Source organism: Mesorhizobium loti, assembly GCF_003148495.1.
In the GTDB taxonomy this organism is placed as follows: domain Bacteria; phylum Pseudomonadota; class Alphaproteobacteria; order Rhizobiales; family Rhizobiaceae; genus Mesorhizobium; species Mesorhizobium loti.
The window spans coordinates 279,217-333,528 of sequence record NZ_QGGH01000003.1 but is presented as its reverse complement, the minus strand read 5'-3'; the positions used below and the strand labels follow the sequence as shown (position 1 = coordinate 333,528).

The 54,312-nt window shown below is 63.9% G+C and carries 60 protein-coding genes and 1 tRNA gene (1 of these 61 only partly in view); 30 read left to right on the top strand and 31 right to left on the bottom strand.

The window, feature by feature from the left end; genetic code table 11:
- Positions 1-624: the 5' end (the start) of an MFS transporter gene (locus C8D77_RS15115; protein ID WP_109664290.1), read on the bottom strand. Its footprint begins 660 nt before the window's first position; the window shows 624 of its 1,284 coding nt (coding positions 1-624); it begins with the start codon at positions 622-624; its stop codon lies off the left edge, out of view.
- A 73-nt stretch (positions 625-697) separates the two neighbouring features.
- Between C8D77_RS15115 and C8D77_RS15110 the strand changes: the two genes are divergently transcribed.
- Both C8D77_RS15110 and C8D77_RS15105 read left to right on the top strand, forming a co-directional pair.
- Positions 698-1,315, top strand: a complete 618-nt coding sequence (locus C8D77_RS15110; protein ID WP_109664286.1) for a TetR/AcrR family transcriptional regulator — start codon at positions 698-700, stop codon at positions 1,313-1,315.
- A 44-nt stretch (positions 1,316-1,359) separates the two neighbouring features.
- Positions 1,360-1,953, top strand: coding sequence for a hypothetical protein (locus tag C8D77_RS15105; protein ID WP_109665390.1), 594 nt, complete (start codon positions 1,360-1,362; stop codon positions 1,951-1,953).
- 3 nt (positions 1,954-1,956) lie between these two features.
- On the opposite strand, the gene ppa is transcribed toward C8D77_RS15105, so the two are convergent.
- The 6 genes from ppa to C8D77_RS15075 all read right to left on the bottom strand — a co-directional run bounded on the left by ppa (position 1,957) and on the right by C8D77_RS15075 (position 6,237).
- Complete coding sequence (gene ppa, locus C8D77_RS15100; protein WP_109664283.1) at positions 1,957-2,490, bottom strand: inorganic diphosphatase; 534 nt, start codon at positions 2,488-2,490, stop codon at positions 1,957-1,959.
- 111 nt (positions 2,491-2,601) lie between these two features.
- Positions 2,602-3,108 carry a GNAT family N-acetyltransferase gene (locus C8D77_RS15095; protein ID WP_109664278.1) on the bottom strand — a complete coding sequence of 169 codons (507 nt, stop codon included), beginning with the start codon at positions 3,106-3,108 and terminating at the stop codon, positions 2,602-2,604.
- Between the two features lie 119 nt (positions 3,109-3,227).
- The gene (locus tag C8D77_RS15090; RefSeq protein ID WP_109664274.1) at positions 3,228-3,866 is read right to left on the bottom strand and encodes a TPM domain-containing protein; all 639 of its coding nucleotides are present in this window, start codon (positions 3,864-3,866) and stop codon (positions 3,228-3,230) included.
- A gap of 9 nt (positions 3,867-3,875) precedes the next feature.
- Positions 3,876-4,745 carry a TPM domain-containing protein gene (locus C8D77_RS15085; RefSeq protein WP_109665387.1) on the bottom strand — a complete coding sequence of 290 codons (870 nt, stop codon included), beginning with the start codon at positions 4,743-4,745 and terminating at the stop codon, positions 3,876-3,878.
- Between the two features lie 4 nt (positions 4,746-4,749).
- Complete coding sequence (locus C8D77_RS15080) at positions 4,750-5,547, bottom strand: TPM domain-containing protein (protein WP_425453735.1); 798 nt, start codon at positions 5,545-5,547, stop codon at positions 4,750-4,752.
- A gap of 51 nt (positions 5,548-5,598) precedes the next feature.
- Positions 5,599-6,237 carry a LemA family protein gene (locus C8D77_RS15075; RefSeq protein ID WP_109664265.1) on the bottom strand — a complete coding sequence of 213 codons (639 nt, stop codon included), beginning with the start codon at positions 6,235-6,237 and terminating at the stop codon, positions 5,599-5,601.
- A gap of 163 nt (positions 6,238-6,400) precedes the next feature.
- Between C8D77_RS15075 and C8D77_RS15070 the strand changes: the two genes are divergently transcribed.
- The 6 genes from C8D77_RS15070 to C8D77_RS15045 all read left to right on the top strand — a co-directional run bounded on the left by C8D77_RS15070 (position 6,401) and on the right by C8D77_RS15045 (position 11,689).
- Complete coding sequence (locus C8D77_RS15070; protein ID WP_109665384.1) at positions 6,401-6,652, top strand: hypothetical protein; 252 nt, start codon at positions 6,401-6,403, stop codon at positions 6,650-6,652.
- A 13-nt stretch (positions 6,653-6,665) separates the two neighbouring features.
- The gene (gene pdxY, locus C8D77_RS15065; RefSeq protein WP_109664262.1) at positions 6,666-7,550 is read left to right on the top strand and encodes a pyridoxal kinase PdxY; all 885 of its coding nucleotides are present in this window, start codon (positions 6,666-6,668) and stop codon (positions 7,548-7,550) included.
- Positions 7,547-8,317 (top strand): DUF429 domain-containing protein, encoded by a 771-nt coding sequence (locus C8D77_RS15060; RefSeq protein ID WP_109664259.1) that lies wholly within the window; start codon positions 7,547-7,549, stop codon positions 8,315-8,317. Before pdxY ends, C8D77_RS15060 begins: the two co-directional genes overlap by 4 nt.
- A 148-nt stretch (positions 8,318-8,465) precedes the next feature.
- Positions 8,466-9,110 carry a carbonic anhydrase gene (locus C8D77_RS15055; protein WP_109664254.1) on the top strand — a complete coding sequence of 215 codons (645 nt, stop codon included), beginning with the start codon at positions 8,466-8,468 and terminating at the stop codon, positions 9,108-9,110.
- On the top strand, positions 9,107-9,541 hold the full coding sequence (locus tag C8D77_RS15050) for a hypothetical protein (RefSeq protein WP_109664249.1): 435 nt from the start codon (positions 9,107-9,109) through the stop codon (positions 9,539-9,541). The genes C8D77_RS15055 and C8D77_RS15050 overlap by 4 nt, the downstream gene beginning before the upstream one ends.
- A 93-nt stretch (positions 9,542-9,634) precedes the next feature.
- The gene (locus C8D77_RS15045) at positions 9,635-11,689 is read left to right on the top strand and encodes a M3 family metallopeptidase (RefSeq protein WP_109664245.1); all 2,055 of its coding nucleotides are present in this window, start codon (positions 9,635-9,637) and stop codon (positions 11,687-11,689) included.
- 147 nt (positions 11,690-11,836) lie between these two features.
- Here C8D77_RS15045 and C8D77_RS15040 read toward each other — a convergent pair whose 3' ends face one another.
- The 4 genes from C8D77_RS15040 to C8D77_RS15025 all read right to left on the bottom strand — a co-directional run bounded on the left by C8D77_RS15040 (position 11,837) and on the right by C8D77_RS15025 (position 16,515).
- A complete protein-coding gene (locus tag C8D77_RS15040) occupies positions 11,837-13,333 on the bottom strand; it encodes a M81 family metallopeptidase (protein WP_109664240.1) in 1,497 nt (498 codons plus the stop codon).
- A gap of 23 nt (positions 13,334-13,356) precedes the next feature.
- Positions 13,357-14,181, bottom strand: coding sequence for a carbohydrate ABC transporter permease (locus C8D77_RS15035; RefSeq protein ID WP_109664236.1), 825 nt, complete (start codon positions 14,179-14,181; stop codon positions 13,357-13,359).
- Positions 14,178-15,047 carry a carbohydrate ABC transporter permease gene (locus tag C8D77_RS15030; RefSeq protein ID WP_109664231.1) on the bottom strand — a complete coding sequence of 290 codons (870 nt, stop codon included), beginning with the start codon at positions 15,045-15,047 and terminating at the stop codon, positions 14,178-14,180. Before C8D77_RS15030 ends, C8D77_RS15035 begins: the two co-directional genes overlap by 4 nt.
- Positions 15,048-15,282: 235 nt before the next feature.
- On the bottom strand, positions 15,283-16,515 hold the full coding sequence (locus C8D77_RS15025; protein ID WP_109664227.1) for an ABC transporter substrate-binding protein: 1,233 nt from the start codon (positions 16,513-16,515) through the stop codon (positions 15,283-15,285).
- A 182-nt stretch (positions 16,516-16,697) separates the two neighbouring features.
- Here C8D77_RS15025 and C8D77_RS15020 point away from each other — a divergent pair, with 182 nt between their 5' ends.
- Genes C8D77_RS15020 through C8D77_RS15010 form a run of 3 tightly spaced genes read left to right on the top strand, consistent with a single transcriptional unit; the run spans position 16,698 to position 19,466 of the window.
- Entirely contained in the window at positions 16,698-17,504 is an 807-nt protein-coding gene (locus tag C8D77_RS15020) for an SDR family oxidoreductase (protein WP_109664222.1), read from the top strand.
- Positions 17,505-17,506: 2 nt separating this feature from the next.
- Positions 17,507-18,574 (top strand): ABC transporter ATP-binding protein, encoded by a 1,068-nt coding sequence (locus C8D77_RS15015; RefSeq protein ID WP_109664217.1) that lies wholly within the window; start codon positions 17,507-17,509, stop codon positions 18,572-18,574.
- A 10-nt stretch (positions 18,575-18,584) separates the two neighbouring features.
- Positions 18,585-19,466, top strand: a complete 882-nt coding sequence (locus C8D77_RS15010; RefSeq protein ID WP_109664213.1) for a MurR/RpiR family transcriptional regulator — start codon at positions 18,585-18,587, stop codon at positions 19,464-19,466.
- 18 nt (positions 19,467-19,484) lie between these two features.
- On the opposite strand, the gene C8D77_RS15005 is transcribed toward C8D77_RS15010, so the two are convergent.
- Together C8D77_RS15005 and C8D77_RS15000 are read right to left on the bottom strand one after the other, a co-directional pair.
- Positions 19,485-19,796, bottom strand: coding sequence for a DUF167 family protein (locus tag C8D77_RS15005; RefSeq protein WP_109664210.1), 312 nt, complete (start codon positions 19,794-19,796; stop codon positions 19,485-19,487).
- Between the two features lie 13 nt (positions 19,797-19,809).
- Entirely contained in the window at positions 19,810-20,100 is a 291-nt protein-coding gene (locus tag C8D77_RS15000) for a YggT family protein (protein ID WP_109665382.1), read from the bottom strand.
- A 160-nt stretch (positions 20,101-20,260) separates the two neighbouring features.
- Between C8D77_RS15000 and C8D77_RS14995 the strand changes: the two genes are divergently transcribed.
- The 6 genes from C8D77_RS14995 to C8D77_RS14965 all read left to right on the top strand — a co-directional run bounded on the left by C8D77_RS14995 (position 20,261) and on the right by C8D77_RS14965 (position 23,821).
- Positions 20,261-20,336, top strand: a tRNA-Ala gene (locus C8D77_RS14995).
- Positions 20,337-20,667: 331 nt separating this feature from the next.
- Positions 20,668-21,417, top strand: a complete 750-nt coding sequence (locus tag C8D77_RS14990) for a helix-turn-helix domain-containing protein (RefSeq protein ID WP_109664206.1) — start codon at positions 20,668-20,670, stop codon at positions 21,415-21,417.
- 528 nt (positions 21,418-21,945) lie between these two features.
- A complete protein-coding gene (locus C8D77_RS14980) occupies positions 21,946-22,908 on the top strand; it encodes a SagB/ThcOx family dehydrogenase (RefSeq protein ID WP_245951790.1) in 963 nt (320 codons plus the stop codon).
- Positions 22,909-22,966: 58 nt separating this feature from the next.
- Positions 22,967-23,221 (top strand): hypothetical protein, encoded by a 255-nt coding sequence (locus C8D77_RS14975; RefSeq protein WP_109664195.1) that lies wholly within the window; start codon positions 22,967-22,969, stop codon positions 23,219-23,221.
- 88 nt (positions 23,222-23,309) lie between these two features.
- Positions 23,310-23,504: a hypothetical protein gene (locus C8D77_RS14970; protein ID WP_164757816.1), complete on the top strand. Its 195-nt coding sequence runs from the start codon at positions 23,310-23,312 to the stop codon at positions 23,502-23,504.
- Complete coding sequence (locus tag C8D77_RS14965; protein ID WP_109664185.1) at positions 23,501-23,821, top strand: hypothetical protein; 321 nt, start codon at positions 23,501-23,503, stop codon at positions 23,819-23,821. The genes C8D77_RS14970 and C8D77_RS14965 overlap by 4 nt, the downstream gene beginning before the upstream one ends.
- A 23-nt stretch (positions 23,822-23,844) precedes the next feature.
- Here C8D77_RS14965 and C8D77_RS14960 read toward each other — a convergent pair whose 3' ends face one another.
- The 4 genes from C8D77_RS14960 to C8D77_RS14945 form a co-directional block, all read right to left on the bottom strand.
- Entirely contained in the window at positions 23,845-24,789 is a 945-nt protein-coding gene (locus C8D77_RS14960; RefSeq protein ID WP_109664180.1) for an energy transducer TonB family protein, read from the bottom strand.
- On the bottom strand, positions 24,786-25,232 hold the full coding sequence (gene exbD, locus C8D77_RS14955; protein ID WP_109664176.1) for a TonB system transport protein ExbD: 447 nt from the start codon (positions 25,230-25,232) through the stop codon (positions 24,786-24,788). The genes C8D77_RS14960 and exbD overlap by 4 nt, the downstream gene beginning before the upstream one ends.
- Positions 25,233-25,236: 4 nt before the next feature.
- Positions 25,237-26,187: a tonB-system energizer ExbB gene (exbB, locus tag C8D77_RS14950; protein WP_109665377.1), complete on the bottom strand. Its 951-nt coding sequence runs from the start codon at positions 26,185-26,187 to the stop codon at positions 25,237-25,239.
- Between the two features lie 65 nt (positions 26,188-26,252).
- Positions 26,253-27,050: an ATP-binding cassette domain-containing protein gene (locus tag C8D77_RS14945; RefSeq protein WP_109664172.1), complete on the bottom strand. Its 798-nt coding sequence runs from the start codon at positions 27,048-27,050 to the stop codon at positions 26,253-26,255.
- 278 nt (positions 27,051-27,328) lie between these two features.
- Between C8D77_RS14945 and C8D77_RS14940 the strand changes: the two genes are divergently transcribed.
- Entirely contained in the window at positions 27,329-28,015 is a 687-nt protein-coding gene (locus tag C8D77_RS14940) for a cysteine hydrolase family protein (RefSeq protein ID WP_109664167.1), read from the top strand.
- Positions 28,016-28,021: 6 nt separating this feature from the next.
- On the opposite strand, the gene C8D77_RS14935 is transcribed toward C8D77_RS14940, so the two are convergent.
- Positions 28,022-28,963, bottom strand: coding sequence for an LLM class flavin-dependent oxidoreductase (locus C8D77_RS14935; RefSeq protein ID WP_109665374.1), 942 nt, complete (start codon positions 28,961-28,963; stop codon positions 28,022-28,024).
- Positions 28,964-29,076: 113 nt separating this feature from the next.
- Positions 29,077-29,232, bottom strand: coding sequence for a hypothetical protein (locus tag C8D77_RS14930; protein ID WP_109664162.1), 156 nt, complete (start codon positions 29,230-29,232; stop codon positions 29,077-29,079).
- Between the two features lie 289 nt (positions 29,233-29,521).
- Here C8D77_RS14930 and C8D77_RS14925 point away from each other — a divergent pair, with 289 nt between their 5' ends.
- Positions 29,522-30,289, top strand: a complete 768-nt coding sequence (locus C8D77_RS14925) for an SDR family NAD(P)-dependent oxidoreductase (RefSeq protein ID WP_109664148.1) — start codon at positions 29,522-29,524, stop codon at positions 30,287-30,289.
- 30 nt (positions 30,290-30,319) lie between these two features.
- Here C8D77_RS14925 and C8D77_RS14920 read toward each other — a convergent pair whose 3' ends face one another.
- The 7 genes from C8D77_RS14920 to C8D77_RS14890 form a co-directional block, all read right to left on the bottom strand.
- Positions 30,320-31,264: an ABC transporter permease gene (locus tag C8D77_RS14920; protein WP_109664143.1), complete on the bottom strand. Its 945-nt coding sequence runs from the start codon at positions 31,262-31,264 to the stop codon at positions 30,320-30,322.
- The gene (locus tag C8D77_RS14915) at positions 31,261-32,316 is read right to left on the bottom strand and encodes an ABC transporter permease (protein WP_109664140.1); all 1,056 of its coding nucleotides are present in this window, start codon (positions 32,314-32,316) and stop codon (positions 31,261-31,263) included. The genes C8D77_RS14920 and C8D77_RS14915 overlap by 4 nt, the downstream gene beginning before the upstream one ends.
- Complete coding sequence (locus C8D77_RS14910; protein ID WP_109664136.1) at positions 32,316-33,827, bottom strand: ABC transporter ATP-binding protein; 1,512 nt, start codon at positions 33,825-33,827, stop codon at positions 32,316-32,318. The genes C8D77_RS14915 and C8D77_RS14910 overlap by 1 nt, the downstream gene beginning before the upstream one ends.
- A gap of 178 nt (positions 33,828-34,005) precedes the next feature.
- Positions 34,006-35,037 carry a BMP family protein gene (locus tag C8D77_RS14905; RefSeq protein WP_109664132.1) on the bottom strand — a complete coding sequence of 344 codons (1,032 nt, stop codon included), beginning with the start codon at positions 35,035-35,037 and terminating at the stop codon, positions 34,006-34,008.
- Positions 35,038-35,190: 153 nt separating this feature from the next.
- A complete protein-coding gene (pcaF, locus tag C8D77_RS14900; RefSeq protein WP_109665371.1) occupies positions 35,191-36,396 on the bottom strand; it encodes a 3-oxoadipyl-CoA thiolase in 1,206 nt (401 codons plus the stop codon).
- Position 36,397: 1 nt separating this feature from the next.
- A complete protein-coding gene (locus tag C8D77_RS14895; protein ID WP_109664129.1) occupies positions 36,398-37,195 on the bottom strand; it encodes a CoA-transferase subunit beta in 798 nt (265 codons plus the stop codon).
- Complete coding sequence (locus C8D77_RS14890) at positions 37,192-38,049, bottom strand: CoA transferase subunit A (protein ID WP_109664125.1); 858 nt, start codon at positions 38,047-38,049, stop codon at positions 37,192-37,194. Before C8D77_RS14890 ends, C8D77_RS14895 begins: the two co-directional genes overlap by 4 nt.
- 120 nt (positions 38,050-38,169) lie before the next feature.
- On the opposite strand from C8D77_RS14890, the gene C8D77_RS14885 reads away from it, so the two are divergent.
- Positions 38,170-38,940, top strand: coding sequence for an IclR family transcriptional regulator domain-containing protein (locus C8D77_RS14885; protein WP_109665368.1), 771 nt, complete (start codon positions 38,170-38,172; stop codon positions 38,938-38,940).
- 203 nt (positions 38,941-39,143) lie between these two features.
- Here the strand turns inward: C8D77_RS14885 and C8D77_RS14880 are convergent, their stop codons facing one another.
- The 4 genes from C8D77_RS14880 to C8D77_RS14865 are packed head-to-tail and all read right to left on the bottom strand — an operon-like array spanning position 39,144 to position 44,272.
- Positions 39,144-40,433 carry an NAD(P)/FAD-dependent oxidoreductase gene (locus C8D77_RS14880; protein WP_109664122.1) on the bottom strand — a complete coding sequence of 430 codons (1,290 nt, stop codon included), beginning with the start codon at positions 40,431-40,433 and terminating at the stop codon, positions 39,144-39,146.
- The gene (locus tag C8D77_RS14875) at positions 40,433-41,812 is read right to left on the bottom strand and encodes a glutamine synthetase family protein (RefSeq protein WP_109665365.1); all 1,380 of its coding nucleotides are present in this window, start codon (positions 41,810-41,812) and stop codon (positions 40,433-40,435) included. Before C8D77_RS14875 ends, C8D77_RS14880 begins: the two co-directional genes overlap by 1 nt.
- A 5-nt stretch (positions 41,813-41,817) precedes the next feature.
- A complete protein-coding gene (locus C8D77_RS14870; protein WP_109664119.1) occupies positions 41,818-43,101 on the bottom strand; it encodes a nucleotide disphospho-sugar-binding domain-containing protein in 1,284 nt (427 codons plus the stop codon).
- 10 nt (positions 43,102-43,111) lie between these two features.
- Positions 43,112-44,272, bottom strand: coding sequence for a GntR family transcriptional regulator (locus C8D77_RS14865; RefSeq protein WP_245951788.1), 1,161 nt, complete (start codon positions 44,270-44,272; stop codon positions 43,112-43,114).
- Positions 44,273-44,290: 18 nt separating this feature from the next.
- Here C8D77_RS14865 and C8D77_RS14860 point away from each other — a divergent pair, with 18 nt between their 5' ends.
- The 9 genes from C8D77_RS14860 (at position 44,291) to C8D77_RS14820 (ending at position 52,307) form a co-directional block, all read left to right on the top strand.
- Positions 44,291-45,355, top strand: a complete 1,065-nt coding sequence (locus C8D77_RS14860; RefSeq protein WP_109665362.1) for a polyamine ABC transporter substrate-binding protein — start codon at positions 44,291-44,293, stop codon at positions 45,353-45,355.
- A 393-nt stretch (positions 45,356-45,748) separates the two neighbouring features.
- Entirely contained in the window at positions 45,749-46,558 is an 810-nt protein-coding gene (locus C8D77_RS14855; protein ID WP_109664111.1) for an ABC transporter permease, read from the top strand.
- Positions 46,551-47,345: an ABC transporter permease gene (locus C8D77_RS14850; RefSeq protein ID WP_109664106.1), complete on the top strand. Its 795-nt coding sequence runs from the start codon at positions 46,551-46,553 to the stop codon at positions 47,343-47,345. Before C8D77_RS14855 ends, C8D77_RS14850 begins: the two co-directional genes overlap by 8 nt.
- Positions 47,342-48,415, top strand: a complete 1,074-nt coding sequence (locus C8D77_RS14845) for an ABC transporter ATP-binding protein (RefSeq protein WP_109664103.1) — start codon at positions 47,342-47,344, stop codon at positions 48,413-48,415. Before C8D77_RS14850 ends, C8D77_RS14845 begins: the two co-directional genes overlap by 4 nt.
- Positions 48,416-48,428: 13 nt before the next feature.
- Entirely contained in the window at positions 48,429-49,703 is a 1,275-nt protein-coding gene (locus C8D77_RS14840) for a glycosyltransferase (protein ID WP_109664100.1), read from the top strand.
- A complete protein-coding gene (locus C8D77_RS14835) occupies positions 49,700-50,050 on the top strand; it encodes a cupin domain-containing protein (RefSeq protein WP_109664097.1) in 351 nt (116 codons plus the stop codon). Before C8D77_RS14840 ends, C8D77_RS14835 begins: the two co-directional genes overlap by 4 nt.
- Before the next feature lie 18 nt (positions 50,051-50,068).
- Positions 50,069-50,410 carry a cupin domain-containing protein gene (locus tag C8D77_RS14830; protein ID WP_109664093.1) on the top strand — a complete coding sequence of 114 codons (342 nt, stop codon included), beginning with the start codon at positions 50,069-50,071 and terminating at the stop codon, positions 50,408-50,410.
- 23 nt (positions 50,411-50,433) lie between these two features.
- Positions 50,434-50,778 carry a cupin domain-containing protein gene (locus C8D77_RS14825; protein ID WP_109664089.1) on the top strand — a complete coding sequence of 115 codons (345 nt, stop codon included), beginning with the start codon at positions 50,434-50,436 and terminating at the stop codon, positions 50,776-50,778.
- A gap of 20 nt (positions 50,779-50,798) precedes the next feature.
- Positions 50,799-52,307, top strand: a complete 1,509-nt coding sequence (locus C8D77_RS14820; RefSeq protein ID WP_109664086.1) for an aldehyde dehydrogenase family protein — start codon at positions 50,799-50,801, stop codon at positions 52,305-52,307.
- 38 nt (positions 52,308-52,345) lie between these two features.
- Here the strand turns inward: C8D77_RS14820 and bla are convergent, their stop codons facing one another.
- Positions 52,346-53,239, bottom strand: coding sequence for a class A beta-lactamase (gene bla / locus C8D77_RS14815; RefSeq protein WP_109664083.1), 894 nt, complete (start codon positions 53,237-53,239; stop codon positions 52,346-52,348).
- A gap of 104 nt (positions 53,240-53,343) precedes the next feature.
- Between bla and C8D77_RS14810 the strand changes: the two genes are divergently transcribed.
- The gene (locus C8D77_RS14810) at positions 53,344-54,240 is read left to right on the top strand and encodes a LysR family transcriptional regulator (RefSeq protein WP_109664079.1); all 897 of its coding nucleotides are present in this window, start codon (positions 53,344-53,346) and stop codon (positions 54,238-54,240) included.
- Positions 54,241-54,312 lie beyond the last annotated feature (72 nt).

Below are 54,312 nucleotides of genomic sequence, written 5' to 3'. Positions count from 1 at the left end.
GTCGGCCTCGGCGCCGTAGCGCACCATGCCGATCGAAGCCGGCCGCTCCGGCACCAGCAGCCAGACCAGCGGTATCAGGGCAGCGGTGGCGATTGCGACCGCAATGACGACCGGCTGCCAGCCGCCCGACTGCGCCAACGCGGCGATCAGCGGCAGGAACACCAGCATGCCGGAGGCGCTGGAGGCCGACATCAATCCCATGACGAGACCGCGATTGGTCTTGAACCAGCGATTGACGATGGTGGCGCCAAGCACGCTGGCGACAGCGCCGGAACCAATGCCCGAGAACACGCCCCAGGTGACGAACAGGTGCCAGGGCTTGGTCATCAGCAGGCTGAGCGCGGTAGAGCCCGACATTACCACCAACGAGGCCAGCAGCGTGCGGCGCAGTCCGATGCGCTCCATCAAGGCTGCGGCAAATGGCCCCGTCAGACCGTAGAGCAGGATGCCGACACCGGCGGCCAGCGAGATGACGTCGCGCCGCCAGCCGAAACTGTTCTCCAGCGGCAGCATCATGACGGCGGGCGCCGAGCGCAAGCCGGCCGCGACCAGCAGGCAGAGGAAGATCACGCCAACCACGACGAAGGCGTAGCGCTGGCCAAATGGGCGGGATTGAGCTATCATGTTACTGACCGGTACGTTGCAGGGTGGAGTATGTATACGTACCGATCGGTAACATTGTCAATCGAGTCACGCGATGCCAACGGACAAAAATATTGAACTGACCATCAGCGACGGTCATGAGTCGGCGCCGCCGAAAGCCGCCAAGAAGATCCTCGATGTGGCGTATGACTTGTTCTACCGGCGCGGCATCAGGGCGATCGGCGTCGACGAGATCGTCAAACGCGCCGGCGTCACCAAGCCCAGCCTCTATCGCAGCTTTCCGTCCAAGGATGAGCTGGCCGCTTCCTATCTCAGGCAATACGACCTCGAATACTGGGAGCGTTTCGACGAGGCGGTCGCCGCTCATCCCGGCGACCCGCGCGCCCAGATCAAGGCGTTCCTGACCCGCATCGGCAAGCGCACGCAAGTGGCGGACTATCGCGGCTGCGGCATGACCAATGCGGCCGTCGAATATCCCGACCACAGCCATCCGGCCCGCGTGGTCAGCGAGGCCAACAAGCAGGAACTGCGCCGCCGGCTGCGCGCCATGGCGGTTGCGATGGGCGCGCAAGACCCTGACACGCTGGGCGACGGCCTGCTGCTGCTGATCGAGGGCGCCTATATCAGCGGCCAGTTGTTCGGGCTCGGCGGCCCGGCGCAGGCGGTCGCACGCAACGCCGATCTGCTGATTGAAGCCAGCTTGAAGAAATAGCATTTGGCGCTACGCTGCGATGGCCTCCAACGGAGATGCCCGCGATGCGCAGCCTGCTGATTCCGCTCACCCTCGCCGTTCTCTGCCAGGCAGCCCATGCCGGCGACATATCAAGCGCCTATACCGATCTCGACTCGAAGAAGGACTGCGTGACCTACGCGCAGGCCGGAGAAAGCGACGGCGACTGGGCCGATCTCGCCTGCTCCGGCTATCGCGGCTATCCCGTGCTGATCGCCTATGACGACGACCGTGAGTCGCTGTTCTACGGGTTTCCGCCCGGCGACGACATGATGTCAGCGTGGGAGAGTTTTTCCGCCTTCAACTCATCCGGTGGCAAGATCGAATGGCGCATCGAAACGACCGGCGACAAGGCCGTGCCCTTCGCGGTCATCCACCGCCGCACGGTCAGCAATCCCGAGGATGAGAAAAAATCGACGGATGTGCTGCTCGTTGCCAAGGTCGCACAGATGGATGCCCGCGATGGCTGCACCGTTGGCCTGGTGCTGGCCACCGGCAACCCAAAGGCCAACGATCAGGCACGCAAGCTCGCCGACGAGAAGGCGCGCACCTTCGCCTGCGGCAAGGACCGGCACACCGTCATCGGCAATGTGCCGCCCTTTGGGCGGGTCGATAACTGAGCGCTACTTAGCCGCCTTTGCCCGCTCGATCGCGTCGACGATCATCTTCTTGGCATATTTGGAATCGTGCCAGCCTTCGATCTTGACCCATTTGCCGGGCTCGAGATCCTTGTAGTGCTCGAAGAAGTGCTGCACCTGCTGGCGGGTGATGTCGGGCAGTTGGGTGTATTCGGTGACGTTTTCGTAGCGCAGCGTCAGCTTCGGTGACGGCACGGCGATCACCTTCTCGTCCTGGCCGGCATTGTCTTCCATCACAAGCACGCCGATCGGCCTGACATTGATGACGCAGCCGGGCACCAGCGCGCGCGTATTGCAGACCAGCACGTCGATCGGATCGCCGTCACCCGACAGCGTGTGCGGCACGAAGCCGTAATTGCCGGGGTAGCGCATCGAGGTGTGCAGGAAGCGGTCGACGAACAGCGTGCCGGCTTCCTTGTCCATCTCGTACTTGATCGGCTCGCCGCCGATCGGCACCTCGATGATGACGTTGATGTCCTCAGGCGGATTCTTTCCGATGGCTATGGCTTCGATGCGCATGGCTTTGTCCCTCTTTTGATGAGAGATCGATAGCGGGCGCTGCCGCGCGGCGCAATGCGGCGAATGGTGCTGGTGCGATCGGAAGACGCGGGGGGCCGAAAGGCCGGTCTGTCATTCCCAGACGAAAGCGACCTTCTTCAGCGCCTTCTGCTCGAAGACCTCGACGCCCTCGGCGACATCGCGGCCGCCGGCGCCGGCATAGAAGGCAAGCGCGTTCTGGTTGTCTTCCAGCGCCCACACCACCATGCCTTTTAGCCCGTGATCGGCCAGACGCGCCCTGGCTGCCGCGAACAGGCGGCTGCCAAGCCCGATGCCCTGATATTCCGGGCGCAGGTACAATTCGTAGATTTCGCCCTGCTGGCGCAGTTCACGGGCGCGGTTCTTGCCGATCGTCGCATAGCCGGCGATCTTGCCGCCTATCTCGACCACCAGAACCGTGGCGGCGCGGCGAATCGCGTTCGCCCACCAGTCGGCGCCACGACGGTTGATCATCGATGTCAGGGTACGGTGCGGAATGATGCCGGAATAGGCGCCGCGCCATGCCTCCAGATGCACCTCGGCGATGGCACTGGCATCGCGCGGGTCGGCTTTCCGGATGTCGATCGTCAGCGTATTCATGATTTGTTAACCATAAACCCGCATCGCCCGATTGCAAGAGTCCGGACGCCCCGCCGACCGCTTTCTCACAGGCGATCATCGCCTCGGTGAGAGGCCTTCGACGCCTCTGTGGAAAGGCCTCAAATCTCTACGAGATGATCGTCCAGCTCGTTGCTGTCGCCCGCCGTGACCGGGAAATGCTCGGCCAGCACCGCGCCCACCTGCTCGATCGCCTTGACGAAGCCGTCTGCAAGCCGGTCGTCGCCGGCATGCGCGGTCAGATCGCGCACGACGCCATCCCAGACATGCTGGCCGACCTTGGCGTCGATGCCCGAGTCGGCGACCACTTCGGCATAGCGCTCAGTGATCGAGACGAAGACCAGCACACCGGTGCGCGCCATGGTGCGGTGGACATTGCGGGCAAGGAACTGCTTGATCGCATTGGCGTGCGCCGCCTGATAGCGCAGCCGCCTCGGCACCAGATGGATGCGCAGGCCAGGCAGCACCCACAACAAGGCCAGCACGCAGGCCAGCGCCAGCAGCTGGGCGAGGATGAAATGCGGCAGCCGGATCGACAGCCACCATGCCTCCAGCCCATAGCCGACCGCCAGACTGACGATCAGCATGCCTACGGTCGCCATGAAGGCGGCCGGGAAGAAATAGCCGTCGCTGGCATGCGCCACGACGCAATAGATCTCGCCGTCGGTTTTCGATTCGGCAGCGCGGATCGCCGTGGCGATGCGCTCATGATCCTGCGGACTGATTGGTCGTGTTGCCATGATCTTGTCTCACCAGCCTCCTGAAGAACCGCCACCACCCGACGAGCCGCCGCCGCCGGAAAACCCGCCACCGCTGCTTGACCCCGAAGACCAACTGCCGCCGGAACTCCCCGACGACCAGCCGCTGCCCGATGACGAACCCGTTACCCAGGCGCCGCCCGGCCCGTGGCCGTAACGAAACGTCATGCCCAGCCATTTGTACACGCCCGGCGCCAGCTTTGTGCCGAACATCGGCGGCAGGAACGCAATCGCCAGGCCGCCGAACAACATCGTCCCCCACACGATCAGGAACACCGCGACGACGGGGGCGATGGAGGTACTGTCATCGTCGGGATTGCGCTTGCCCCGCGCTTCCAGTTCTTCCGGATTGCCTTCCAGCACCATGACCATGTCGTCGACGGCCTTGCTGATGCCGCCGGAGAAATCGCCGGCGCGGAAGGCCGGCACCATGTCGTTTTCGATGATCAGCTTGGTGTGCAGGTCGGTCAGCGTGCCTTCCAGACCGTAGCCGACCTCAATGCGCATCTTGCGGTCGTTCTTGGCCACCAGCAGCAGAACGCCGTTGTTTTCGCCGACCTGGCCGAGTTTCCAGAAGCGGAACAGCCGGTTGGCGTAAGGTTCGATCTCCTCGCCGTCGAGGCTGGGGATCGTCGCGACGACGATCTGGTCGGAACCCTTTGTCTCGAAATCGGCAAGCTTCTGCGTCAGCGCCGCCTTGGTCGCGTCGTCGATGATGCCGGCATTGTCGACGACACGGCCGGTCAGCGCCGGCAGGTCGGCGGCCCAGGCCATGAAACAGGAGAACAGCACGGCCACAGCCGTCAGAACAACCGAAGCGAAGCGGCCGGGCCTCGACAGGCTGGTGCTGCGTGTCGTCATGCCGTCACCAGCTTCCCGACGAGCCGCCGCCGCCGGACGAACCGCCGCCGCCGGAAAAGCCGCCGCCACCACCACCCGAAGACCAGCCGCCGCCGGAGCTTCCCGACGACCAGCCGCCGCTGGAGGATCGCCGGCTTGGCTCGAAGGTCATGCCGAGCCAGCGATATCGGCCAGGACCAAGCTTCTGGCCGAAGATCGGCGGCAGGACGGAAACCGCGATGCTGCCGAAGAAGATGATTGCCCAGATGCTGATGAAGACGGCGAAGAACAGGTCGTCGGAATTGAAAGGGGCCTGCTGGTTGCGCTCGCCGCGCGCCTCCAGCTCCTCCGGATTGCCTTCCAGCACCATGATCATGTCGTCGACGGCCTTTTCTATGCCGCCGGAGAAATCGCCGGCGCGGAATGCCGGCACCATGTCGTTTTCGATGATCAGCTTGGTGTGCAGGTCGGTCAGCGTGCCTTCCAGCCCATAACCGACCTCGATGCGCATCTTGCGGTCGTTCGGCGCGACCAGCAGCAGGACGCCATTGTTTTCCTTCGCCTGGCCGAGCTTCCAGAAGCGGAACAGCCGGTTCGCGTAGGGCTCGATCTCTTCGCCGGCGAGGCTGGGGATCGTCGCGACGACGATCTGGTCGGAACCTTTTGTCTCGAAATCGGCGAGCTTCTGCGTCAGCGCCGCCTTGGTCGCGGCATCGATGATGCCGGCATTGTCGACGACACGGCCGGTCAGCGCCGGCAGATCGGCGGCGAGGGCCGAGAACGGCAGCACAAGGATGAGGAGCACGACGGCGACAAGACGAATGACGCGTCGCCCCTCATCGGCCTGAAAGATCACGACGTTTGGCTCCGACGATCACCCGCCCTGCTTGGTGCCGAAATCGACCTTCGGCGGCTGCATCTTGTCTTCATCGACGGTGAAATTGGCGAAGGGCTCGTTGCTGCGGAACCAGAATGTCGCCCACAGCACCGACGGGAACGTCTTCAGCGTCAGATTGTAGTCCCGCACCGCCTGGATATAGTCGCGCCGTGCCACCGCGATGCGGTTCTCGGTGCCTTCGAGCTGCGCCTGCAGTGCCAGGAAATTCTGATTGGCCTTGAGGTCTGGATAGGCCTCCGACACCGCGATCAGCCGCGACAGCGCGCTGGTCAACCCTGCCTGGGCATCCTGGAACTTCTTGAGGGCTTCGGGATCCTTCAGCGTTTCCGGCGTCACTGTGATCTGCGTTGCCTTGGCGCGGGCTTCGACCACCGCGTCGAGCGTGTCCTTTTCGTGCGAGGCATAGCCCTTGACCGTCTCGACCAGGTTGGGGATGAGGTCGGCGCGGCGCTGATACTGGTTCAGCACCTCGCTCCATGCCGCCTTGGCGTTTTCCTCCGCCGTCGGAATGGTGTTGTAGCCGCAGCCGGCCAGCAGCGGCAGCACGATCGCCATCATCAGGAAGGCGGGCAGCGTGCGGAACATGGACGGTGAGGCAAGGCGCTGGGCAAACATGATGGGGTCCCTCGGTAGAAGTTGCATGCGAAGCATTACCACAATCGGCGCGCAAGAAAACCGCCCGACCGGCAGCCGTTTGGCTGGCACGCTGGATGCCATTGCAAGGCCCTGTGATTGGCTGTGCGAACGCGATAAGGTTCGATCGAAACGGGACATCATCATGGCGGAACGCCAGGACAGCGACAAGGAATCGCGCCGTATCCTCGAGCGCGTTGCGCGCGAGACGGATCCGGCCGGCAACTCGTTTGTGGCGCGGGCCACGAAAGGCCTGCACGATCACGTCACCGCGGCCGATGCCGATCGTGCCGATCCGATCGAAGTCTGGGGCACCCGCATTGGCCGGACACTCGGCCTGCTGCTGGCGCTGGGCCTGATGGTCTGGCTCGTGCTTTACGTCATCCGGGGCAGTTAGGAATCAAGCAACAATGAGCGCCGAACAAACCGACGCGCCGCGTGCGGTCATCGTCATTTCCAGCCATGTCGCGCGCGGCTCGGTCGGCAACCGTGCCGCTGTGTTCGCACTGGAGACGCTGGGTTTCCCGGTCTGGGCGGTGCCGACGGTCATCCTGCCCTGGCATCCCGGCCATGGGCGCGCAACGCGCATCGTGCCGCCGCTCGACCAGTTCAAGGCGCTGCTGGCCGATCTCGAGCGCGCGCCATGGCTGGGTGAGGTCGGCGCTGTGCTGTCCGGCTATCTCGGTGAGGCCGGCCAGGCCGAGGCCGTCGCCTCGCTGGTCGCCGCGGTCAAGGCAAGGACGCCTGACGCCGTCTATATCTGCGATCCGGTGATGGGCGATTCGGGCGGCCTCTATGTTCCCGAGCCAACCGCCATCGCCATGCGCGACCGGCTGATGCCGATCGCCGACATTGCCACCCCCAATCGCTACGAGCTGGAATGGATGGCCGGCGCTCCCTTGCCCGACCTGAAATCGGTGATCGCGGCGTCGCTGCATGCCGGGCCATCGACCATGCTGGTCACCTCGGCGCCGTCGATGATGACCGGTGGCACCGGCAACCTGCTGCTCGACGGCAGCCAGGCGCTGCTTGCCGAGCACCGCCTGATCGACAAGCCGCCGAATGGTTTGGGCGACCTGACGGCAGCCGTCTACCTGGCACGCATCCTGTCAGGCCAACCGGCGATCAAGGCGCTGCAATCGACGACCGCGGCGGTCTACGAAATCCTGGCGCGCACGGCCAAGCGCGGCGGCGACGAACTGCAGCTCGAAACCGATGCCCCGAGCCTGTCGCACCCGATGGCGATGGTCCAGCTGCGCCACCTCACGCATCCGGGGCGGGACCGCCGGGCGTGACACCGGCCGAGATCGTGCTTGTCGGCGTCGACGGCTGCAAGGGCGGGTGGATTGCCGTGCGGCGCGCTTCTGGTTCGGCACCCTCCGTTGCTGTCTTTGCCGGCTTCGCCGCCCTGCTTGCGGCACTCCCCGATGACGCAGTTGTTGCCGTCGACATGCCGATCGGCCTGCCCGAGTTTTCGAGCAAAGGCGGGCGCGGCCCGGAAGCGCTGGTGCGGCCGTTGCTTGGGGCACGCCAATCCAGCGTCTTCTCGATCCCGTCCCGCGCCGCGCTCTATGCCGACACCAACGACTTCACCACCATCGAAGCCTGGTATGCGGCGCACATCAGGGCAAGCGAGGTGGCCAAAACCACATCCGACCCGCCGCGCGGCGTTTCGATCCAGGCGTTCGGCATTTTTGCCAAGATCCGCGAGATCGACGCACTGCTGATCGCGCGACCCGATCTGCGCGGCCGCGTGTTCGAATCGCATCCGGAACTCGCTTTCTGCCGGCTGAACGGCGACCAGGCCATGCAATTGCCGAAGAAAATCAAAGGCAGCATCAACCCGGCCGGAATGGCGGAACGCAAGGCGCTACTCTGCCGGCATGGCTACGACATGCGCTTTCTCGACCAGCCGCCGCCGCGCGGTGCCGCCGCCGATGACTTCCTTGACGCAGCAGCAATGATGCTGATCGCCGGTCGCATCGCCAGCGGTGAGGCACGGCCGTTTCCCGACCCGCCGGCCCGCGACAGGTTTGGCATTCCCGTTGCCATTTGGGCGTAAGAATATTGGCCAAGGCTGCGCCTGATGCATGGCATTTATAGCCAGCCCCCATAATTCTGCATTGCTCGCAACGGGCTTTTACCGTTAGAGCCTCTTTTGACCGCAACGAGCTGCCGCCTCCAACCCGGAAAGGCTCCAGACGCCGCCCATGTCCCATCTCCCCGACCATCTTCTCGCCGGCTACCGCAATTTCATGAATGGCCGCTATCTCACCGAGAGCGGACGCTATCGCGAGCTTGCCCGCGAAGGCCAGGCGCCCGAAACAATGATCGTCGCCTGTTGCGACTCCCGCGCGGCCCCCGAAGCGATCTTCGACGCCGGGCCTGGCGAACTCTTCGTGCTGCGCAATGTCGGCAATCTGGTGCCGCCCTACGCACCGGACGGCGAATTCCATTCGACCTCGGCGGCGCTTGAATTCGCCGTGCAGAGCCTCAAGGTCAAGAGTATCGTCGTCATGGGCCATGGCCGCTGCGGCGGCATCCGCGCCGCGCTCGACACCAATTCCGCACCGCTGTCGCCCGGCGACTTCATCGGCAAGTGGATGAGCCTGATCGCACCTGCCGCCGAAACCGTGTCCTCCAGCACCTTCATGACCGCGACGGAGCGCCAGACCGCGCTGGAGCGCATCTCGATCCGTTATTCCATCGCCAATCTGAGGACCTTTCCCTGCGTCTCGATTCTCGAAGGCAAGGGGCGGCTGTCGCTGCACGGCGCCTGGTTCGACATTTCGACCGGTGAACTCTGGACGATGAACAAGGAGACCGGCGATTTCGAACGGCCAGAGCTGGGATGAACATAGCGGCGCGCAAGGTGGTGAACATCCGGTCGATCGTTTTCACGGCGGCCGCGCTGCTGGTCGCGATCATTGCCGCCCGCGCCGATGATCGCGCCATCATCAGCCGCTGGTATTCGGCTCTGCTGGTCGCCGACCGCACCGAACTGTCCGACCTGCTCTCCGATGATGTCCGCATTAAGCTGGACGACCTCGGCATTGTGCAAAGCAAGCAGGAATTCATCGCTTCGATCGACGAATGGAAAGGTGCTGTTGCGGGTGCTGCGATCCGGCACCGGATCGAGAAGAGCGAAAGCGGCGTCACCACGGTGGTCGCTTGTTACGATTTCCCCAACAACGACATGCTGATGCAGGAAACCTTCGCGGTGTCCGACAATCGCATCACCGCCAGTTCGCAAGCCGCGATCGCCGAGAACTGCGACGGCTTCTGAGGCGGATATCGGCCAACTGCGATATTGCGGGTCCGCCGGCCGCGCCCTACATCGGTAGCGACCCACCCTGCCTTCTCCAGCGAAAGACTGTCCATGCCTTCCACAAAAGCTGTCGACCTCGCCGCCCATCCGCTGACCACGTGGCAAGGGCCGCTGGGCCTGCCGGATTTCACCCGCATTGGCGACGGCGACTTCTCCCCGGTCTTCGACACGGCGCTGAAGGCGCATGAGGCCGAGATCGAGGCGATCGCCGGCAACAAGGATGCCCCGACCATCGAGAACACGCTTGCCGCGCTGGAACTCGGCGGCGAAGCACTCGATCGCGTCTCGTCGATCTTCTGGTGCCGCGCCGGCGCCTACACCAATGACACGATCCAGGCGCTGGAGCGCGACATCTCGCCGAAAATGTCCAGGCATTTCTCGGCGATTTCGATGAATGAGAGGCTGTTTGCCCGCATCGACGATCTCTACCAGCGCCGTGAGAGCCTGAAGCTCGACGCCGAGACGCTGCGGGTCCTGGAAAAGACCTGGAAGGGCTTTGTCCGATCCGGCGCCAAACTCGACGCCGACGGTAAGAAGCGGCTGGCCAAGATCAGCGAGGAATTGTCTTCGCTCGGCACCAGCTTCGGCCAGAATGTGCTGGCCGACGAGAGCGACTGGGCGCTGTTCCTCGACGATGCCGATCTTGTCGGTCTGCCGGATTTCCTGAAAAGCTCGATGGCCGAAGCCGCCGAGATGCGCGGCCAGAAGGGTCGCTATGCCGTCACCCTATCGCGCTCGATCTATGAGCCGTTCTCGACCTTCTCTGAACGCCGCGACCTGCGCGAGATCGCCTTCCGCGCCTTCACCATGCGCGGCCAGAATGGCGGCACCACCGACAACACGTCCGTGGTGCGCGACATGCTGCGCCTGCGCGCCGAAAAGGCAAAGCTGCTCGGCTACGCCTCCTTCGCCGCGCTGAAGCTCGACGACACCATGGCCAAGACACCAAAGGCGGTGCACGCGCTGCTTGATCCGGTGTGGGAGAAAGCGCTGGAGAAGGCGGCCGCCGACCAGACCGACCTGCAGCGCCTGGCCACCGCAGCCGGCAGCAACGAAAAATTCGCCGCCTGGGACTGGCGCTTCTACCAGGAGAAACTGCGCGCGGAAAAATTCGCCTTCGACGAGGCTGAACTGAAACCCTATTTGCAGCTCGACCGGATCATCGACGCCTGCTTCGACGTGGCGACACGGCTGTTCGGCGTCACCTTCGAGGAGAAAAAAGGCATCGCGGCCTGGCACCCCGACGCGCGTGTGTTCGTGGTGAAGAATGCCGACGGCAGCGAGCGCGGCCTGTTCCTCGCCGACTATTTCGCGCGGCCATCAAAGCGCTCCGGTGCCTGGATGAGCGCGCTGCAGTCCGGCTATAGGCTCGGCCACGGCTCGAAACCGGTGATCTACAACATCATGAACTTCGCCAAGCCGCCGGTTGGCGAGCCGGCTCTGCTCTCGGTCGACGAGGCGAAGACGCTGTTCCACGAGTTCGGCCATGCTTTGCACGGCATGCTGACCGACGTCACCTGGCCGTCGGTCGCGGGCACCTCGGTCAGCCGCGATTTCGTCGAACTGCCCTCGCAGCTCTACGAGCATTGGCTGACGGTGCCGGCGGTGCTGGAAAAGCACGCTTTGCACGTGAAGACCGGCAAGCCGATGCCGAAGGCGCTGCTCGACAAGATGCTGGCGGCGCGCACGTTCGGCGCCGGCTTCGCCACGGTCGAATTCACCGCCTCGGCGCTGATCGACATGGCCTATCACGCCCGACCGGATGCACCGGAAGCGCCGCTTCGTTTCGAAGCCGAAACGCTTGCGACGCTGCACATGCCTGACACCATCGCCATGCGCCACCGCACCCCGCATTTCGGCCATGTCTTTTCCGGCGACGGCTATTCGGCCGGCTATTACTCGTACATGTGGTCGGAAGTGCTCGACGCCGATGCCTTCGCCGCCTTTGAGGAGACCGGCGACCCCTTCAACCCGGCGCTCGCCGAGCGGTTGCGCAAGAACATCTACGCCGCCGGCGGCTCGAAGGACCCGGAAGAGCTCTACACGGCTTTCCGTGGCAAGATGCCTTCGCCCGAAGCGATGATGGCCAAGCGCGGGCTGGTATAGCGCTGCACACTCTCCCCCCTCGAGGGGGAGATGGCCGCGAAGCGGCCAGAGGGGGTCGGTCCGACCGGACTCGGCCTCCTGCGACAGAAGAAAGTTGGCACTCCACGAGAGACGACCCCCTCTGTCGCCTTCGGCGACATCTCCCCCTCAAGGGGGGAGAATGCCAGCGTCACTCTTCCAAGGATCAGCCACCCGCGGCCAGATCGGCCGCGTAAGCTTGGTGTAGTTGGTCACCGCCGGATTGCTTGGATACGAACTCGGCGCCGAGACATAGATGATCTCGGCGGCGATCGGCTCGAAGCCGGCGTAGAAATGATTGGTCGACTTGATCAGCAGCATGTCCTTGGCCAGTGGGTCAACGCCGATATTGGAAAAGATATCCGGCTCGAAGGTCTGCGTGCGATTGGTGTTGAGGATGATGTCGACCTCGGTGCCTTCGAGGCGGACCAGCGCCGTCGGCCCCAGCGTCACGCGGCTTGGCCCGAAACTTTGCCAACCCTCCGCAACCGCCTTCAGCACGCGCACGCGCGCGTCGATCGGCTCGCCGGCCTGCGGCCCGGCCTTGCCGCCGAAGCGCAGGTCGATGACCGCGCCCTCGCCCGCCGCCAGGCAGAAGGTGACCGCGATCGGATCCCAGATCGTCGCCACACCGAATTTGTCCAGGCCACGCGCCAGCATCTGGCGCAGCACGAAGGTGCCGTCGCCCGGCACACCGCCGCCGGGATTGTCCCAGATATCGGCGATGACCACCGGCTTGCCCGGATTCTTGGCGCGCACGGCCAGCGCCCGGTCGATGCCGTCGGTGGCGCTCAGCATGGTCATCGCCGTCTTTTCGCGCAGCGCGTAAAGCTCCCGCCCCAGCCGTTCCGCCAGCGCGTCGCCCTTGGCCTTGTCATTGTCGGTGACGACCAGGATGCGCGTGCCCATCTCGGGCACGTCGGCCGCCATGAAGCCGTGGATGACCGAGACCGACAGCACGCCGTCCTTGCCATGCAGCGCCTTGATGCGGTCGACGAAGGAGCGCATCGGCTCGCGGCTGGTCGGCAGCACCTGGATCATGCGGCAATCGAAGGTCGAGATGACCGGCTTGATCTCACCGCGCGCCGCGGCAAGACCAAGCTCGACGACATGTTCGCCACGCTCGTAGAAATCAGTGTGCGGAAATTCGAGGAAGTAGGCGAGGATATCGGAGGCAGCGACTCGCTTCGGCGTCAGATGACTGTGCGGATCGAGCTCCACCGCGATCACCACCTCCGGCCCGACCATCGCGCGGACGCGTTCGAGCAGATCGCCTTCACAGTCGTCATAGCCTTGCGCCACCATGGCGCCATGCAGGCCGAGGATGACGGCGTCGACCGGCAGCGCTGCCTTGAGCTGACCGAGAATCTCGTCGCGCAGCGCCTCATAGGTCTGCCGTTGCACCAGACCGCCGGGCTCGGCCCAGGTGGCGGTGCCTTCGATGACATCAAGGCCTTCGGCGACCGCCCGCCGGCGCAGGGCAACCATCGGCGACGAGCACAAAGTCGGTGTTTCCGGATGTTTGCCGGGCCCAGCATAGAAGGCCATCTCGAACGAGGCCCTATCGGTCGGCACCGGCGAGAAGGTGTTGGTTTCCGTCGCCAGCGAGGCGGTGAAGATGCGCATGAAAGCTCCGTGGATGGTGGCGGCTATTTGACCGCCCCGAGCGCCAGGCCCCTGACGAGGTAGCGCTGCAGCCAGATGAACAGGATGGCCACCGGCAAGGTCGCCAGCAGCGTGGCCGCCATGACGTGGTGCCATTCGATGGTATAGCGGCCAGCGACCAGCGAAAACACCTGGATCGGCAGCGTGTAGCTTTCCTGGCTGCGCAGCATGGTGAGCGCGACGACGAATTCGTTCCAGGCATTGATGAAGGTGAAGATCGCGGTGACCGCGATCGCCGGCAGGCAGAGCGGCAGGAACACCTTGCGCAAGGTCAGCCAGCGGCCGGCGCCTTCCATCCAGGCCGCCTCCTCGAGATCGCGCGGGATAGTGTCGAAATAGCTCTGCAGCATCCACACCGTGAAGGCGACGTTGAAGGCCATGTAGATGAAGCCAAGCGCCGTCGTGCTCTCGACCAGGCCCCAGGCGGCCATCAGCCGGAACAGGCCGAGCACCAGCACGATCGGCGAGATCATCTGCGAAATCAGCAGGAACTGGCGCAAGGCGCCGTAGCCGGCAAAGCGGAAGCGCGACATGGCATAGGCCGCCGGAACCGAGATCAGGATGGCGCCGACGGTGGCGATCACAGACACGTAGAGCGAATTGAGCAGCGCCTGGCCAAAGCCGGTCGCCACCCACATGTCGGAGAAGTTGGCCCAGCGGAATTCGCTCGGCCACCAGGTCGGCGACAGCACTTCCTGTCTCGGCTTGACCGCGGTCAGGAACATCACCGCGAACGGAAAGAGCGTCACCACGATCAGTGGCGCCAGCAGCAGCCAGGCAATGACGGTGCGTTTGAGTTTACTTGTCATGCGCGCTGCTCCCGCATCGCCAGCCGCACATAGATCATGGTGAAGATGAGCAATATGGCGAACATCACCAGCGACACCGCCGATGCTTCGCCCAGCTTGCCGATGCGGAAGGCGAGCTTGTAGAGGTGGGTGACCAGGATGTCGGTCGAATTGGCCGGCCCGCCCTGCGTCATCACCCAGATGATCGGGAAGGAATTGAACACGTAGATGGTGTTGAGCACGATGGCGATGTTGATGAACGGCTTCAGCAGTGGAAAGGTGATTTCGCGGAACTGCTGCAGCGGTGTCGCTCCTTCGAGCGCCGCCGCCTCGTAGAGGTCATCCGGGATCGACGACAGCCCGCCGAGGAAGATCGTTGTCGTGAACGGCACCGTCACCAGGATGCCGATCAGCACCTGCATGGGAAAGGCGGTTTCGGCGCTCGCCAGCCACTGGATGTTGTGGTCGATGATGCCGAGGCCGATCAGCGCCGAATTCAGCATGCCGCTTTCACCACTCAGCGCCCAGCGCCAGACCACCGCGGTCATGGTCAGCGACACCGCCCAGGGCAACATGATGATGACGCGGGCAATACCGCGGCCATAGAAGTCGGTGTTGAGGATCATCGCCACCGGGATCGACAAAAGCAGCGCGCCGCCGACGACCATCACCGTCCACTGGCCGGTGCGCCAGAGCGCGGCCATGAAATCGGGATCGGCAGCGAGTGCCCCGAAATTGGCAAAGTCGTTGAAGTCGCGAAGCTGGCCGAAGCGGCTGACATCGTGCGTCGAGATCTGGATCAGATCCCAGACCGGCCAGAAGATGACGATCGCCGCCAGGAACAGGCTGGGTAAGGTCAGAAGATAGGGCAAGAAACGGTTTTGCATCGGCTGGCCTGCGCCTAGAGCAATTCCAGGAAAAGTGTGGCGCGGTTTTCCGTTCGGAATTGCGTTAAAATAAAGAGTTGGATCGGTTCGCCGTTTCACCAAACGGTGAACCGATCCACGCGCGTGGATCAGAAGTTTCTATGCGAATTTCGGATCCACCGCACCAGGCGGGAAACCAAGGGGTGGCGCGCCCCGCCTGAGTCTGGGGCGCGCCACGGGCGCAGGGAGATACGCCCTATTTCTTCAGCACCGCGTTGGCCTTGGCGGCTGCGTCTTTCAAGCCTGCCTCGGGATCGCCGCCGAGATAGATTTTCTGCATGGCGTCGGAGGTGATCTGGGCGACCTCCTCCCAGCCGGGGATGACCGGCGCGAAGCGGGCGTCGGGCAGCAGCGCGGTGAACGCCGCCAGATCAGCATTGTTCACATAGTAGTCCATCTTGGCCTCTTCCTTGTTCACCGGCAGGAAACCTTCGCCCTGCGTGAACTTGGCGCGCTGTTCGGTGGTGAACAGGAAATCGAGCAGCTTCCACGCCTCGTCCTTGTTCTTGGAGTTCTTGAACATGATGATGGAATCGGTCACGCCGTAGGTACCGCGCGCGCCGGTCGGCCCGGCGGGAATGGCCGCCACGCCGTATTTCAGGTTCGGCGCCTCGTCCTTGATCTGGTTGGACAGGAACGGTGCGGTGATCATCATGCCAACCTTGCCCTGCTTGAACAGGTTCTGCACATCCTCGCGGTTGTTGGACGTGACGCCCGGCTCGGTGAGGCCTTCGTCGATCATCGACTTGTAGAGCTTGGCCGCTTCAAGCGCGCCGGGCGTGCCGAGGCCGGAGGTGCCGTCCTTGTTGAGGATCTCGGTGCCCTGGGACCACATCGCATAGTAGTAGTACACGTCGGTCTCGATCTCCTTGCCCTGCAGGCCGAAACCAAAGGTGCCGGAGCCCAGCGCCTTGATCTTGCGCGCATCGTCCTGCAGCTCGGTCCAGGTTGCCGGCGGCTTGGCGATGCCGGCTTTCTCGAACAGCTCCTTGTTGTAGTACATGGCGCGCGCCGAGGCCGCGATCGGCAGGCCGTAGGTCTTGCCCTCCATGATCGAGGGCGACAGGAAGGTGTCGATGAAGCGGTCCTTGAAGTCGGGCTTGATGTAGCTGTCGAGCGGCTCGGCGACATCCTGCTGGACAAAGTCGATCAGCCAGCGCGTGCCGATGATCGACAGATCGGCATTGGTGCCGGCGGTGATGTCGGTGGTCAGCTTCTGCAGCAGCACATCCCACGGCACCACTTCGAACTTGACGGTGATGCCGGGATTGGCCGCCTCGAATTCCTTCTTAACGTCGGCGAAATAGGGAGCAGTCTTGGCGCTGTACTCGGCGACGGTGACGCGCACCTCGCCCGCATTCGCCTGCGCCGCAATTGCCAGCATGCTCATTCCGGCCATCAGGCCGACAGTCCATTTTGCAAGGCTCATTTGATCTCTCCCATTTTGATTTTGCGCCTGCGCGCCTCTTCGTTGCCGGAGCAGAAGATTTATGTGACTTTCCTACATTATCGATGATTTGAAGGCTTGCAAGCAGATTATTCTGTTGCTTAATTACATTTTTTGGCCTAGGCGTTGCACCATCTGTCAGAACTCCCGGAGGATGACGTACGGTGGTTTCGCAAGCCAAGTTCGAAGGCAGGGCCGAGTTCGAAGGCAGGGCCGAGTTCGAGGGCAAGACTGTCGTGGTCACGGGTGCTGGCGGCGGCCTCGGCACCGCCATCGTGGCGCTGATGGCGCAAAGGGGCGCCAGGGTCGTCGGCTGCGACCAATCAAGCGAGGCATTGAAAAGCCCGCACCTTGCCTCCCGCCACGTCTTCGACCTTCTCGACAAGGCATCGATAGCGGCAGCGATCGCCGCGATCCTCGACCGGGATGGCATGCCCGACATTCTCGTCAACAATGCCGGCTGGACGCGCGCCGAGACGATTTCGGCGCTCAATCCCGACAAGATAGAGCAGGAACTCGACCTCAACCTGACCGGCGTGATGAACTTCGCCGATCCGCTGGTCAAGGCGATGGCCGGCCGAGGTTCCGGCAGCGTCGTCTTCATCTCGTCGGTCAACGCCATCGCGCATTTCGGCAATCCCGCCTATGCCGCGGCCAAGGCCGGCATCAACGCCTACGCCAAGGCGATCGCCGTCGAGCTCGGCCGCAGCGGCCTGCGCTCCAATGTCGTCTGCCCCGGATCGATCCGCACCGCCGCCTGGGACCATCGCCTTGCCAAGGATCCTGAAATCCTAGGCAAGCTGCAACGGCTCTATCCGCTTGGCCGCATCGTCAACGCTTCGGAAGTGGCGGAAGCCGTCGCCTTCCTTGCGTCCGATCGCGCATCTGGAATAACGGGCGTGGTGATGCCGGTGGACGCGGGGCTGACCGCCGGTTGCCTGCCCTTCATCGACGACATTCTGGGAGCGTGAGCATGACCGACGTCGAGTTTCGCGACCTGTCGAAATCCTTCGGACAGCACAAGATCCTCGAGAACATCAGCCTCGATATCAAGAGCGGCGAGTTCGTCGTGCTGGTCGGCCCGTCCGGCTGCGGCAAGTCGACCTTGCTGCGCATGCTGGCCGGACTGGAGACGATCACCTCCGGCGACCTGTTGATCGGCGGCGTGCGCGCCAACGCGCTGCCGCCGCAGCAGCGCAACATTGCCATGGTGTTCCAGTCCTATGCGCTGTTTCCACACCTGAAGGCAGCCGACAATATCGGCTTTGGCCCGAAGATACGCGGCGAGGCGCGCGAGGCGGTCGACGCAAAGGTCAAAAAGGCGTCCGGCGTCCTCAATCTCTTCTCCTATCTCGACCGCTATCCCCGCCAGCTGTCGGGCGGCCAGCGCCAGCGCGTCGCCATGGGCCGCGCCATCGTGCGCGAGCCGTCGGTGTTCCTGTTCGACGAGCCCCTGTCCAACCTCGACGCGCAATTGCGCGTGCAGATGCGCGTCGAGATCAAGGCGCTGCACCAGCGGCTGAAATCGACGATCGTCTATGTCACCCACGACCAGATCGAAGCCATGACCATGGCCGACCGCATCGTCGTCATGGACCGTGGCAGGATCCAGCAGGTCGGCGCGCCGCTGGAACTCTATGACAGGCCGGCCAACAAGTTCGTCGCCAGCTTCCTTGGCTCGCCGTCGATGAGCTTTGTGTCGGGTTCTCTCAAGACGACAGCTCAGAAATCCTGGTTCGAGTCGACCGGTGGCGGCCGACTTGCGCTTGCCGGCAAACAGGTGCCGGCGGGCAGCGCGGTGGAAGCCGGCATCCGGCCCGAGCATTTCGTCATCGGCGAGGCTGTCGACGCGATGGCGATCAAGGTGGATGTCGTCGAGCCGACCGGTTCCGAGACCCATGTCTATGGCGCCATTGGTGCTGATACCGTACGCGCCGTGTTCCGCGACAGGGTGCCGGTCAGGCCGGGCGACCTGCTGCCGGTGACCGTCGATCCCGGCAACATCCATCTGTTCGACAAGGCGACGGGCCTGCCTCTATGAAAACACATACATGAAGACGCCGGCCGACATCATCACGCGCCTGCAGCTGATGTTGCAGGACGGAACGAAGTCGGATCGCAAACTGGCCGGCTTCGTGCTGGCCGACCTTGATTTCGTCTCCAAGGCGGCGATCTCGGAAATTGCCGCGCGTGTCGGTGTCAGCGAACCGACGGTGACGCGGTTCTGCCGCAACCTCGGTTGCGAGGGCCTGCGCGATTTCAAATTCTATCTGGCACAGGCCATCGCCATCGGCGGCCAGTATCTATCGCCGGAGCCGTTGAGCCGCGATGCCCGCGAACAGCGCATCGCTTCCGCCATCACCGAAGCGGCGATATCGGCCATCCAGCGCGCCAGCGAAAACCTCGACATGACTACGCTGGTCGCCGTCGCCGCGCGCATCGCCGTCTCGGGCAATGTGCTGTGCATCGGTTCCGGCGGTATTTCCTCGATGATGGCGACCGAAATGCAGAACCGGCTGTTCAGGCTGGGCGTGTCGGTGCTGGCGCAGATCGACGGACAGCTGCAGCGCATGTACGCCGCCGTCGCCACGCCCGACACCACGCTGATCGCCTTCTCTGTCTCGGGCTATGCGCGATCGGTTATCGATGCGGTGCAGGTCGCCCAGCAATATGGTGCCACGACAATCGCCATCACGCCGCCGGACTCCGCACTCGCCAAGGTCGCCGACACGGTCATCCATTTCCAGTCGCTGGAAGACGGCAACATCTACAAGCCGACATCGTCGCGCTATGCGCTGCTGTCGATCGTCGACATGATCGTCACCTCCGTCGCCGAGACGCGCGGACCACGAGTCCTCGAAAATCTGCGCCGCATCAAGCAGAGCGTGAACACGTTGAAAGTCGACGATCCGCGTTTGCCGCTGGGGGATTGAACCCTTCGCCGAAGGGCATCAGGAGCCGAGCCCCTCGATGCCTTTCGCCAACATCGCCGGATCGCCTGAAATGCGCACGGTCTTCAGCCGGGCGGTGCCGCCGGCGACAACCGAGACGGTGGACGCCGGCACGCCCAGCACCTTGGCCAGCAATCGTTCAAGCGCTTGATTGGCGGCGCCGTTTTCCGGCACGGCGCGGACGCGCGCCTTCAGATGGCTTCGACCGTCCGCTGTCGTCTCGACGCCTTCGAGCCTGTCCAGCGCAGCCTTCGGCGTCAGCCGGACAAACAGGTCGACGCCACCATCGCGCAGGCGGAACGGCGCGCTCATGCGAGCACCGGGCTCACAGGACGAGTGGCGCCACCGTGGTGAGTATGAACTGCCGCAGGAAGAACAGGATCAGAAGCAGGATGATCGGCGAGATGTCGATGCCGCCAAGATCCGGCATGAAGCGGCGGATCGGCCGCAACGCCGGCTCGGTCAGCCGGTAGAGCATGTTGCCGATACTGCCGACGAACTGGTTTTTCGAATTGACGACGTTGAAGGCGTAGAGCCAGGAGAAGATCGCCGATGCGATGATGATCCACCAGTAGAGGTCAAGCGCCATAACGATTGTCTGAATGAGGGCGAGCATGCCGGTCTCCAATTGTTGCCGACATGTAGCCATTGCACGCGAAACCGGCAAGGGCCGCCTTCCCTCTACGCTGGCCCGACACGCGACGGCAGCGGATTTCGGCAAAACGCCGCCTTGACAGAAAACCACGACGCCCGATAAATGCGCCCATCCGCTGGACGGGGCTGTAGCTCAGCTGGGAGAGCGCGTCGTTCGCAATGACGAGGTCAGGAGTTCGATCCTCCTCAGCTCCACCAGCGGAATAATCAGTTCTCCACTCTCCGCGCCGAATGCACTGCACGGGGCTCGTCCTGGCTCCTGCGGGCGGTATTTGTTGTGCCAAGGCGCTTTCGAGGGCCGCACTACTGCGCGTCCATCTCGCAATATCTGACAAAACTGTTGTCAATTGGACTTATGGCGGAAGCTGCCCACGGATTGTTTCCGTTCTTTTTGGAAACTGCCCCATTAGATTGACGTTACCAAATCAGTTTTTCTGTGCGTTGTGACAAGGGCGTTTCGGCGGGGGCGACCGAAGACGCTATATGGCTTTCGAGTCGAAATGAAAAATCCGCCTGCGGAAGCAAAGACGTGTCAATTCGCGAGAATCTCGCTGCAAACCTTAGACGGCTCTGCAAGGACCATGCTTCCGTCAGCGCGGTATGCCGTGAGCTGGGCATCAACCGCACGCAGTTCGAACGCTATCTGCAAGGACAGACGGTTCCCAACAAGGCCACCGCCAAGCTGATCTGCGACTACTTCCGGATCGACGAGGCCGAGTTGTACCTGGATCCCGACGTCCCCGAACCCAGGGTCCGGGGCCTGCCGCCGGTTTCGGAGAGCTTGTTCAACCAGATGATCCGTCCGCCCAGCCCATCGATCGCGGGAGGCACCTATTTCACCTATTTTTCGATTCCCTCCCGGCCCGACCTCTTGATGCGATCGGTAACCTTCGTGCGTCGCGAAGCCGAGCTGGTCACCTTCAGAAGGGTTACCGGATGGTCGGAACGCCGGGGATCGACATGGGCGCGGGCGCGCGGCAACCACTATGGGGTGGCGATCTCGCGCCTGAACTGGATCTATTTCAGCGGCATCAATCGTCGCCAGACCGGCGAGCCGTCGCTGATCTCCGTGCAATGGGCACCGATCTCCGAACCGGTGCTGATAGGCAAGGCTATGCTTCTGACGGAGGCCGGGCCGGCCTTCGTGTCCGTCATCATGCGGCGCGACATGGCCAACATCCGCCCCAGGGACGCCATCAGCATGGCACACGTCATCAGGCTCGACGATCCCAATGTCGACCAACTGGTGGTCAGCCTCACCCGGGACGGGCTGGGCTAATGCCGTCGATCGCCGTGGCTTACGCTAAATAAGAATAAGCATATACCGAAAAAGCGTATGCCAACGATTGTCTACTCTGTATCTGAATAAAATCGATATTTTACACTTTAGTGATAGGAAAGATAATTCATCAGCCTGTCTTTGGTACGTGGATTTACTACAATTTTAACATACCATTAACTCTTCCGACCTTACCTTTCTTGCCGTGGATCCCGTTTTGGGGGTCTTTCAACGGATCCCGATGGGATCAAGGAAGGGATGAAAATGGCCAAGAAAGTGAACACCGCTCCGAAGCTGACGATTGCCGCCGGCACGCAGACCGTCTTCTTTTCGCAGGGCATGCACTACAACAAGCGCTGAAGCCGTTCTGCGCCGGCGAGCGGTTCGCTTGTCGGCGCCTCGGCTCCGCACATGGCATTCAGCATCATGAAAATGCGCTCTTCAAAAACGCTTGTTTTCTACCCCGGGCCCAACAAGATCACGGCATGCAACTTCCTGACCAGAAGCGTGTTTGAATGCAGCCCGGAGATGGTCGGTCTTCTTGCATCGTGGGACAAATGGGCGTCGACGGCGGATATCGCCCGCGCCCATGGGTGGTCGAAGTCCGAGCTGAAGGCTGTTGTTCCCCAGTTGCTCGATTTTTCCGCCCTGGTGACCGCCGGATCGCCGCTCGCCGAGCAGGAGGAGCAGTTTTCCGGACAATGGAGCTGGGGCCTTCCGACCGCGCTGATGCATTTCTGCGTCCAGGACAGCGCATACATGACCATCGAGCAAGCGGAAGAACGGCAGATCGAACGCGCCGGCCACACGCCGCAGCCGGACCTGGTGCTGAAGAATTCCGCTGGCGCCATTCAGCTGCCGAACGCATTGGAAGACAATGAACTTCTCGCCCTGATGGCGCGCCGCCGCACCAACCGCACGGCGGCTCAGCCCACCATCACGGCCAAACAGCTTTCCGATTGCCTGTTCGCAGGGCTCGGCATCACCGGCGAGACCGCCAACTGCGTTGGCGCCCTGCCGCTTGGCATGACCCCTTCCGGCGGCGCGAGGAATCCCTATGAGGCCTATGTGGTCGCGCTCGGCGTCGACGGTCTCGAGCCCGGCGTCTACCACTATTGTGCCGCCGATCACGACCTTGGCAGGATTTCCGCGAACCATCTGCCCAAGATCTCCGAACTGGTCGGTGGACAGGAATGGGCTGATACCATGCCGTGCCTTATCCTGCTTTGCGCGAAGCTCGATCGCACGATGTGGAAATACGAGGACGCCAACGCCTATCGTGTCGTGCTGATCGAGGCTGGCCATATCGGCCAGAACATCATGCTGGCGGCGACCAATCATGGCCTGTCGGCATGCCCGACGGCGGCGCTCAGTCAATTGGCGATCAAGCGCCTGCTCGGCCTCGATCGCCTCACCGACGCGCCCATCTATGCCTTGACCCTCTCGGCCCCGGAACCATGCCCGTCTTCGGCGGGCCAATCTATCAATTAGTCGGCTTATTATTTTCTGTAACGCGTTCCCTAGGTTCAACCACAGACAGGAGCAGCACGTGGCAAATCATTCCCTACGTCAGTCGGAAATCGATAGTCTTCAATACATTTCGTCGATGACCAATGAGCTCGTGCAGATGGCCGAAGCAAGCCGTTTTCCCATGATCTCCTATCTGCTGGGCATGGCCTATGCAGAAGCCTTCGACGTTCTTCGCGGCGCACGGCCGGCCAGGCATGCGCAGCTCAGCGGCAACCCGCTGCACCCCAAGGTGCAGGCAAAGGACAATCGTGCTGCCCAGCCGCGGAGAGCATAGCGACATGCAATCGTCAGCCGCATGCGCGGTGGCCGGCTCGACCTCCCGGCCAAACCGCTGGGGGACGCTATGCGCGTTGCAAAACCTGATGCCACTGCTGAAAAAAGCCGCCACGGATCTGAACCGCGCCGACATGGTCTACTGGTTCGAACAGGCCGATGCCGAGGTCGCTAACATCATCAGGGGCCGACCGACCGATGCGGCCGCCATCCCGGCCTTGATCGCATCCTGCCCGCGGGAAACCGTTGCGCGCCTGGAATTGCCAAGGGGGATCTGCACATGAACATGATTGCCAACATCAGAAGCGTCGACGCCAGGGAAAGCATTTTCAGCCGGCTCGACGCCTTGATCACTAGGCAACCGCCATCGCCTGACGCCGCGCGGGTCGAGGCTCGCCAACTCGTCTCGATGGCAATTGCCGATAGCTGCCAGGTCGACAGTCTCTGGGGCGCGGTGGACGCCTTTCATGCCCATTTCGACTTCATGATGCAGACCATCGAGATCAACGGCGCCGACGACCCGAGCCTCAGGCTTCTGCGCACGAAATGTCGCTTCTATCTGGAGCAGGTCGAAGCCCTGTGCCTGTCGCTCAGCTATTGATGGATCCGGGTCTGCTCTAGTCTCTAATTGCGCAGGCTGAACACGAACGGTGCTGTTCGGCTCAGGCGCGAGCCGAGTTCCGGCGGCGGTGCCGGCACTGAGGCGCCTTGCAGCACGGCGAGTGCCGCACGGTCCAAATCCGCATCTCCGGAGGAACGAGAGAGCCTGGCAGACAGGACCCGGCCGGACGAGTCGACCGTGAAGGCGACATACGGCTTGCCTTCCACGCCTCGAGCCTTGGCCGAACGGGGATAGCGCGTGTGCCGCTTGATCCAGGCGCCCAAGCGGGAGTCCCATTTGCTGGAGTCGCCGGATCGCGACGCGGATTGTGCCGACTCCGGCGCGGCAGTCCTGGCCGCAGGCCGTGCATCGGCGCTGGCGGCGGCTACCGTCTTCGGCGGCGCCGCCTTCTCCTTCTTCGGCCGCGGCTTGGGCTTCTCGACAGGCTTTTTCGCCTTGGCCTCGACCGGTTTCTTGTCCTTGACCACTTCGACCGGTTTCGGCTGCGGCAAGGGAATGACGACCTCGGGGGCGACAGCCTCGACAATATCCGGGACGACCTCATCCGGCGGCGGCTGGTCGACCTGTTCAGCCATTTCGGTCCGGGTGAATTCGGCCTCGTCGGGCGGAACGGCTTGCGGCTGTTCGACAACCGGCTCCGCCTTCTCGACCGGCTCTTCGTGCGTAGGCTCGGGCGTCGGTGTCGGCTCGGTCTGATCTGGCGTAACCGCGTCCAGCGCGGCAATCTGCTCTTCCACCGCCGGCATCACCACCATCGGCGCCATCTCGATCACCTGGGCCGGTGGCAGACCGCCGTCTGCTTCGGTGACCATCGTGAAGTTTTGCACGGCATAGGCGACCGCGACATGAGCTCCGAGGACCAGCGCGGCCGCACCGGCCCACAAGCCAAGGTCGCGCCAGCCGAAGCGCGACAACTGGACCGAGGGCAAGGCGGTCGCTTGCATCATGGCGCCGCTGCACCAGTGGTTGCCGGCGCCGCCTCCAGGCCGACCAACGCGATCTTCAGATAGCCGGCACCGCGCAGCAGGTTCATCGCCTCCATCAGGTCGCCATAGGCGACCGCCTTGTCGGCACGCAGGAAGATGCGCGTCTGCTTGTCGCCTTTTGTCCTGCTGTCCAGCGTCGCGGCGAACGCCGGGCGCGGCACGCTGTCGTTGCCGATCGCCAGCGACAGATCGTCCTTCAGCGTCAGGAACAGCGGCGTTTCGGGCCGTGGCGCGGGCGTTGCGGTCGAGCCCGGCAGGTCGACATTGACATCCACCGTCGCCAGCGGCGCCGCGACCATGAAGATGATCAGCAGCACCAGGATGACATCGATGAAGGGGGTGACGTTGATCTCGTGGCTTTCCTCGAGATCGTCGTCCATGGTCTGTCGGATTCTGCTTGCCATGGCGCTACTCCGCCGCCAGCGCCGTCGGCGGCGCGACGGTGCGGAAGTCGAGGTCGCGGCTGACCAGCCGTTCGACGCCCGCCGAGGCATCGGCGAGGATCTGCCGGTAGCCGGCTATCGAGCGGGCAAAGACGTTGTAGATGACGACGGCCGGTATTGCCGCGACAAGGCCCATCGCGGTGGCTAGCAGCGCTTCGGCGATGCCCGGCGCGACCACGGCGAGATTGGTGGTCTGCGCCTGCGAGATGCCGATGAAGGCGTTCATGATGCCCCAGACGGTGCCGAAGAGGCCGACAAAGGGCGCGGTCGAGCCGATCGTCGCCAGCACGCCGGTGCCGCGCGACATGCGCCTCGACGCCGCCGCCTCGATGCGCGACAGGCGCGACGTGACCCGCTCCTTCAGCCCGTCTCCCGAGACATGATCGAGCGCACCTGCAGAAAGTGCGGTCTCCTCCTCGGCCGCCCGCACCAGAAGCGCGCCGGGGCCGCCGCTGCGGTCGAGGGCGCGGCTCGCCTGCTTCAACGTGGCGGCCTCGCCGATCGCCCGCACTGCGCGCTGGATACGCAGCTTGCCACCAAGAATCTCCAGCGATTTGGCCAGCCATATCGTCCAGGTGACAAGGGAGGCAAAGGCCAGCCCGATCATCACCGCCTTGACGATGATATCGGCCGCCATGAACATGCCCCACGGCGACAGATCATGCGGCAGGGCCAGCTCCAGCGCCGTCGAAGGCCCGGCCTCGGCCGGTACGGTCGCGTTCGGCTGGCTGGCCGGCTGCACAGGCGCCATCATGGCTGGGGGGACGACTGCCGGTGCTGCGGGTGCCGGTGCAGCCGGCGTGGTGGTCGCCTCGATCACGGGGGCGGAACCAGCCGGTTGCTGCTGGGCGGTCGCGCTACCGACCGACAGGATGACGGATGCGACCAACGCCGCCAACAAACCACTTCTCGACAACAGCTTCTTCCTTGTTCTCTCAGCGGCCGGCCGCTTTCCATTTCCCACCACCGCATCAAATCTCGTCACTGCACATAGCCGACGGGCTGGCCGGTGACGGGGTGCGCGAACACGCCCATCTCCACGCCGAAAATGCCTTTCAGCACATCGCTGCGCATGATCTCGCCGGGCGTGCCGCGCGTCAGCAGCTTGCCGTCCTTCAGCGCGATCAGCTCGTCGCAGTAGCGCGCCGCCATGTTGGGATCGTGCAGCACGACGACGACGCAGAGGTCGCGCTTGCGGCTGAGATCCTTGACCAGCCCGAGCACCTCGACCTGGTGGGCGATGTCGAGCGCCGAGATCGGCTCATCGAGCAGCATGACGCCGGCGTTCTGTGCCACCAGCATGGCCAGCCACGCGCGCTGGCGTTCGCCGCCCGACAATTCGTCCACCAGCCGGTCGGCAAAACCGTCCATGTCGGTCAAGGCCAGCGCCTCGTCGACATGCTGCCTGTCTTCCGCGCGGAAGCGGCCAAGCGCGCCATGCCAGGGATAGCGTCCGAGCGTCGCCAGTTCGCGCACGGTGAGACCGGTCGCCGCCGGCGTCGTCTGCGGCAGATAGGCAAGCGCGCGGGCAAGCTCGCGGGCGCCCCACTGCAATAGTGGCCGCCTGGCGAAGGTGATGGCGCCTGAGCTTGCCGGCTGCTGGCGCGCCATCAGCTTGATCAGCGTCGACTTGCCCGAACCATTGTGGCCGATCAGCCCGTAGACGCGCGAGCGCTGCAGTTCGAGCGAAACCGGACCGAGCAGCGTCCGCTCGCCGACGGCGAAGCGCACCGCGTCGATATGGAAGGCAGTCTGGGCATCAATTCCAGCCACGGTCATGGCTTTTCTCCAGTGCGGCCACCCGCATTTCCAGATTTCGGCTTTCGGCAGGCGATGCCCGGTTGACTATGAAACATGACCTTACTAGTCAACATTTAAGATGACTGCAACGGTCAACAAATCGGCGCGACGTAACCGTGAGGGTTTGCACGGCGAACTGTCGTCGCCGGCACGACGCCCCTCGTCCTGCCTCTTGGTGTTAGGATTGCTGCCCGGGTGGACGGCTGCAACTTCGCCGTTCAGGATGGACCGCCCAATCGGTGAGGAGAAAACCCCGGATGATCAAGGCGACGCCTTTCGACTTCCCCTATGACGGCAGGCTGGTTGCCGAAAACACTGCGCTGATCGTCATCGACCTGCAGCAGGATTTCCTGTCGACGACGGGCTACTTCGCCAAGCAAGGCTACGACCCCTCGCCGCTCAGGGCGATCCTGCCGACCGTGAGCCGGCTGATATCAGCCGCCCGCAAGGCCGGCGTCAGCATCATCCACACCAGGCAGGGCTATCGGGCTGACATGGCCGACATGACGCCTTACAAAAAATGGCGCCGCAAGCGCTCCGGGCTCGAAGGCACCGAAATCCTGCTGCGCTCGGGCCCGGGATTCCAGATCGTTCCGGAGATCGACGTCGCGCCGCAGGACATCATCGTCGACAAGACCTGCAACAGCGCCTTCACCTATACGGACTTCGAGCTTGTCCTGCGCGCGCAAGGCATCACGCATCTCATGTTTTCCGGATGCACCACGGATGTCTGCGTCCACACCACGTTGCGGGAAGCCTGCGACCGCAATTTCCAATGCCTGACGATCTCGGACGCCTGCGCCAGCGGCGACAGACAAGCGCACGAGGCAGCACTTCACATGGTGACGGTCGAAGACGGCGTCTTCGGCGCGCTGACGGATTCAGCCGCCGTCATCGAAGGCCTGTCGCGACTTGGCGACAGGCCTGAAGCAACAAAAGGCTGAAGGATCTCAGCCCGTTGCGCGCGTCTCCAGACCCGCGCGAGACGCATACGCCCCGGGCTGGAATGCGTCGGTCTCGCGACGCGCCAGGGAGTTGCGCAGCAGGGCGATCGTTTCCCGGCCGACCGTGGCGATCTCGCGCGGCGTGTCGACGCCGACAATCATGAATTCATCGATCCCGAGCGCGGTATAGGCAAGCAGCGACAGGGCGGCCTGTGCCGGTGGCCCGGAAAGGTCGACCGCCTTGTGGCCCGTGGCGGAAGCGCCCTGGTGAATCCTGACCGGAAGCGCAAAGCGCAGTTTGCCCGCCCGACCGTGCTCGGCAGCGGCACCGCGCACCCGCTCCATCAGCTGCCGAACCTCGTCGATCGAGCCTGGCACCAGTTCGAAGACATCGGCATGCCGGCCGGCGACCTTGAGCGCCGTTCCGGATTGCCCGCCCATACGGATGATCAGGTCGGCGCCGTGCGGACCCTTGCGCGGCACGTAGCCGCCCTTGATGCTGTAGAACGCGCCTTCATGGTCGAAGGGCCGGTCGTTGGACCACAGCCGCTTGAGCAGCACCAGATATTCGTCGATGCGCTGCCAAATGACAGTATGCCCGACCGGCCGTGTTTCGGCATCGTCGTCGCTCAGCGGCTCACTGAGCATCCTCAGCGCCAGCCGACCCCCGCTCTTGGCGTCGATGGCAGCCAGCTGCCGCGCCGCCACTGTCGGCTCGATCACGCCCGCCCAGTGGGTAAGGACGACTTCCAGCGACGAGGTGCGATCCAGCACCTGGGTGGCAAGATCCATGTTGGTCAGCAACCCGGCCGAATCGTCGACGACGATCTTGCAGAAGCCGCCATCCTCGATCAGCCCGAGCTTGGTCGCGGTCTCGGCGAAGTCGTAGAAAAAGGGAACTGCGGCGTCGGCGGTCTTGCCGGGAACATGCGTGAACTCGATCGGCATTGCCATCTCCTCCGTTGTGTCGGGCGCGCGAAAGCGCACCGAGGATTCGGTTCATTCAACTCCGATTGCCTGTAAGCGGTGGGGCAGCAGCTAACCCCGGTCGATCTGACGACTCAGGGAATAAGACCCAGAACAACGGCCCCGGTGAACACAAACGCAAGGGCAAAGACGAGATAGGCGAAGGCACCGGCATAGGCCGGCCGAAAGGCCTGGGCACTGGCCAGCCTCTGGCCGTTGCGATCCGTCTGGGCGTTCTGGATATAGGACATATCGGCCTCCGTCTCGCCTGTTAATCTATAAAACTTGTAGACTTTGTCGATTGCTATTTTTGGGCGATAGGTAGAATAATTTTCTCTTGGATAGCTACAAATTGGTGGCTACTTGCTGAGAGCGCCCATCTGAGCGAGCGATCGACATGGGATGCCCGCTTTGCGTCGGCCCCTGAAGAGCCCGATGGCGTTGTCCCCGCTGCACCCAATTCGTGGATTGGCCGCCCGGCGCGGGCGCGGTAGCATCGCCGAACCAGCAAAGCGAAATCGTCAAACAGGGGGCAGAAAAATGGGCACGAGACTGGCCGGCAAGGTCGCTATCATTTCGGGCGGCGCGACGGGTATGGGTGGGGCGGCCTCGGAGCTATTCGCCGCTGAAGGCGCCAAGGTGGCGATCGTCGACCGCAACGGCGAGGCCGCCGCCGCAACCGCAGCGACAATCAGGACACGCGGCCATGTCGCCGAGCATTTTGTCGCCGACGTCTCCGACGAAGCCCAGGTCGAAGCGGCAGTGAAAGGGGCGGCGGAAAAGCTCGGCCCGGTCACCGTGCTGTTCAATCACGCCGGCACCATCGTCATCAAACCTTTCCTGGAGACGACGGTCCAGGAATGGGACTGGCTGCATGCCGTCAATGTGCGCTCGATGTTCTTGATGACGCGCGCCGTGCTGCCCGGCATGATCGCGGCGGGCGGCGGCTCGATCGTCTGCACCTCGTCGATCTCGGCGGTGGCGGCGACTCCCAACGAAGTGCTCTACGACACCACCAAGGGCGCCTGCCACATGTTCGCGCGCGCCATCGCGGTCGAGTTCCGCGACCGCAACATCCGCTGCAACGCGGTCTGCCCCGGCTTCATTCGCACGCCGCATGGCCTGCGTGAGGTCGCCGATCTCGGCAGACTCGGCGTCGACGTCTCAGACGCAGCGCTGGCCGCGCAGCAAGGCCGCATCGGCGAGCCGGAAGAGGTGGCAAGGGCCGCGCTGTATCTGGCCAGCGACGAGTCGAGCTTCGTCAACGGCACGCATCTGTTCGTCGACAACGGCTTTACCGCGATGTGAGCAGCGGGACGCTGACAGCCGCCAGAGCTGTCAGCGCTCCTCGCGCCGAAACGGCTTGAGCAGCGCCGAGGGCGCCACCGCGTTGCGCGACATCACCGCCATGGCGACGATGGTGAAGATGAAGGGCAGCATCAGGAATGCCTCGTAGGGGATGTGCCCGAGGCCGCTGGCCTGCATGCGCAGCTGCAAGGCATCGACGAAGGCGAACAGCAGTGCCGCCCCCGCCGAGCGCCACGGATCCCAGCGGCCGAAGACCACAAGCGCAATTGCTACCCAACCTCGCCCCGACACGACGCCGAAGGTGAAAGCGTTGAACTGCGCCATCGACAGGAAGGCGCCGGCCAGCCCCATCAGCGCGCCGCCGAGGACAACCGCCTGGAAGCGCGTGGCGATGACGCTGACGCCGGCCGAATCGGCGGCGCGCGGGTTTTCGCCGACCATGCGCACCGACAGGCCCCATGGTGTGCGGTAGAGTATGAAAGCGGCAAGTGGAATGGCCAGGATCGCCATGTAGACCAGCGCAAACTGGTTGAACACCGCCGGCCCGAGCACCGGAATGTCGGAGAGGACCGGGATCGGCAGTGTCTGAAAACCCTTGATGTTGGGCGGCACCGACTGCTGGCCGAAGATCAGCCGGTAGAGGAAATAGGCGAGGCCCGACGAGAACAATGTCACGCCGATGCCGCAGACATGCTGGCTGAGGCCGAGCACCACCGTGAACAGCGCGTGCAGCGCGCCCATCAGCATGCCGGTCAGCACAGCCGCCAGCACGCCGAGCCACAGGCTGCCGCTGAGGCTGGCGGCAGTGAAGCCGGTCATCGCCGACAACAGCATGATGCCTTCGATGCCGAGATTGAGCACGCCGGCCCGCTCGGAGAACATTTCGCCGAGCGTCGCAAAAGCCAGCGGCGTGGCGATGCGGATGATCGCGGCGAGGAAGCCTACCTGAAAGATCTGTTCGAACACTGCGCTCATCGGGCAGCCCCGACGCGGCGGATGCGATAGGCGGTGAACAGCAGGGCCACCAGCATGGCAAGCAATGCGGTGCCCTGGATGACGTCACTGAGGAAGGCCGGCACGCCGGTCGCCCGCGACATCGCCTCGGCGCCAGTCATCACGGCGGCAAGGAAGATCGCCGCCGGCACGACGCCAAGCGGGTTGAGCCGCGCCAGCATGGCAACCACGATGCCGGAATAGCCGTAGCCCGGCGAGATATCGCTCATCACCTGGAAATGCACGCCGCCGACCTCGCCGACACCGGCCAACCCAGCCAGCGCGCCGGACAGCAGCGCCGTCGAGATCAGCACGCGCTCGACATGGATGCCGCCATATCTGGCGGCTTCCGGGTTTTCGCCGGTGACCCTGATGCGGAAGCCGAGCGTCGTGCGCACGATCAGGAACCAGATCAACGGTGCCGCAATCAGTGCCACGACGACGCCGAGATGCAGCCGCGTGCCTTCGAGCAGCACCGGGAAATTGGCCGAATCCTCGATCGGCGGCGAGATCGGATAGCCGCTGAAACTGTCTTTCCACGGCCCCTCGATCAGCGCCATCAGCGCGTAGTAGATGACCGAGTTGAGCAACAGCGAACTGACGACATCGTCGACCTTGAATTTTACTCTGAGCGTCGCCGGCACCAGCGCGACCGCGGCTCCCGCGGCGGCACCCGCCAACGCCATCAACACCATGGCGAGCGGCCCCGGCATCGGAATGGCGCCGACAAAGCAACTGGCCACCGCGCCGGCCAGCAACTGACCCTCGGCGCCGATGTTCCAGAATTTGGCTCGGAAGGCGACCGCTACCGCCAGCCCGGTGAAGATCATCGGCGCCGCGCGCACCATCGTTTCGGTGATCGCATAGCTGTCGCCGAGCGAGGCCGTGAACATCACGCCGTAGGCTTCAAGCACGCCGGCGCCTGCCAGCGCGATGAGGCCGCTGCACAAGATGAGCGTTGCTCCGATCGCCAGCAGCGGCAAAGCCAGATTGAACCAGGCGGGCGTTGACGTGCGGACTTCCAGGCGAAACATCAGCTGTGACCCTCCGCGCCGGTCATCATCAGGCCCAGCCGGGCGACCGTCGCATCGGCGCTGTCGAGCGTGCCGACGATGCGGCCCTCATACATCACCGCGATGCGGTCGCAGAGCACCAGCAGCTCTTCGAGATCCTCGCCGATGACGATGATGCCGCAGCCCTTGGCCCGCATGTCGAGGAACTTTTCGTGGATGAAGCGCGCAGCGCCGATATCGAGCCCGCGCGTCGGCTGCGAGACAACAAGCACCTTCGGATCGAAGGCGAGTTCGCGCGCCAAAAGCGCCTTCTGCAGATTGCCGCCGGACAGCGCCCCGGCGCGTGTCATCGGCCCGGGGCACCTGATATCATAGGCGTTGATCTGCGCCTCGGCAAAGGCGCGGATCGCATCCGGCTTGAGCAAGCCCCCGCTGCTGAAAGCGGCGGTACCGATGCGCGGCAACACCATCGAATCGGCGAGTGGCAGGTTGGTCACCAACCCGGTCGTCATGCGGTCTTCCGGGATGCGGCCAAGACCGAGCGCCTGCACCTCGCGCGGCGAAAACCGCGAGACCTTGCTGCCGGCGATCGTCATCTGACCGGCATCGGGCACGCGTGTCCCGGAGATCACCTCCGCCAGCGCCCGCTGGCCATTGCCCGACACGCCGGCAATGCCGAGGATCTCGCCGGCACGGACGGCAAGCGATACGTCGCGCAGCGGCGTGCCCGAGTGCTTTGAGGTCGAAATGCCGTCGAGGGTCAGCACCGCGGCACCGGGCGTCGACGGTCCCCTCGCCGGCGGCACGATCTCATGGCCGCACATCAGTGTTGCCATCTCCGAGGATGTCGTGTTGGCCGGGTCATCGACGCGGCCGGCAACGCGGCCATGCCGCAGCACCGTGCAGCGATGCGTCAGCGCCCGCACCTCGTTGAGTTTGTGCGAGATGAAGATGATGCCGAGGCCTTGTGCGGCCATCGAGCGCAACGCCGAAAACAGTCCGTCGACCTCGCTCGGCGCCAGCACCGCCGTCGGCTCGTCGAGGATCAAGAGCCTCGCACCGCGAAACAGCGCCTTGACGATTTCGAGCCGCTGCTGCTCGCCGACCGACAGCGCCGAGACCGGCAGGTTCGGGTCAAGCGTCAGCCCATGCTGGCGGCCTATCTCGGCGAGCCGCGCCAGCCCACCGGCGCGGTCGATCCGGCCTGTCTTGCCGGGAATGCCTATCAAAAGGTTTTCCAGCACAGTGAGCCGCGGCGCGAGGTGAAAATGCTGGTGCACCATGCCGATGCCGGCGGCCAGCGCATCGGCCGAACTGGTGATCCTGACCGGTTGGCCCTGGATGAGGATTTCACCCGCGTCCGGCGCATAGGCGCCGAACAGCACATTCATCAGCGTCGTCTTGCCGGCGCCGTTCTCGCCCAGCAGCCCGAGGATTTCTCCGGGCGCCACGCTGAGATCGACAGCCTCGTTCGCCTTGACGGCGCCGAACCGTTTGGTGATGCCGCGCATTTCGATGAGGGGGGCGGGCAAGGGCAAGGCAGGGTCCTGGTGGGGTTGGAGCGGCTCCTCACCCTCCCCCTTGTGGGGAGGGTCGGCTTACGATCGCAGCGAAGCGAAGATCGTGAGACGGGGTGGGGGTGCTGCGCCGAAGACCCCCACCCCGCTCCGCTTCGCGGATCGACCCTCCCCACAAGGGGGAGGGTAAAACTCAATCCGAAACCGGCGTGTTCTCGTCGACATCCACCCGGAAATTGCCTTCCAGAATCTCGGCCTTCTTCTTCTCGATCAGCTCCTTGACGTCCGCCGGCAGCGTCTTGTCGAACTTGTGGTAGGGCGCCAGATGCGAGCCACCCTTGGCCATGCGCGAGAAATCGCCATAGTCCTGCGCGGTGAAGACGCCGGCCTTGACCAGCTTGATGGCCTGCTCGACCGTCGGATACATGTCCCAGACCGGGCCGGTGATCACCGTGTCGGGGCCGAGGCTCGACTGGTCGGACATGTTGGAGATGGCAAGGATCTTCTTGTCCACCGCCGCTTCGATGACACCGAAGCGCTCGGCATAGATGACGTCGACACCGGCGTCGATCTGCGCGACCGCCGCTTCCTTGGCCTTTGGCGGATCGAAGAAGGAACCGATGAAGGCGACCTTCTTCTTGATGTTGGGATTGACCTCCTTGGCGCCGGCGAAGAAGGCGTTGACCAGCCGGTTGACTTCCGGGATGCCCATCGCCGCGACGGCGCCGATCGTGCCCGACTTCGACATCTTGCCGGCGATCATGCCGGAGAGATAGGCCGGCTCGTGGATCCAGTTGTCGAAGACGCCGAAGTTCGGTTCCGCCGGGCCGGCCCCGGAGCCGAACAGGAAGGCGGTCTTCGGGAACTGCTTGGCCGTGCGGCGCGATTCACGCTCGGCGGCAAAGGCATCGCCCAGCACCAGCTGATAGCCGCCTTGCGCATATTCGCGCATGACACGGCTGAAATCGACGGTCTGCACCTTCTCGGACCATTTGTATTCGATGCCGAGTTCCTTCTCGGCCTTCTGCAAGGCGACATGGATCTGGTTGTCCCACGGCTCCTCGATCGGCGTGGCGAAGATCGCCGCCACCTTCAGCTTCTTGTCCTTGCCGAAGGCAGCGCCTGGCAGCATGGCTGCGGCCAGGCCAAGTGCGCCCAGCTCCAGGACGTTGCGTCGCGAAAGCCCTTCGCGCTCTGTCTGGAATCTGTTCTTCCGGTTTTCCATTGCATTCCCCTCTGTTCGACAGCCGTGTCGAGCCGGCTGTTCGTGAAAATATCAGACGGGGAACTATGGAACGACGCCGGACTTTTGTCCACGTGGTCAAATTTGACCACGCACCGGATTCTTGATCTTAGCCGGCCAAGCGAAGGCTGCTGGTCAAGCCCGTTCGAGCGCGATCGCGATGCCCTGGCCGACGCCGATGCACATGGTGGCAAGCGCATAACGGCCGCCACGTTCGCGCAGCTCCAGCGCCGCCGTGCCGGATATGCGGGCGCCCGACATGCCCAAGGGATGGCCGAGCGCGATGGCGCCGCCATTCGGGTTGACGTGTTCCGCATCCTCGGCGATGCCGAGCTGGCGCAGCACGGCTATGCCTTGCGAGGCAAAGGCTTCGTTGAGCTCGATGACATCGAACTGTTGCGGCGTCAGGCCAAGCCGCGCGCAGAGTTTTTGCGTCGCCGGCGCCGGGCCGATGCCCATGATGCGCAGCGCTACGCCGGCGGCGGCCCCGCCAAGGATACGGGCGATCGGCGTCAAGCCGTATTTCTTCACCGCTGCCTCGGATGCAACGATCAGCGCCGCCGCCCCGTCATTGACGCCCGACGCATTGCCGGCCGTCACCGTGCCGCCCTGCCGGAACGGCGTTGGCAATTTGGCCAGCGCCTCGACCGTTGAGCCCGCGCGCGGATGCTCATCCTTCGACACGACCACCGCATCGCCCTTGCGCTGCGGGATCGTCACCGGGGTAATCTCCTTGGCCAGCCGGCCCTTGGCTTGCGCGGCGACGGCCTTGTCCTGGCTGCGCACGGCAAAGGCGTCCTGGTCCGCGCGGGAGATGGCGAACTCTTCCGCGACGTTCTCGCCGGTCTCCGGCATCGAATCGACGCCATATTGCTTCTTCATCAGTGGGTTGACGAAGCGCCAGCCGATGGTGGTATCGTAAATCTCGGCGTTGCGCGAAAACGCCGTGTCGGCCTTGGGCATGACGAAGGGCGCCCGGCTCATCGATTCGACGCCGCCCGCGATCATCAGCTCCGCTTCGCCTGCCTTGATGGCCCTAGCTGCGATGGTCAGCGCGTCCATGCCCGAGCCGCACAGGCGGTTGACGGTCGAGCCCGGCACCTCCTTCGGCAAGCCTGCCAGCAACAGCGCCATGCGCGCCACATTGCGGTTGTCCTCGCCGGCCTGGTTGGCACAGCCATAGACGACGTCGTCGATCGCCTGCCAGTCGATGCCGGCATTGCGCTCGGCCAGCGCCTTTAGCGGTATGGCGCCGAGGTCGTCTGATCGTACCGAAGACAGAGAACCGCCGAAGCGGCCGATCGGCGTGCGGATGTAGTCGCAGATATAGGCCTCGGCCATGTCATGCAGCCTTTGCTTTTCCGGTTCCCTCATGCGCCGCCTTGGTGCGGGCCTGCAGGTCGCGCAATGTCTTGAGTTCGAGTTCGCTTGGCGGCGGCGTTTCGTCAAGCGCCTCGGCGAACTTAACCACCCAGCCACAGCTCTCCTGCACCTGCTGGCGGGTGACGCCTGGATGCAGCGACACCACCGTGAATTCCTTGCTCACCGGATCCGGCTTCCAGATGGCGAGGTCGGTGATCAGCAAGGTCGGGCCTGATGTGTCGATGCCCAGCCGTTTGCGATGGTCGCCACCCTCGCCATGGCCGAAGGAGGTGAAGAAGTCGATCTTCTCGACCATGCCGCGCTTGGTCTGCGCCATGGTGATGTAGATCTCCTTCGATGAAGTCGCGATCTCCGGCGCGCCGCCGCCGCCGGGCAGCCTTGTCTTGGGATGGAAATAGTCACCGATGACCGTGGTGTTGATGTTGCCGAACTTGTCGAGCTGCGCCGCACCAAGGAAGCCGATCGAGATGCGGCCGCCCTGCAGCCAGTAGCGGAACATTTCCGGCACCGCGACGGTGGTGACAGCGGTCTCGCACAATTCGCCGTCGCCGATCGACAGCGGCAGCACGTCAGGTGCGGTGCCGATCGTGCCGCTCTCGTAGATCAAGGTGATGTCAGGCGCATGCGTCAGCCGCGCTACATTGCAGGCGGCGGACGGCGCGCCGATGCCGACGAAGCAGACATCGTCATTGCGCAGCGCGCGGCTGGCGGCGATCGTCATCATCTCGTTGGGGGTGAAGTCCGGACTGTCGCTCATGCCGCTTTCCTCAGATGCTCGACTCTGCCCTCGAAATCGTCGGCGCTCTTCTCCATGACATTGGCCTGCATCCACGCCTGGAATTTGTCACGGTCGGCGGCGATCTCGTCCCATTCCAGATAGGCGGCATTGTCGCGCGCATAATAGCCATGCGCGTAGGACGGATGCGAACCGCCGGGCACGACCGATATCGCGGCAATCGTCCAGCGCGGCAGCACAGTCAGATTGGGGTGCAGATCGTCGAAATTGTCGACCACTTCCTCGACCGTCACCACCGCGCGTTTGGCCGCCAGCACGGCTTCCTTCTGGATGCCGATAATGCCTTCGACCAGCACATTGCCTTTTCTGTCGGCCTTCTGCGCATGGATGAAGGTGACGTCAGGCCGGATCGAGGGAACGGCCGCCAGCACCTCGCCGGTGAACGGACAGGTGACAGACTTGATGTTCGGATTGACCGCCGCCAGGCCAGCGCCACGATAGCCGCGGAACACCGCGCAGGGCAGACCGGCCGCGCCCGCCTCATAAGCGTTGGCCATGCCGGCATGGCTGTGCTCCTCGATCTCGATCGACCTGGGAAAACCGTTCTCGATGGCATCTCGGGCGCGCCGCAGCAGGCCGACGCCGGGATTGCCGACATAGGAGAAGACGATTTTCTTCGCCATGCCCATGCCGATCATCTGGTCGTAGATCAGGTCCGGCGTCATGCGGACCAGGGTCAGGTCGCGGAACCCCTGGCGGATCGCCTCATGCGCCGCCGCCGTCGGGATCAAATGGGTGAAGCCCTCGAAGGCAGCGGTGTCGCTGCTGTTCAAATTCTCGGCCACGGCCTGTTTCAGCGGCAGGAACTTGACCATCGCATCGGCTCCGGATTCAGAAAGTTCGTATTGCGAACATATGTTTTATATGCGATACTTTCTACGCTGAGCGAGGGCGCGGAGTCAATCTTGACGGCGATGCCGTTCCGCGGAGACAAGATGGACGAAGAGGCCCCCTCCCGTGATCATGTCGGCTCGCTTGAACGCGGCCTTGCCGTCATGGAGATCCTGGCCCGCCACCCCTCGGGCATGACGCTGACCGAAATGGCCGAAGCAGCGGGCCTGACCCGCGCCGGCGCCCGCCGTTTTCTGCTGACGCTCACCGCCACCGGCTATGCAACGCAAGCCGGCCGCGTGTTCTCCCTGTCGCCGCGCCTGCTGACGATTGCCCGCACCTGGCTCGGCGGCGCCTCGCTATGGAGCTTCGCTGCACCCATCATGCGCGCGGTGGCGGCGCAACTGAACGAGGCCTGCTCGGCAGCGATCCTATCTGGCCAGGATGTCGTCTATGTCGCCCGCATTCCCGGCCGCCGCATCCTCAGCGTGTCGCTCGATGTCGGCACCAGGCTGCCGGCCTATTGCACCTCGATGGGGCGCATCCTGCTTGCTGGCTTGACGCCCCAGGAGTTGGACGCATTCCTCGGCCAGGCGACGATCGAAAAACGAACGCCGAAGACGATCACCGACATCAGGCTGCTGACCGGCGCCATCGGCAAGGCGAAAGTGGACGGCTTTGCCATCGTCGATGAGGAACTGGAACTCGGCCTACGCTCCATCGCCGTGCCGATCCGCGACCGCTCAGGAAGCACGGTCGCGGCAATCAACGTCTCGACCCAGTCCGCGCGGTTTTCGGTCGCGGAGATGGAGCGGGAGATCCTGCCCGCGCTGCTGGAGGCCAGGCAGCGGATTGAGGATTTCTTTGTGGTTTAGCAGTCGCACATGAGCAAGTGCCCCCTCACCCGGATTGCCAACCGAATTGCAAAGGGCAATTCGGGACAATCCGACCTCTCCCCGAGGGGAGAGGAGATCGCCAGCGTTGATGACAGCCTCTTCTCCCCTCGGGGAGAAGGTGGCCGCGAAGCGGCCGGATGAGGGGGCCTCTCATACGCGATGGCCCAGCTGACGAACGCTCTTCAATGCTTGATGCGATCCCTCATAGCGTACCACAGCATGCCGAGCACATAGAGCGGGCCGCGCAGCGCCGTGCCGCCGGGGAACGGCATCGGCGTTAGCGTCGAGAACAGATCGAGCCGAGAGGCGTCACCCGTGATCGCTTCGGCCAAAAGCTTGCCGGACAGCGTCGACAGGATGACGCCCTTGCCGGAATAGCCATGCGCGAAATAGACCTCGCCATAGTGCCCGACATGCGGCAGCCGCGACGTCGTCACCGACACCAGCCCGCCCCAGGCGTGATCGATGCGGCAGCCCTGCAGTTGCGGAAAGGTCTTCTCCATATGCGGCCGCACGAAGCCGGCGATATCGGCCGGCGGTGACGGCGTGTAGCGCTCGCCGCCGCCGAACAGCAGGCGTCCATCCGCCGACATGCGGTAATAGTTGACGACGAAGCGCGTGTCGGACACCGCGACATTGGCCGGGATGACATTGCGCTTGCCCTCCAGCGGCTCGGTGGCGACGATGTAGTTGCCGACCGGCATGATGCGGCTGTTGACGCGCGGCTCCAGCCCATTGAGCAGCGCATCGCCCGCCAGCACGACATGCTTGGCCCGGACCGAACCCTTTGATGTCGAGACCCGGATCGAAGGCTCGCGCTCCAGCCGCACGGCGACCGAATTCTCGTGGATGGTGACGCCGGCAGCAACCGCGGCGCGAGCGAGGCCGAGCGTGTAGTTGAGCGGGTGCATGTGGCCGCCAAGCGGCTCGTACATGGCGCCATGATAGGGCGTGTCGACCTTGCCGCGCGCTTCAGCCGCCGACAGGATTTCGGCATGCGGAAACTTCATCACCGTGGCCAGGCACTCGGCCTCTTCCTCGAGGTCCTTGAGATCGGAGCCGTTGACCGCGCCGACGAGATGACCGGTCAGCCTGAGATCGCAATCGATGGCGTGGCGCTCGATGATATCGAGCACCAGCCCGCGCGCCTCGAAGGCAAGGTCGAACAGCGCTTTTGCACGTTCGGGTCCATAGAGCTTGACCAGCCCCTTCGCGCCCTTGCGCAGGCCGGGGATCATCTGGCCGCCATTGCGGCCCGAGGCGCCCCAGCCGATCTTGCCGCCCTCGAGCAGCACCACCTTCAGGCCGCGCTCGGCGGCATGAAGGGCGGCGGACAGGCCGGTGCAGCCGCCGCCGACCACCACAAGATCGGCGTCGATGTCACCCTGCAAAGCCGGATGGTCCGGCGACGGATTTGCCGTCGCGACATAGTAGGATTTGCCGATATCCAGGCCGGAATTGAAGCCCATCATTACACCTTGAGCAGCAGGTGGTCGCGTTCCCAGCTCGTCACCACGCCCTGGAACAGGTCGAGCTCAACGCTCTTGACGCGAAGATAACTCTGGAAGAAATCCTCGCCGAGCAACGCCCGCACCGGCTCACACGCCTCGAAACGGTCGAGCGCCTCCTCCATGGTTTTCGGCAGCGTGCTCTTGATCTTGTAGGCATTGCCCGACGCCTCGGGCGAGCGCACCAGTTTCTGTTCGACGCCGAGATAGCCGGCAAGCAGCGAGCCGGCGATCGCCAGATAAGGATTGGAATCAGCACCGGGCAACCGGTTCTCCACCCGCCGCGCGGCGCGTCCACCGGCCGGCACGCGCAGGCCGCAGGAACGATTGTCATGCGACCATTCGATGTTGGCCGGTGCGCTATGGTTCGGCCTTATGCGTCGGAACGAGTTCACGTTCGGTGCGAACAGCGGCATGATTTCGGGGACATATTTCTGCAGGCCGCCTATGAAATGGCCAAACATCTCGGTATCGGCATCGTCGCTGCCGGCAAACAGCGTCTTGCCGGCCTCGTCGATGACCGACATGTGCAGATGCATCGAGCTTCCCGCCTGGGCCGCGATCGGCTTGGCCATGAAGGTCGCGTGCATGCCGCTCTGCTGCGCGGCCTGGCGCGTCAGCCGCTTGAACAGCAGCACCTTGTCGGCCAGCGGCAGCGCATCGCCATGCAGGAAGTTGATCTCAAGCTGCGCCGTACCCGATTCATGGATCAGCGTGTCGAGCGGCAGGCCGGCCGCCGCCGCATAGTCGTAGATGCGCCGGATCACCGGCTCGAACTCCTCGAGCCCGGCCATATCGTAGGGATGCTGCACGGTCTCGGCGCGGCCGTTGGCGCCAATCGGGGCGGTCAGCGGGCGGTCCGGATCGGGATTGAGCGCGGTGAGATAGAATTCCACCTCGGGCGCCACCACCGCTCGCCAGCCGCGCTTGGCATAGAGGTCGAGCACGGCCCTTAAGACATGCCGCGGCGAGGCCATCCAGGGCCGGTTGTCCATATGGAACGCATCGGCGAAGACATAGGCCTTGCCGGCGCTGGCACCGGGCGCCAGGCAGAGCGTCGAGACGTCGGGCACCATGCGCATGTCCGGGTCCGAATAGGCAAAACCCTCGTCGATCGAGCCGGAGTAGCGGCCATCGATGCTGACCAGGAAAGCGCTGCTCGGCAGATAGAGCGCGCGATCTTCCAGCGCCTGGAGGAATTTGGCCGTCGGCAGCGCCTTGCCGCGCAGCACGCCATTCATGTCGGGCACCAGGCACTCGACCTCGTTGATGCCGTGCTGGGCCAACCAGGCCTTGGGATTGTCGCTGCTGGAGAGCGAGGTATTCGTGATTTTGTCAGGCATTTCGTTCATGTCCGTATCAAAGAGAGTATGGCTTGCGCGGCCACATCCGTCCCAGGTTTCAGCGCCATTTGGGCTGCATTGTCCTTCAGGCGGGCGCGCATGGCATCGTCGGCCAGCAGGCCGAGAATGGCTTTCTCCAACACTCCTTCGGTCCAGGCGTCACGGCCGATATGGTCACCGACGCCGGTTTCTCCGGCGCGGCGCGCATTGTCGTGCCCATCCCAGCAATAGGGCATGATCAGCGACGGCACGCCGAAGCGCAGCGCCTCGCAAAAGCTGTTGTTGCCGCCGTGGTGGATGAACAGGTCCGACTTCGCCACCACCGATGGCTGCGGAAACCAGGCGTCGAGATAGACATTGTCGGGCACCGCGCGATAGGCGTCGCGCAGGCCGCCGGCATTGACGATGAAGCGCGCCGGCAGCCTGTCGAACACCGCCAGCATGCGCTCGATCAGGCCGACATCCATGGCGCCGAGGCTGCCGAAGCTGACATAGACCAGCGGCCCGCCATTGCGCGGAAACACCGGCACCTCGAACGGCCCCTCCGACCTCACGCAGCCTTCGAGATAGACGAAGCGCGTGGGATCGAGCGGTTCGGCGCGCTCGCGGCGCACGATCGATGGCGTCAGCAGCAGATTGAGGTCGGGCGAGGCCTCGAGGAACTGACCCTTCGGCAGCGGCCCCAGTCCGGCATCCGCCCGGAAACGGTTGAAGCGGTCATGCGCCGGTGCCGAGGCGCTGAGATAGCGGGCTTCGAACGCCGCGCGTTGCGGGTCGTCCACGCCGAGCCCCGACAGATAGGGTGGCACATTGGCATCGGGAAGCTCGGTCTCGGCGCAGGAGACGACGCGCACCCAGGGACAGCCGGCGGCGGCGATCGCCGGAAACATGATGACATTGTCGAGCACCACCGCATCCGGCTTCAGCCGTGCCAGCAATTGACGCAGCGGCGCCTCGGCATTGACTGCCGTGTCGACGATCGCTTGCCAGGTCGGCGCGACATAGGTTTCCAGTTGGTCGATCGGGCTCAGCCTGAAATGCGGCAGGTGCCGGCGCACAAAGGCCTGCCAGTAACTCTGGCGTTCGCTGTCGCTCAGCGGCTCGTCGGTCGGCAGCTGGTATTCCTGGAAACCATAGTCGGCAAAGACGCCGGAGAAGCCAGCATGGCAGATGAAGACAGGCCGGGCTCCCTTGGCACGCAATGCCTGCGCGATGCCGACGCAATTCAACGCCGCGCCGAAACTGGCTTCGGGGAACAGCGCGATGGTCGGGCTGGCTTTACGCGTCAATTAATCCTCGTCAATCCGGCCGGCTAATCATGCCGAACAGGGCGGGCGCCCCGCGACTGGCCGCTTGCGGTCGCTGGTTGCGGGAGAGCCGCAGGTGGATGCGAAGCAGATCGGCAGCCACCTCATACTGCAGGCTTTCAAGATGGTCGAGTATAACAAGGTGTTCGCGCAGCGATTGCCGCAACCGGAAGACGTTGACGCCGGCATAGATGCCCGGCAGCCGGCGCAGCCTGAGGTGATCGGCGAGCGCGTCGGCCACGAAGCGGTTGGCGCAGCCTTCGGCGAGCATGCCGTGAAAATCGATGTCCAGCCGCTGGAACTCGCGGGTGTCGAAGGCGGCGTCCGGCAGCGCAACCAGCGCTTCCATGCCCTGGCGCAACGTCGCCGCCCGCGCGCCGTCCAGCCGGAAGCCCGGCGTCAGAATGGCCGCGGGCTCCAGCAGCAAGCGGAACTCATAGCTGTCGCCTTGCGCCTCCGGATCGTCGGGCGTGCGCCGAAACAGCCAGGATTGGCCAGGCGCACGGTCCAGAAGATTCTCTTCTGTCAGTTTGTTGAGCGCTTTTAGTACCGTCTTGCGCTCGGCACTGTACCGCCGCATCAGCCCCGCGACGGTCACAGTCTGGTCCAGCCGCCGCGCCGACCGGTCGCGCAGGATCGCCTCGGCCAGCTCGTCCTCCTCGGCGGCGGGCAGTTCCGTGGCGACTGAAGCCTGCGCGGTGAGGTCGATCGCCAGATGATACCCGGAATCCGCCTCCCAGCGAACGACACCCCGTTCCGCGAGTAGGCCAAGAGCCGCCCGCACCGGCGTGCGCGAGACATTGCACAGCGAGGCGATCTGCTGCTCCGGCAAGCGTGCGCCGGGCTCAAAACCGCGCTGCCGCGCCACATCCAGGATGCGCTGCGCCAGATCGAGATGGTTGGTGCGAGGTCGTCGGGCTACGGCTTGCATGACTGGTCTCGTGGAAAACGACATGACCGCATTGATTTGACCGATCGCCAGCGTGGACGCAATCGGCCAGATTCCTCGGTCGCTTGACAAATTATGGATTGACGTACTTTTTTCTGCAATAGTACTGTCAGGACAATCGGCGAGAAAAAGACCGAGGGAACAGGATCGAGGCAGCGGCACGGGTCGCAAGCGTTGGTCCGGCGAATGAAATTCGACGATCAACCGAAATGGGAGTCTGTCATGATCGCTACCAGCCTGCGACGCCGTGCGCTGAAAACATCTTCGATCGCACTTGGCCTGGCCTTGGCGCTGTCCGCGCCGGCGCTGGCTGCCGACCTCGTCATTTCCAACTGGGACGGCTACATGGCGCCCGACGCCATGGCCGCCTTCAAGACCGCAACCGGCGTTTCGGGTGAAGTGGTCGTGCACGCCACCAACGAAGAAATCATGGGCAAGCTGATCGCCGCCGGCGGCAAGGGCTATGACGTGGTCTTCGTCTCCTCGCCCTTCGCCGAGGTGCTGAACAAGCTCGGCCTGACCGAGCCGATCGACCACGCCAAGATCCCGAACCTCACCAATCTCTATCCCGAGGCAACCAAGCTGCCGCACGATGTCGGCAATGCCTTCTCCGTGCCCTACACCTGGGGCACCACCGGCCTCTGCTATCGCTCGGACCTGGTCAAGACAGCGCCGACCAGCTGGAGCGACCTGCTCGCCCCTTCCGATGACCTCAAGGGCAAGACCACCATGCTGGCGACCGACCGCTGGCTGCTGGCCGCCGGCCAGCTCGACAAGGGCTATTCTGTCAACGAAACCGACCCGGCCAAGATGGCCGAGGTCAAGAACCTCTTGATCTCGGCCAAGAAGACCCTGCTCGCCTATGACGACACCACCTTCTATTCCAAGCTGGTGTCGGGCGAGGCGCTGATGGTGCAGGCATGGGACGGCTGGTGCAATTACGGCATCGCCGAAAAGCCCGAGATCAAGTACGTCATCCCCAAGGAGGGTTCGGACCTCTGGGTTGACACGATGGTGGTGATGAAGGCCTCCGCCAACAAGGACGCCGCCTTCCAGTTCATCAACTTCATGCTCGACGCCAAGAACCACGCCTGGGCGGCGCAGAACATCGACTACAAGGTGCCGAACAAGCCGGCCATGGAAAGCCTCCCGGCCGACTTCCTGGCAAAATTCCCCAACATGGCGATGCCGGTGGCCGATCTCGTCAAGTTCGAACAGCTGCGCGACGTCGGCGACGCCCAGCGCGACTATTCGAAGATCGTCAGCGAGATCAAGGCCGCGCAGTAACTACCCGTCATTTCAGTTACTGGAATCAAGCTTGCGTTCCTTCGCGCCCCCCTCTGGCCTGCCGGCCATCTCCCCCTCCAGGGGGGAGATTCGCTGGCTTGCAGGCTTTCGCCAATCTTCGGCGCAGCACCCCCTCATCCGGCCGCTTCGCGGCCACCTTCTCCCCGTTGGGGAGAAGAGGAAGGCGCTGGCGCTGGCGACCTCCTCTCCCCTTGGGGAGAGGTCGGATCGCCCCGAATTGCTCTTCGCAATTCGGTTGGCAATCCGGGTGAGGGGGAAGCTGCCGGGACACCACTTCGATGCCGTTGAGACGATCGGCAGGGGTGCAGCGTGACGCGACCCTCCCGCTCCTCCCTGCTGACGGCCCCGGCGCTGGTCTGGCTGACTGCGTTGATGGTGGTGCCGTGCGTGCTGGTGCTGGCGCTCGCCTTCTTCCGGCGCGGCATCTATGGCGGCATCGAATACACCTTCACGCTGGAGAATTTCGGCCTGGTCTTCGACCCGCTCTATGCGGGCATTTTCCTCAATTCGGCGCGCATCGCCGGCACCGCCACCCTGATCGCGGTGGTGATCGGCTATGCCGCCGCCTACGCGATATCGGCGGCACCGCGCCGGCTGCAGCCGGTGTTTCTGTTCTTCGCCGTGCTGCCGTTCTGGTCCAACTATCTGATCCGCACCTATGCCTGGATCGTGCTGCTCAACCGCGAAGGCCTGATCACCCAGCTGCTGCGCTGGTTCGGCTACACCGGCGAACCGCCCTCGATGCTCTACACGGAAGGCGCCGTCATCGCCGGCCTGGTCTACAACTATTTGCCCTTCGTCATCCTCGCCTGCTACGCGCCACTGTCGAGGCTCAACCCGGAACTCGCCGAAGCCTCGCGTGACCTCGGCGCCTCGGCCGCCACCACATTCCGCCGTGTCATCCTGCCACTGACGGTGCCAGGCATTGCTGCCGGCGCGGTGTTTGTCTTCGTGCTGTCGATCGGCAATTTCGTCACCCCGGCGCTGCTTGGCGGCGGCCGCTTCCAGATGATCGGCAACCTCGTCTACGACCAGTTCCTGACCGCCAATGACTGGCCTTTCGGGGCGGCACTCGCCATGGCGCTGATCGCCATCATGCTCCTGGTGCTGATGGCGCAGGCACTGGCGGCAAATCGCGCCTCGGGCCACACCGCGCAAGCCGGCGGAGACACCGATGGCTGAGCGCTCCCCCGCGACGCGGCGCACGCTCTGGCTCGTGCTCAGCCTGGTCTTCGCTTTCCTCTACATCCCGATCGCCGTGCTGGTGGCGCTGTCCTTCAACGAAGGCGGGCTGCCCACGGCTTGGTCGGGATTCTCACTGAAATGGTACGTCTCGCTGACCTCGAACAGCGCCATCCTCTCCGCCGCCCTCAACACACTGATCGTGGCGCTGGTCTCGACGGCCATCGCGACCTTACTCGGCACGCTACTGGCGATCGGCGTCGAGATGCGCCGGCAATACGGCAAGGGCCTCGAGGCGCTGATCTTCGCGCCGATGATCATTCCCGACATCGTGCTGGCCATTGCGCTGCTCTCGTTCTTCTCCATGCTCAATTTGACCATGGGCCTGCACACCATCATCCTCGCCCATGTCGTCTTCAACCTCGCCTTCGTCTGCTCGGTGGTGCGCGCGCGGCTGAAGAGTTTCGACTGGTCGATCGTCGAGGCGTCGGCCGATCTTGGCGCCTCTGCCATCACGACCTTCCGGCGTGTGACTCTGCCGGTCATCGCGCCGGCGGTCATCGCCGGTGCGCTGCTCGCCTTCACGCTCTCGGTCGACGAGTTCATCATCGCCTTCTTCACCGCCGGCGCCGGCCGCGCCTCGACGACGCTGCCGATGCAGATCTACGCCATGATCCGCTTCGGCATCACGCCGGAGATCAACGCGCTGGCAACCATCGTCATGGCGGTCTCGATCACCGCGCTGACCCTATCGCAGCGGCTCAACCGTGGGATTATTGGTCAATGAGCGAACCTCGTACGCTTTTGGCCATCGACAAAGTGTCGAAGAATTTCGGCCGGGTGACGGCCGTCGACGGCATCTCGCTCGACATCAGGGAGAACGAGTTCTTCGCTTTGCTCGGACCATCGGGCTGCGGCAAGACCACGCTGCTGCGCATGCTAGCCGGTTTCGAGACGCCGAATGACGGGCGCATCCTGCTTGACGGCCGCGACATTGCCAAAACGCCGCCCAACAAGCGGCCGGTCAATCTGATGTTCCAGTCCTACGCGCTGTTCCCACATATGAGCGTCAGGGCCAACGTGTCCTACGGCTTGGAGATGGAACGTTTGCCGGCGTCAGAAATCCGCTCCCGCGTCGACGCCATCCTGGCAACCACGGAGCTCGTCGCCTTCGCCGACCGCAAGCCGGAGCAATTATCGGGCGGCCAGAAGCAGCGCGTCGCGCTCGCTCGCGCCCTGGTCAAGCGCCCCCGGCTGCTGCTGCTCGACGAGCCACTCGGCGCGCTCGACAAGAAGCTGCGCGGCGCCATGCAACTGGAATTGAAGCGCCTGCAGCACGAGGTCGGCATCACCTTCGTCATCGTCACCCATGACCAGGAGGAGTCGCTGGTCATGGCCGATCGCATGGCGGTGCTCAGGGATGGTAGGCTGCTGCAATGCGACACCCCGCACGCGATCTACGAGCACCCCGCCGACCGCTTCGTCGCCGACTTCATCGGCGTGATGAATTTTGTGCCGGGCAAGGCCACAGCCGATGGTGTGGTGGCCGTCAATGGCGTGCGCATATCAGGCAAGGTCCCCGCCAAGCTTTCATCTGGCGCGTCCGCTGTCGCATCGGTGCGGCCCGAGCGCATCCGGCTGTTCCCATCAGCGGAAACCGCCAATCGCACCACCGGCACGGTCGAGGCGCTGGCCTATCAGGGGCTGGACCTGCAACTGCATGTCCGTACGCCCCTGTCACCAAAGCCGTTCCTGGTGCGTGTCACCGCCGAGGCCGCCGACCGTAGGCCGGTCTCATCGGGCGACCAGGTCGAACTCGGCTGGGACGCCGCCGATGTCAGAATTTTTGCAGAATAAGAGGAGAAGCTTGATGGCGCAGAAGACGATCGCGTTTTTTCCAGAAGCGGCCTACGGCCCGGCGCTCAATTCCGTCGGCATCGCCCAGGCGGTCGAGGCGCGCGGCCACAGAGCGGTGTTCCTGTCCGACCCCGGCTTCGTCGATGTCTACAAGGGCTACGGTTTCGAGGCGCATCCGGTGAACCTGTCCGAGCCGATGCCGCCCGAGCAGATGGCCAAGTTCTGGGAGGATTTCATCAACGGCCACATCCCGAACTTCCGCAAATCGCCCTACGACCAGGTCAACAACTACGTGAAGGATTGCTGGACGGCGATCGTCGACAGCGCCAAATGGGCGCAGAAGGATCTGCCGCGCGTTCTGGCCAGCATCAAGCCGGATGTCATCTGCGTCGACAACGTCATCTTGTTCCCGGCGATCAAGCAGTTCGGCAAGCCCTGGGTGCGCGTCATTTCCTGCTCGGAAAACGAGATCGAGGATGAGGACATCCCGCCGCATCTGTCGGGCTGCGGCGAGAACGACCATGCCGGCCACCAGCGCTACCGCGACCATTTCAACGCCGTCATCAAGCCGATCCATGACGACTTCAACAGCTTCCTGACCGCCAACGGCGAGGCGCGCTACCCGATCGGACAGTTCTTCGAGGCCTCGCCCTATCTCAACCTGTTGCTCTACCCGGAAGCGGCAAAGTTCAAGCGCCGCCATCCGCTCGACCCGGCCAAGTTTCAGTATCTCGAAGGCTGCGTGCGGCAGGAGAAGCCGTACACGGTACCGACCTTCGCGAAAAACAATGACGGGCCGCTGCTCTATGTCTCTTTCGGCAGCCTGGGTGCCGGCGATGTCGAGCTGTTGAAGCGCATTATCGCGACGCTGGGCAAGACTCGCTACCGGGCGCTGGTCAATGTCGGCGGCTACAAGGACCAGTACACCGACGTCCCTGGCAACGTCATCGTGGAGGGCTGGTTCCCGCAGCCCTCGGTGATCCCGCAGGTCGACGCGGTGATCCACCATGGCGGCAACAACTCGTTCACCGAGTGCCTCTATTTCGGCAAGCCCGCGATCATCATGCCCTATGTCTGGGACGGCCACGACAACGCCACCCGCGTCGAGGAAACCGGCCACGGCTTCGGCATGCCGCGCTACGACTGGACCGATGCCGAGCTGATCGCCAGGATCGAAGCCTGCCTGAGCGACCCGGCGATGAAGGCGAAGCTGGCGAAGACCTCGGCACGGATGCATTCGCAGAACGGTCCGGAAAAGGCGGCTGGGTTGTTGGAGAAGTTGCTGTGACCTCCTCCGCACCACACCTCCACCAGGCCTCGACCCGCACCGATCTCGTCGACTGGGGCGTTCAACCCGACGCATTGGAAGGCGCTTCGCACTCGACCGGCAAACTCGTGCACAAGGGCCCGAACAACCAGCCGGAATCCGGTATCTGGGTCTGCACGCCGGGCCGCTGGCGGCTCAGCATCCCGCGCGATGAATTGTGCCATTTCGTCGCCGGCCGGGCGACTTACCGGTCGGATGTCGGCGAAGTGATAGAAATCTCAGCCGGGACCGTGGTGATGTTTCCCGCAGGCTGGACAGGCGAATGCACCGTGCATGAGACCATGCGCAACGTTTACATGCTGGCCTGATCCACGGAGTTTGACGATATGCCGACACCGCACTGGCCGAAGGCCTCGAGCGTGGAACTGGAGGATTGGGGCGCGGGCAGCAACACGCTGGCCGGTTCGCCGTGCGCCGCGGGCAAGATCCTGTCCCGGAACCCGGACGGATCGAGCGAATGCGGCCTGTGGTCATGCACGCCGGGCACGCGCAAGGTCACCTTTGCCGCCGACGAGTTCTGCCACTTCCTCTCGGGGCACGGCACCTATGTCCACGAGAACGGCGAACAGATCCCCGTCGAAGCCGGCACGCTGGTGTTCTTCCCCGCCGGATGGACCGGCATCTCCATCATCACGCAAACGCCGACCAAGGCCTTCATGTGCCGCTGAGCACTTTTTCAAGGAAATCGACAATGACCACACCCATCATGAGATCCCCGCTCGCCATGTCAGACCTCGTCGACTGGGGCGTCATCCCGACCATGATCGAGGGTAAGTCCCACACCTCGGGCAAGCTGCTGCACAAGGGGCCGGAAGGCCGCTCCGAATGCGGGCTTTGGGTCTGCACGCCAGGCAAATGGCACTGCCATGTCACCCGCGACGAGTTCTGCCACTTCCTCGAAGGCCGCTGCACCTACGTGCATGAATCCGGCGAAGTGATCGAGATCGAGCCGGACACGGCAGCGTTCTTTCCGCAGAACTGGAAGGGTGTCTGCACCGTCCATGAGACGATCAAGAAGGTCTACATGATCCGCTGAGCGGACCTGAAAGGATGTCCATGGATTTCTCAGCTGATCGGCCGGCTTTCTTCGTCAATCCGGATTACCGGCCGATGACCGGCGCGAACAAACCGGTAATCGATCCGGCGACGCTCGAAATCGTCGGCACTATCTCGGCCGCTACCGACGGCGAGATCGACGCTGTGCTCACCGCCGCGACCAAGGCGCAGGCCGCCTGGAAAAAGCTCGACGCCAAGAGCCGTGCCAAGCATCTGCACGCCGTCGCCAACGCCATCGAAGCAGCCGACTTCACCCGCTGCGCAGAGCTGATGGTGCGCGAGATGGGCAAGCCCTACCCCGAGGCGATCGGCGAGATCGCCAATTGCGCGCCGATCTTCCGCTACTATGCCGAGATGGCGCGCGACGACGCCGGCAAGATCGCCGGCACGACGCAGGCCGGTTCGTTCCAGTACGCCCGCTACGAACCCTACGGCGTCTCCGTCCACATTATGCCCTACAATTTTCCGATCCTGCTGATGTGCTGGACGGTCGCCGCATCACTCGCCGCCGGCAATGCCTGCATCATCAAGCCGGCCGAGGCGACGACGCTGTCGACGCTGGACTACATGACCGTGTTCCGCTCGCTGCCGGAAGGGCTGGTCTCCTGCCTTCCGGGCGACGCGGCGACAGCGCAGGCGTTGATCGCCTCCGACCGCACCCATGCCGTCGCCTTCACCGGCTCGGTCGCCGCCGGCAAGGCGGTGGCGGTGGCCTGCGCCGAACGCATGAAACCGTGCGTCATCGAGGCCGGCGGCAGTGATCCGCTGATCGTCAGCGAACACGCCCCGCTCGAGGTGGCGGCGACCGGCAGTGTCACCGCCGCCTTCCACCTCACCGGCCAGGTCTGCACTTCGGCCGAGCGCTTCTTCGTCGTCGATGCCGTGCATGACCGCTTCGTCGAGCTGTTCGCCGAGAGGACGCGGACGCTGCGCATCGGCAACGGCATGGACAAGACCGAGATCGGCCCACTGGTCAGCGAAAGCGCGCGGACAAAGGTGATGCGCCTTGTGGATGACGCCATTGCCCATGGCGCCAAGGCGGTCACCGGCGGCCGCATCCCGCCGGCACACAACACCGGCTGGTTCTACGAACCGACGATCCTGACGGGCGTCACCCCTAATATGGCCATCGTGCGCGAAGAATGCTTTGGGCCGGTCGCCGCCATCTGCCGGGTGAAAGATTTCGACGAGGCGATCCGGCTTGCCAATGACAGCCCGTTCGGGCTCGGTGCTTCCGTCTTCACCACCGATCTCGCCGAAGCCCACGAGGCAGCCGAGCGACTCGAGGCCGGCATGGTCTGGGTCAACAATCCGCTGATCGACAATGACGCCCTGCCCTTTGGCGGCTGGAAGGCCTCCGGCCTCGGCCGCGAGCTCGGCCGCCAGGGGCTGGATGCGTTCCGCCGCTCGAAGATGGTGATCATCGACCACAAGCCGGCGATCCAGGACTGGTGGTATCCCTACCCCGACAGCTGGTTCCGCGAGACCGGCGGCCGCAAGCACGTATGAGAGGAGCAGCGCGGCAAGGCGCGCTGCTCGATATGAGCTTATGCCTCGATCGCTTCGACCAACGTGCGCGAGACGGAAGCAATCACAGCGTTGCGCTTGGTCAGGCTCTGTTTCGTGCCCGTCAGGTAAACCGACATCAAGATAGGATTGCCGGAAGCCGGCCAGATGACCGCCGCGTCATTGGTACTGCCACGGTCACCGGTGCCGGTCTTGTCGCCGCACCTCCAGCCCTTCGGCAGCCCGGCCCGGATGCGCTCATCGCCGGTCTTGTTGGCCACCAGCCATTCGACAAGCTGCGCCCGGCTCTTGTCCGACAGGCTGTTGCCGAGCGCGAGACGCTCGTAGTCCTCAACCATGGCCAGCGGCGAGATCGTATCACGCTCGTCGCCTGGCAGCGACTCGTTCAGCTCCGGCTCGATCCTGTCCAGTCTGCTCACACTGTCGCCGATCGAACGCAGATAGGCCGTCAGCTGCGGCGGTCCGCCAAAGGACTCCAGCAGCAGATTGGCCGCGCCATTGTCGCTGACCGTCACGGCGGCCTCGCAAAGCTGCGCCACCGTCATCTCGCCGCCGGCAAACTTCTTGGTCGTCGGCGAATTGGCAATGATGGCGTTGTGCGGGATCTTGATGCTGCGCTCGAGCTGCTCGATGCCGCCATCGACACGATGCAGGATGAGCGCCGCCGCCAGCGTCTTGAAGGTGCTGCACATCGGAAACAGCTCGTTCTCGCGATAGCCGAATTGCGCGCTCGTTCCAGCGATCCGGCAGGCCACGCCAAGCCGGCCGCCGCTTTTCGCCTCGATCCGCCTTATTTTCGGCAAGACCTCATCAAATTTTGTCGGGCTCGTTGCCGCCGTCGCGATCGCGCCAAGGGTGACGGGGGCCGCCAGAACCACCGCGAGACCACTGATGAAACTGCGTCTGCTTGTCATTTCCACACTCTCTGTTGCCCCGCGCCGCAGAACTGGACCGGATACGACACCATCGCAAACGAGTTAACATCGCCCCCGCCACGAGAAAAACTAGGGCTCGACCAATGAAGCGATCGCACCTTCCGCTGAACGGCTTGCGCGCCTTCGAGGCCGCCGCGCGTCACCTCAGCTTCACCGGCGCCGGGCTCGAACTGCGCGTCACCCAGGCGGCCGTCAGCCATCAGGTCAAAGGCCTCGAAGAGGTTCTTGGCGTCAGGCTCTTTCGCCGGCTTCCGCACGGGCTCGCTCTGAGCGAGGAGGGCGAGGCGCTGCTGCCCGTATTGAGCGATGCCTTCAACAGGATCGGCGTCACGCTCGACCGCTTCGAGGGCGGCCGCTTCCACGACATCGTCACTGTCGGCGTCGTCGGCACTTTCGCCTCGGGCTGGCTGATCCCGAGATTACCTGTGTTCCACCAGGCCTATCCGGATATCGAGCTACGCATTTCGACCAACAACAACCGGGTCAATCTCGCCGCCGACGGCCTCGACTTTGCCATCCGCTTCGGCGACGGCTCCTGGCAGGGAACCGACAACACACCGCTGATGCCCGGCTCGTTCTCGCCGGCCTGCGCGCCCGATATCGCGGCGCGTCTGCGCGATCCATCGGATCTCGCGCGCGAAACGCTGCTATGCTCCTACCGGGAAGACGAATGGCTGCGCTGGTTCGAGGCGGCAGGGCGCCATTGCCCACCCATCAAGGGCATCGTTTTCGACTCGTCCGTCACCATGGCCAACGCCGCCGTCCAGGGCGCCGGCGTGGCGCTGCTGCCGGTTTCGATGTTCAGCCGTGAGCTCCGTTCCGCTGAATTGGTCCAGCCTTTCGGCTGCACGGTCGATGTCGGCAAGTACTGGCTCTCAGCGCGGCGCAGGCGGCAGAACTCGCACGCGATGACGATCTTTGCCGATTGGCTGAAGGCTGAGACGGCCGCTCTACGAAGCCAGCCCGACCACGGCCGTTAAACAGCAATGCCGCCGGGGCAAGACCCGGCGGCATCTTCTTTGACTGGTCACTGCCGTTTCGGCGGCAAGTCG

Excerpts from the sequence above, each read along its gene's own strand:
- C8D77_RS15110 (WP_109664286.1), top strand. The coding sequence starts at position 698 with ATGCCAACGGACAAAAATATTGAACTGACCATCAGCGACGGTCATGAG.
- C8D77_RS15105 (WP_109665390.1), top strand. The coding sequence starts at position 1,360 with ATGCGCAGCCTGCTGATTCCGCTCACCCTCGCCGTTCTCTGCCAGGCA.
- ppa (WP_109664283.1), bottom strand. The coding sequence starts at position 2,490 with ATGCGCATCGAAGCCATAGCCATCGGAAAGAATCCGCCTGAGGACATC.
- C8D77_RS15095 (WP_109664278.1), bottom strand. The coding sequence starts at position 3,108 with ATGAATACGCTGACGATCGACATCCGGAAAGCCGACCCGCGCGATGCC.
- C8D77_RS15090 (WP_109664274.1), bottom strand. The coding sequence starts at position 3,866 with ATGGCAACACGACCAATCAGTCCGCAGGATCATGAGCGCATCGCCACG.
- C8D77_RS15085 (WP_109665387.1), bottom strand. The coding sequence starts at position 4,745 with ATGACGACACGCAGCACCAGCCTGTCGAGGCCCGGCCGCTTCGCTTCG.
- C8D77_RS15075 (WP_109664265.1), bottom strand. The coding sequence starts at position 6,237 with ATGTTTGCCCAGCGCCTTGCCTCACCGTCCATGTTCCGCACGCTGCCC.
- C8D77_RS15070 (WP_109665384.1), top strand. The coding sequence starts at position 6,401 with ATGGCGGAACGCCAGGACAGCGACAAGGAATCGCGCCGTATCCTCGAG.
- pdxY (WP_109664262.1), top strand. The coding sequence starts at position 6,666 with ATGAGCGCCGAACAAACCGACGCGCCGCGTGCGGTCATCGTCATTTCC.
- C8D77_RS15055 (WP_109664254.1), top strand. The coding sequence starts at position 8,466 with ATGTCCCATCTCCCCGACCATCTTCTCGCCGGCTACCGCAATTTCATG.
- C8D77_RS15050 (WP_109664249.1), top strand. The coding sequence starts at position 9,107 with ATGAACATAGCGGCGCGCAAGGTGGTGAACATCCGGTCGATCGTTTTC.
- C8D77_RS15045 (WP_109664245.1), top strand. The coding sequence starts at position 9,635 with ATGCCTTCCACAAAAGCTGTCGACCTCGCCGCCCATCCGCTGACCACG.
- C8D77_RS15040 (WP_109664240.1), bottom strand. The coding sequence starts at position 13,333 with ATGCGCATCTTCACCGCCTCGCTGGCGACGGAAACCAACACCTTCTCG.
- C8D77_RS15035 (WP_109664236.1), bottom strand. The coding sequence starts at position 14,181 with ATGACAAGTAAACTCAAACGCACCGTCATTGCCTGGCTGCTGCTGGCG.
- C8D77_RS15030 (WP_109664231.1), bottom strand. The coding sequence starts at position 15,047 with ATGCAAAACCGTTTCTTGCCCTATCTTCTGACCTTACCCAGCCTGTTC.
- C8D77_RS15025 (WP_109664227.1), bottom strand. The coding sequence starts at position 16,515 with ATGAGCCTTGCAAAATGGACTGTCGGCCTGATGGCCGGAATGAGCATG.
- C8D77_RS15015 (WP_109664217.1), top strand. The coding sequence starts at position 17,507 with ATGACCGACGTCGAGTTTCGCGACCTGTCGAAATCCTTCGGACAGCAC.
- C8D77_RS15010 (WP_109664213.1), top strand. The coding sequence starts at position 18,585 with ATGAAGACGCCGGCCGACATCATCACGCGCCTGCAGCTGATGTTGCAG.
- C8D77_RS15005 (WP_109664210.1), bottom strand. The coding sequence starts at position 19,796 with ATGAGCGCGCCGTTCCGCCTGCGCGATGGTGGCGTCGACCTGTTTGTC.
- C8D77_RS15000 (WP_109665382.1), bottom strand. The coding sequence starts at position 20,100 with ATGCTCGCCCTCATTCAGACAATCGTTATGGCGCTTGACCTCTACTGG.
- C8D77_RS14980 (WP_245951790.1), top strand. The coding sequence starts at position 21,946 with ATGGTCGGTCTTCTTGCATCGTGGGACAAATGGGCGTCGACGGCGGAT.
- C8D77_RS14970 (WP_164757816.1), top strand. The coding sequence starts at position 23,310 with ATGCCACTGCTGAAAAAAGCCGCCACGGATCTGAACCGCGCCGACATG.
- C8D77_RS14965 (WP_109664185.1), top strand. The coding sequence starts at position 23,501 with ATGAACATGATTGCCAACATCAGAAGCGTCGACGCCAGGGAAAGCATT.
- C8D77_RS14960 (WP_109664180.1), bottom strand. The coding sequence starts at position 24,789 with ATGATGCAAGCGACCGCCTTGCCCTCGGTCCAGTTGTCGCGCTTCGGC.
- exbD (WP_109664176.1), bottom strand. The coding sequence starts at position 25,232 with ATGGCAAGCAGAATCCGACAGACCATGGACGACGATCTCGAGGAAAGC.
- C8D77_RS14945 (WP_109664172.1), bottom strand. The coding sequence starts at position 27,050 with ATGACCGTGGCTGGAATTGATGCCCAGACTGCCTTCCATATCGACGCG.
- C8D77_RS14940 (WP_109664167.1), top strand. The coding sequence starts at position 27,329 with ATGATCAAGGCGACGCCTTTCGACTTCCCCTATGACGGCAGGCTGGTT.
- C8D77_RS14935 (WP_109665374.1), bottom strand. The coding sequence starts at position 28,963 with ATGCCGATCGAGTTCACGCATGTTCCCGGCAAGACCGCCGACGCCGCA.
- C8D77_RS14930 (WP_109664162.1), bottom strand. The coding sequence starts at position 29,232 with ATGTCCTATATCCAGAACGCCCAGACGGATCGCAACGGCCAGAGGCTG.
- C8D77_RS14925 (WP_109664148.1), top strand. The coding sequence starts at position 29,522 with ATGGGCACGAGACTGGCCGGCAAGGTCGCTATCATTTCGGGCGGCGCG.
- C8D77_RS14920 (WP_109664143.1), bottom strand. The coding sequence starts at position 31,264 with ATGAGCGCAGTGTTCGAACAGATCTTTCAGGTAGGCTTCCTCGCCGCG.
- C8D77_RS14915 (WP_109664140.1), bottom strand. The coding sequence starts at position 32,316 with ATGTTTCGCCTGGAAGTCCGCACGTCAACGCCCGCCTGGTTCAATCTG.
- C8D77_RS14905 (WP_109664132.1), bottom strand. The coding sequence starts at position 35,037 with ATGGAAAACCGGAAGAACAGATTCCAGACAGAGCGCGAAGGGCTTTCG.
- pcaF (WP_109665371.1), bottom strand. The coding sequence starts at position 36,396 with ATGGCCGAGGCCTATATCTGCGACTACATCCGCACGCCGATCGGCCGC.
- C8D77_RS14895 (WP_109664129.1), bottom strand. The coding sequence starts at position 37,195 with ATGAGCGACAGTCCGGACTTCACCCCCAACGAGATGATGACGATCGCC.
- C8D77_RS14890 (WP_109664125.1), bottom strand. The coding sequence starts at position 38,049 with ATGGTCAAGTTCCTGCCGCTGAAACAGGCCGTGGCCGAGAATTTGAAC.
- C8D77_RS14885 (WP_109665368.1), top strand. The coding sequence starts at position 38,170 with ATGGACGAAGAGGCCCCCTCCCGTGATCATGTCGGCTCGCTTGAACGC.
- C8D77_RS14880 (WP_109664122.1), bottom strand. The coding sequence starts at position 40,433 with ATGATGGGCTTCAATTCCGGCCTGGATATCGGCAAATCCTACTATGTC.
- C8D77_RS14875 (WP_109665365.1), bottom strand. The coding sequence starts at position 41,812 with ATGCCTGACAAAATCACGAATACCTCGCTCTCCAGCAGCGACAATCCC.
- C8D77_RS14860 (WP_109665362.1), top strand. The coding sequence starts at position 44,291 with ATGATCGCTACCAGCCTGCGACGCCGTGCGCTGAAAACATCTTCGATC.
- C8D77_RS14855 (WP_109664111.1), top strand. The coding sequence starts at position 45,749 with ATGGTGGTGCCGTGCGTGCTGGTGCTGGCGCTCGCCTTCTTCCGGCGC.
- C8D77_RS14850 (WP_109664106.1), top strand. The coding sequence starts at position 46,551 with ATGGCTGAGCGCTCCCCCGCGACGCGGCGCACGCTCTGGCTCGTGCTC.
- C8D77_RS14845 (WP_109664103.1), top strand. The coding sequence starts at position 47,342 with ATGAGCGAACCTCGTACGCTTTTGGCCATCGACAAAGTGTCGAAGAAT.
- C8D77_RS14840 (WP_109664100.1), top strand. The coding sequence starts at position 48,429 with ATGGCGCAGAAGACGATCGCGTTTTTTCCAGAAGCGGCCTACGGCCCG.
- C8D77_RS14830 (WP_109664093.1), top strand. The coding sequence starts at position 50,069 with ATGCCGACACCGCACTGGCCGAAGGCCTCGAGCGTGGAACTGGAGGAT.
- C8D77_RS14825 (WP_109664089.1), top strand. The coding sequence starts at position 50,434 with ATGACCACACCCATCATGAGATCCCCGCTCGCCATGTCAGACCTCGTC.
- C8D77_RS14820 (WP_109664086.1), top strand. The coding sequence starts at position 50,799 with ATGGATTTCTCAGCTGATCGGCCGGCTTTCTTCGTCAATCCGGATTAC.
- bla (WP_109664083.1), bottom strand. The coding sequence starts at position 53,239 with ATGACAAGCAGACGCAGTTTCATCAGTGGTCTCGCGGTGGTTCTGGCG.
- C8D77_RS14810 (WP_109664079.1), top strand. The coding sequence starts at position 53,344 with ATGAAGCGATCGCACCTTCCGCTGAACGGCTTGCGCGCCTTCGAGGCC.